This is a genomic window from Gilliamella sp. N-G2 (genome assembly GCF_002142215.1).
GTDB lineage: Bacteria > Pseudomonadota > Gammaproteobacteria > Enterobacterales > Orbaceae > Gilliamella.
The window spans coordinates 1-57,671 of record NZ_NAST01000016.1 but is presented as its reverse complement, the minus strand read 5'-3'; the positions used below and the strand labels follow the sequence as shown (position 1 = coordinate 57,671).

Genomic DNA, 57,671 nt, shown 5'->3' with positions numbered 1-57,671 from the left:
ATGAGATTGGTCTTTAGCGCCATAAAACTGATAACTCATAGTTAATGGATTATTTAACACATCTGTTTTATAAGAAGCTTTCGCAAAAAATTGATTCATATAATTCTGAGCTTGGCCAAAGGCGCTTTCGAGTACAAGATCATTTTTAAAATCATATTTCATGCCGGCTGAGTGTAAAAAATCGATTTTTTTACCCTTTTGCCAACGTTTGAATTCATAGAGGCGTTTATACCAAGGCGCTTTGTATTTATCTGTCCACATATAAGACATGGATAAAGCACCCGCATCATCAAAATCAAGTACGGTGCCAACTTCTGCTCCTCGATAAGTACCAGGTAACAAACTCCAATGCGGTGCTAATAAAGTTTGCCCAGAAGGTTGAATATAACCGGCCTTGATCCAAAACAACTCATCAAGTTTAAAATTAAGTTGTGCTTTATAAAAACTTAAGCCACTAACATCTTTTTTCCAATCTTCATTCCAACGAGTATTAGCACCACTAAAACCAATCTCATTCGGATGCCCTTTACCACCATTACTGACCTCCCATGCACCATAACCGCCCAATTCAATAGCGAGTCGATCGGCAATATAACCTGACCTAAAGTCTAAATTGGTATTAAATGATGAATGTCTGAGGTTTTTTTCGTATTTATGTACTTTAAGGTTTTTTCTTTCACGATCACGATTCCAGAAAAATATGTTTCCAGTTAATGATGCATCATCGACAAAATTACTGACATACTCAGCTTGTGCTGGGCATATACTGGTTAAAACAGTTATAGATAAAAAAAGTTTAGTAAAAAGATTAAAACGACAGGGTAATAATTCATTATTATTCATAGTTGCTTCCCTAAAATTAGGCTGTGTAAACGAGCATTAAAATTGCCAACTTTTGATTGGTTTTTATAAGTTAAACTAAATTTTCAACTGCTTTTAATTGTTGTTTAGACAATATTTACTTAACATATTCAAAGTGGAGATAAGGTAAATATGCATTTTTATAATACATAAACATATTTTAGTCCGCGAATTAAATGATCTTAATTCGTGATCAAAATCACCAAAAAATTAAAAATTTGGTTTTTTTTTGTGAAATTCTCCACACTTTTTTTACAGAATAAATTAATCATTTTTTATAACTTTTGGGGTGATGACATGACGATGATATTAAGAAAGGAATTAGCAAAGAGTAATAATTAAAAGCAAGTCGTTGATAAAAAACAGGCAAAAAAAAGAGAAATGCATAGCATTTCTCTTAATAATTAGTCATATTGAACTTAAATTAGTTTTCAGTATCAAGCTCTGCAAAGCTTTTAACGAGTTCATCAATGGCTTTCATCTGTTGTAAGAATGGTTCAAGTTTAGCTAATGGCAATGCTGATGGACCATCACATTTTGCATGGCTTGGATCAGGATGTGATTCTAAAAATAATCCCGCAATCCCCACTGCCATACCTGAACGAGCTAATTCAGTAACTTGACCACGACGACCGCCTGAAGCTGCTCCCATAGGATCACGGCATTGTAATGCATGAGTTACATCGAAAATCACCGGCGATCCATTACTGACTTTCTTCATGACATTAAAGCCAAGCATATCAACCACTAAGTTATCATAACCAAAACAACTACCTCGATCACAGAGAATCACTTGGTCATTACCTGCTTCTTCAAATTTTTCGACAATATTACCCATTTGGCCAGGGCTAACAAATTGTGGTTTTTTAACATTAATTACTGCACCAGTTTTCGCCATTGCTACAACTAAATCGGTTTGTCTTGCTAAAAAAGCCGGTAATTGTATAACATCGACAACATCTGCTACAGGTTGGCACTGTTCTTCAGTGTGAACGTCAGTAATAATTTTAACCCCTAACTGCTGTTTTAATTCTTGGAATATTTTCATTCCTTCTTCTAATCCAGGACCTCGATAAGAGTGAACGGATGAACGATTCGCTTTATCAAAAGAAGCCTTAAAAATATAAGGAATATTTAATTTATCGGTTACAGTTACGTAGTGCTCACATATTCTCATTGCTAAATCACGTGATTCAAGCACATTCATGCCGCCGAATAACACGAATGGTAAATCATTTGCTACCGTAATATTACCAACTTTTACTCTTTTTTGTTTAATCATAAATTTATTCCTAGTTAAGGTTTAAACCAACGACCAAGGGTGACTCTGTCATTGCCACTATAGTCGGTGATGGTTTCAACTAATTGAAATCCGTGTTGTTTAAAAATAGTTTGTACCGCTAAACCCTGCTTCCAGCCATGTTCGATAAGCAACCAACCATATTGATTTAAATGCTTGGTTGCACCTTGAATAATGACTTTAATATCAGCAAGGCCATCATCCTCAGAAACTAAGGCGCTTCTAGGTTCATAGCGAACATCGCCTTGAGATAAGTGAATATCAGTTGGCTCGATATATGGTGGATTACTAGTTATCATTGAGAATTTACGATTTTTAATTGGTTTATACCAATCACCCTGTAAAAAATAAACATTGTTTACGCCTATTTGATTGGCATTTTTTTGGGCTAAAATCAAAGCATCTTTATTCTTCTCAATTGCAGTAAATAAACAATCTGGTCGCTCAGTGGCCATAGCAATCGCGATAGCACCGGTTCCAGTTCCCAAATCTAAAACTTCACAAGGGACTTTAGGCAAATACTCTAAACCTAATTCAACAACTTTTTCGGTATCTGGTCTTGGAATTAAGGTCGAATTTGAAACATTAAACTTTAATGACCAAAACTCCTTTTCTCCAGTGATATAGGCAATGGGTTCCCCTTCTTGACGCCTTTTTAAATAACCATCTAAAGCAATGAGTTCATCATCAGTTAATAATGTTTCACTAAAAGCCATCAAAAAGGTACGTGTTTTATGAGTGACGAAACTTAATAAAATTTCAGCATCACGTTTTGGACTTTCGCTGTCGGTTAAAGTTTGTGATGCAGATTTAAGCCATTGTAAATAGGTCATTCATCCTGTTCCGATAAAGCTGCAAGTTGATCTGCTTGATATTCTTGTACAATTGGTTCAATCAACATATCCAATTTACCTTCCATAACCTCATCTAGACGATAAATAGTAAGATTAATACGATGATCAGTAACTCGGCCTTGAGGATAGTTATAAGTTCGAATACGATCTGAGCGATCACCAGAACCTAATAAGTTACGTCTGGTTGACGCTTCCTCTTGTTGACGTTTACGCATTTCAGCATCTTGAATACGGGCAGCTAATACTGACATCGCCTTAGCTTTATTTTTGTGCTGTGAACGTTCATCCTGACATTCAACTACAATTCCAGTTGGAATATGGGTAATACGAATTGCTGAATCAGTAGTATTAACATGCTGACCACCAGCCCCTGATGATCGATAAGTATCAATTTTCAAATCTGCAGGATTGATTTCTGGCATTTCAGCTTCTGGAATTTCTGGTAAAACAGCAACAGTACAAGCCGAAGTGTGAATTCGTCCTTGTGATTCAGTCTCTGGTACACGTTGAACTCGGTGACCACCAGATTCGAATTTTAACTGTCCATATACACCATCACCACTTACTAACATGATAACTTCTTTATATCCGCCATGTTCTCCATCATTTGAACTCATGATTTCGACACGCCAATTACGAGATTCAGCATATCTGGTATACATTCTCGCTAAATCACCAGCAAAAATTGCTGCTTCATCACCACCAGTACCAGCGCGCACTTCAACAAAACAGTTATAATCATCATTTGGATCTTTAGGTAACAATAGAACTTGTAATTGTTTTTCTTGCTGCTCTACTTGGCTTAATGCTTCGTTTAATTCTTCTTGAGCCATTTCACTCATTTCCGGATCAGAAAGCATCATTTTGGCAGTTTCAATATCTTCTTGTGTTTGCTTCCAATTAGCAAAGCATTTAACCACATCGGTTAACTGTGCATATTCTTTTGAAAGGGTACGAAATCGGTTTTGATCGGCTATAACCGCTGCATCAGATAGTAATGCTTGAACCTCTTCATAACGCTCTTGTAGCGTTTCCAACTTACTGATAATTGAAGGTTTCATAACTCTGTATTTTTGCTAATGATTAAATGAATTAGCTCGGCATTATATACTTAATTGCCTGTAAAATACAGTTCCGACTTATTTATGACGAAGCTAAATTAATCAATGAATAACAACATATTGGTATTAAATAATTAATTGTCTCTTTAAATAATGACTACATGTATTACCAATTTTCTATTTATTAGTTTCAAAATGATTTAATATTTTTAGATATTCAAGAATAAATCGACCAAAACCATATTAATGAAAGCTTTCACTTGTTGGTGAAAAATGATTTTTAAAATGATAAATCTCGCTAAACCCACTAATCATTCCATAATTTAATTTTGTGATCTATCCACCATAGCCTGATTGCTTAAAGTTAAATAGCTATTGCGATTTATCATAATTATAAAGTCATTAAGAAAAATAACTCTGTCTTTACCCTTTTTTATCTGAAAAAAATAGTAATATTTCAAAGGCGAATATTATTAAAACCAATTGTGAAAACAGAATCTACAATCATGATTAAACTGACTGCTAATGAAACAGTTGATTCCTTTTTTTAGCCGATAGAAATAAATGACATTTACTACTAAGATAAGCATTAAATTATTGGTATAAAATCTAAATACTTTTATTGATTAATCTAAATTAATGTCTTAAGAATCAGATTAATAAGTGAATTCTGAAATGTTGTTTATTACTGATTGAAAGTTATTATATCAAGTGTATAGTTATGTTATATCTAGTGGAGATTACTGCGATAAAAAATTTTAAAAGGATGCGAAAATGAACCAAACTATATGGAAACTAGACAATACTATCAAGCATTATGATTGGGGTAGTATCGATGGCATAACCAATTTATTTGCTATTCCCAATCCGACGTCGGAGCCTATGGCTGAAATTTGGATGGGCATGCATCCGCTTGGTTGCTCTTTAGCAATTGATGAAAAGCTAGGCAAAATAAGGATTGATAAGTTAATAAAAGACAATCCACAGAAAATTTTAGGTAATAAAACCTTTCAGCATTTTGGTTCACTCCCCTTTTTATTCAAAATTCTCTCAGCAAACAAAGCATTATCTATTCAAGTCCACCCAACATTGGAAAATGCTAAAATTGGCTTTGCAAAAGAGAACCAACAAGGTATTGCTAGTGATGCACCCAATCGAAATTATAAAGATCCCAATCATAAGCCTGAACTTATTTATGCATTAACTCCATTCAAAGCTATGCGTTCATTCCGTGCTATTGATGAAATTATCATGTTGTTTGAAAAAATTGCCTTATCCGATTTAACTATCCCAATATCACAATTAAAAAACAACCGTCATCCTGACCAATTAAAACATTTTTTTGAATACTTATTAACTCTTCCGACTCAAACAAAGACCTCGTTAATTAAACAGCTCTTGATGAAAATCAGTACATTCAATGACGAACCCTATTTAACCATTAAGACTCTAGCTAAAGATTATTCTGATGATATTGGTTTATTCATGCCATTATTATTAAATGTAATTGAACTGAAACCAGGACAAGCTATGTTTCTATCAGCCAAAACACCGCATGCCTACCTATCTGGTACCGGTCTAGAGATTATGGCTAATTCCGACAATGTATTAAGAGCTGGCCTCACCCATAAATATATTGATAGTTTAGAACTAATTAATAATACTAATTTTGAAAGTATGGCGTTAAATCAACTATTAATTAAACCAATTATCAAAGATAATAAAATTGATTTTCCCGTACCGGTTGATGATTTTAAATTTGAGATCATAAAAAGTGACCAAAATTTGCATAGTGAACAAGTAGATAGTGCACAGATTGTGTTATGTCTTGATGGAAAAATCTCCTTATCAACTGAATCACAATCATTAACTTTACACAAAGGTGAATCCGCTTTAATCGCTTACCAAACTGATGTATATCATTATCAAGGTTTAGGTGTATTAGCTAAAGCATTTGATTAGCTTTTGGATGAAAATAAAAATTAAATTTTTTAATAAGTTAAATGTGGTTATTTTACATATTTACACTAATATATTAATATGTATTAATATAATAATTAAAAATAAGCATCATGGATTCTAATAATAAAATTCCACGTCATTTGTTTATTCAGCAAGATTTATTAAAAAAAATCAAGTCAGGTGAATATGCTGAAGGACAATTAATTCCTAAAGAATCTGAATTAACAGATATTTATCAAGTCAGTCGACCAACTGTTCGCCAAGCTATTCAGTTTTTGGTCAACGATGGATACCTTGAACGTCGCAAACGTCGAGGAACAATAGTTAAGCAACAAAAGATTAATCAAGAATTTACCCATATTATCGAAAGTTATGATTCTGAAATGAATCGCAAGGGACTTCACCCTAAAACAAAAGTTTTAACCTTTAAATTAGATAAAGCGACCTTTGATATTGCCAAACATTTAGACATCAATGAATTTGATTCTGTGTACAAATTAGTGCGTCTACGTTATGCCGAAAACAAGCCAATAGTACTAGTAACAACTTATTTGCCAGTAAAAGCATTGCCTAATTTTTTAGATAATGACTTTAAACAAGAAAAACTGTATTCAGTTTTAGAAAAAATGAATTTTCCAATTCTCCAAATACGTCGAAAATTAGATGTATTAAAAGCCGATGAAACAACTAGTGATTTATTAGATATTGAAGAAGGAGATCCTATTTTCTATTTCCATTCTATTGGATATAGCCACGATCGAACTCCAATCGAATATTCAATATCTAAATATCGTGGTGATATTAATTCATTTATCTTTGAGTTAAATCATTCCAGCTAATATAATAAATATACCCACTAATGAGTGGGTATATTAATCAACAAAAATATTAAAGTTTAAATTTTGATTGTTTGCTCTTGTGTTGTTTGTAAATCTTTTTTTATCTCTTCAATAATTGCAATACCGGCGCTTGTTCCGATTCGTTCTGCCCCCGCTGCAATCATCTTTTTAAATGTATCAGCACTACGAATACCGCCAGCTGCTTTCACTTTTACAACATCGCCTACATGTTGCTTCATTAATTTAACATCTTCAAGTGTCGCCCCAGAAGGGCCAAATCCTGTTGATGTTTTTATAAAATCTGGTTTAACTTTAACTGCAATTTGGCAAAGTGCTATTTTTTCTTCATCGGTTAAATAACAATTTTCAAAAATGACTTTTGATGTAACATTATATTGACGACAAATCTTAACGATTTCTGACATTTCCCGTTCAATATAATTTAAATTTCCCGCCTTTAATTCAGAAATATTAATTACGTAATCAATTTCAGTTGCCCCAATTTCAATTGCATTTTTCGTTTCAAAGCATTTTGATTCTATCGTTGTTTGGCCTAATGGAAATGCTATCGCTGCACCAATATCTACATCAGTATCTTTCAGTAGGTCAGCACACAATTTTGACTGAACTTGATTGATTGCAACCATCTTAAAATGGTAGTCAATAGCTTCCTGACATAGCTTTTTCATCATGGCCGTTGTTGCGTCTGGTTTTAAATTAGTGTGATCAATAAGTCGACTTAAATCTCGTAATGAATAATTTTTCATATTTTTTACCTCAATCTTATATGTAATTACATATTTTAAATAAAATTTATTTATCGTCAATTAAAATAGATGGAATATGTGATAAACATCTCGTTTCATTAAAAATAACTCTTAATATATTTTTTTTAAAAAATAAATATGTAAATATATATTTAAATAATATTTTAAGAGGGACTTGCAAATGAAAATAGTAGTTACTTCTCACGGCGAATTATGCGAAGGGATATTATCAAGTTATCAAATGATTGCGGGTGATATATCTCAATTTATCTCTGTCAAACTTGACGATAAGGGAATTAGCGACTTTTCATCAAGATTAACAACCGTGTTAGATGAACAAACAATGAAAAATGAAATTGTCATTGTTTTAAGTGACATCATGGGGGGTACACCTTATAACGAAACTTTCCGTTATATGCTGGCCAATCCAAATAAAGTTTATCTTATGGCTGGATTAAATTTATCAATGTTAATTCAAGCTGCAACAATAATTAATGAGCCAAATATAGATGAAGCTATTAATTCAATTCTGGAAGCAGGTCAAGCCTCAATATCCATTGCACCAATAACCGAAAATAGTAGTGAAGATTTAGATTTTTAATTAGTGAAACGATAGGAGTGAATAAGTATGGCAATTACATTAACCAGAGTCGATGATCGTGTTATTCATGGTCAAATCATGACGCGTTGGACAAAAGTCAGACCTGTCGATGGCATCCTTGTAGTAGGTGACAATATCGCTTCAGATGAGTTACGCAAGCGGGTATTAAAAGCGGCTGCAGGAACATTAAAAATTGGTATTTACACAGTAGAACAAGGTGTGGAGAAAATAAAACAAGGTACAGAGTCAAATAAAAACTTTTTTTTAATTAGTGATTCACCACAAACATTTGAAAAATTGTTAAAAGCGGGTGCTAAATTGCCATCAACTTTAAATATTGGCTGTATGAATACTCGAACAGGAGCAAAAGTATTAGGACGAACTGTTGCCATTGATGAGAATGATTATAAAGCATTTGATTACATTGAAAGTCAAGGAATTAAAATTGAATTTCAATTATTGCCAGATGATGAAGCTAAAAATTGGAATGTAATGAAAAAGAAATATGACACTTTATAACTTTCATATTTAGAGGGAAAAATTATGGAAACAACTCTTTTTATTCCCGCTTTATTAACAGGGATATTTTGTTACTTAGGCGCGATTGAATCACCATGGCTTTTTGGTATGTCAGGTGGTTTTTATATAGTTGGTAGGCCGCTAGTTGCTGGGTTATTAGTTGGTTTAGCCTTTGGTGATGTACAAGCTGGTGTATTGTGTGGTTTAGCGGTACAAGCTGTTTTTATTGCAAATTTATCAACTGGAGGGGCAACAAATAGTGAAATAACCTATGCAGCTTATGGTGGAATTGGTTTAGCACTTGCCACAACTAAAGATCCTGCTGTTGCGGTAACGCTTTCAGTTTTATTGGGCCAGACTTTCGGTTTGATATTTTACAATACTCGAATGGCATTATACTCGTTCTGGAATAATAAAGCACAACATGCAGCTGAAACTAACAATACCCGAGGTATCGTTCTAAATCATCTATTTTATCCTCAAGTTACAACATTCTTATTACGTGCCGTTCCAGTCTTTTTAGCGATCTATTTTGGCTCTGGTTTAGTTGAATGGTTATTAGCTAATGTTCCTGAAGTTATTACCAAGATTATCTCAGTGCTAGGTGGTGTACTCCCTGCATTAGGTATCGCTATGCTTATGAATATCGTGATTAAATCGAAAATTCAGCTGATCTTTTTCTTCGCTGGTTTCGTGTTATTAGCTTTTGCAGGGTTAAGTATGATAGCACTAGTATTCATCTCCGCTTTAGTTGCTTACTTATACTTTATTGCAAGCAATAAATCGGCAACAACACCAATTAAAGAAACAAATTCATCAAATTCAGATGTTTTTGAAGATGATGATTTGTTTTAAAAAGGAGAACTAAAATGGATAAATTAATTGAGGAACAACGTTTAACAAAACGAGAATTACGCCAAATTTGGTATCGTTGGGGCTTTACTCATTTATCATCAATGAGCTATGAAAAATTACAAGCACATGCTTGGGCTTTTTCCTATATCCCTTTTGCCGAAAAATATTATAAGAATGATCCTGAAGCAAAACGCCGTTTATTAGTTAGACATTCTATGTTTTATAATACTGAACCACAAACCGGTCAAATTATTAACGGTATTGTTGCGTCAATGGAAGAAGAGATCGCTTTAGGCAAAAATGTTCCAGAAGAACTACCTGTAAATATTAAAGCGACACTAATGGGCCCTTTAGCTGGAATTGGAGATTCATTAATTCAAGGTATTATTGTGCCAATTTTGTTATCAATTGCTATGGGAATGGCAGCAGGAGGTAATGCTATAGGCCCTATTTTCTATATTTTATCTTATGGTATTTTAGGTCCTTTAATTTCCTATCTTAGCTTCCATTACGGTTATAAATTAGGCGTTAATGCAATTGATAATATTATTGGTGATAACGTCAAACGGATCACCGACGCATTTAACATACTTGGTATTATGGTGGTTGGTGGTTTAGCTGCCGGTAATATTGTACTTAATTCAGTATTGGAAATTCCGATGGGAGAAAGCATGCGATCATTACAAAGTGTACTTGATGGCATCTTTCCAAAAATACTTCCATTATCCATGGTGTTATTGGCATGGTGGTTAGTCTCAGCAAAACAAATGTCTGCAACCAAAGTCATCTTAATTTTGACTGCAATCGCAGCAGTTGGTGTAGTACTTGGCGTATTTTAACATTATGAATAAATTTGTTTTTTAATAACACGTTAAAAACTCCCCATTTTATTTAGCAATAGGATGGGGATAAGTTTATTTGTAACCATATTTTTTAAAATAATTGAAAAATTATCTTAAAAAAAAATTTTCTCAAAGTTTTTATTGAGATTAAGTGAATTTTGAATCAATCATAAACAATAATATTTATGAATAATTAAAAGAATAATTTGACACTTTAGCAAGATGATTATTGAAATTGAAAGTTATTACGGTTATACACTTATTTCGGGTAAAGTTAGAAATATTAGCCAATAAAAAAATCGTATCATGAAGATTATTAATGATTTTGGTACAGATAATTTCGTAGACTTTTTTGTATTCAATTTGGCTTCAATGTTTATCTCTAAAATGAACATATCATATTTGATGATGTTATAGATTTAAAAACTTGTCAAATCTATAAACCAATAGATTAATTTTAATAAATATTTTCAATTTTTTAGAAATTTTGATTAAAAAAATAAAATGCCGTTAGCAAACTAACGGCATTATTGCAACGATAACAATAAAATAAATAGTTTCTATTTTTTAACTGCTTTCGCATTTGGCAAATCAGTTACCGATCCTTCATAAATCTCAGACGCTAAACCTATTGATTCATGTAACGTTGGGTGAGCATGGATAGTTAATGCAATATCTTCAGCATCACAACCCATTTCAACTGCTAATGTAATTTCACCAAGTAATTCACCACCATTTGCCCCTACGACAGCACCTCCAAGAAGACGATTATCAGCTTTATTAAAGATTAATTTAGTCATCCCTTCTGAACAATCAGAAGCAATCGCTCGACCCGATGCAGCCCATGGGAATATAGCAACCTCATAATCTAAACCTTTTGCTTTAGCTTCTTTTTCAGTTAAGCCAACCCAAGCAACTTCAGGTTCAGTATAAGCAATTGATGGTATAGTTTTTGGATCAAAATAATGTTTTTTACCAGCAATAACTTCTGCTGCCACATGACCTTCATGAACACCTTTATGCGCAAGCATCGGTTGACCAACAATATCGCCAATAGCATAAATATGAGGCACATTCGTTCTCATCTGTTTATCGACTTCGATAAAACCACGATCAGTCACATTTACACCTGCTTTTTCAGCGTTGATTAGTTTACCATTTGGAGTACGGCCTATTGCAACTAATACCGCATCATAAGTATGAGTTTCAATGGTTCCATCTTTTTTCTCCATGGTGACATAAATTGCATCATGTTTAGCTTCAACAGTACTTACTTTAGTTTCTAATCTCAAAGTAAATTTCTTTTGAATTTGTTTAGTAAAGACTTTTACCACATCTTTATCAGCAGCTGGAATAACCTGATCAAGCATTTCAACCACATCTACTTCTGAGCCTAATGCATGATAAACCGTCCCCATTTCTAAACCGATAATACCACCACCCATTAAAAGTAGTTTTTTAGGAATAGTAGTTAATGCTAATGCATCTGTCGAATCCCAAATACGAGGATCTTCATGTGGAATAAATGGTAAAGTTATTGGTCTTGAACCCGCGGCAATGATAGCATTATCAAAAGTAATTTTAGTTATACCTTTTGATGAAGTAACATCCATAGTATGACTGCCAGTGAATTGTGCTTCACCTTGAATAACATTGACTTTACGCATTTTAGCCATACCGGCAAGCCCATTAGTTAGTTGGTTTATAACTTTTTCTTTCCAACCACGAACTTTATCTAATTCAAGTTTAGGCGTACCAAAATGAATACCATGTTCAGTCAATGATTTTGCCTCATCCATTACTTTGGCAACATGGAGTAATGCTTTAGATGGTATACAACCAACATTTAAACAAACACCACCTAAAGTTGAATAACGTTCTACTAAGGTAACATCTAATCCAAGGTCAGCAGCTCGGAAGGCAGCGGAATAACCCGCTGGACCAGCTCCTAAGACAACAACTTGTGTTTTAACTTCTTGATTCATAATTAATTTCCCCCACTACATCACTAATCGACGTAAGTCGGATAAAACATTAACAATATGGCTTAAGAAGCGTGCACCATCAGCCCCGTCAATTACTCGGTGATCGAATGATAATGATAAAGGTAACATTAGACGTGGAGTAAATTCTTTACCATTCCAAACTGGTTTCATACTAGAACGAGATACACCTAAAATACCTACTTCAGGTGCATTTACAATTGGTGTAAATGAAGTCGTTCCGATACCACCTAGGCTAGAAATGGTGAAACAACCACCTTGCATATCACTACCGGTGAGTTTACCGTCACGCGCTTTCTTGGAGATTTCCGCAAGCTCTTTCGAGAGTTCCACAATACCTTTTTTATTAACATCTTTAAATACCGGCACAACTAAACCATTAGGAGTATCAACGGCTACACCGATATTAATGTATTTTTTGATGATAAGAGTTTGAGCATCTTCAGACAACGAACTATTAAAACGAGGATAAGCTGTTAAAGCGCTGGCTACTGCTTTCATAATAAACACTAGTGGCGTAATTTTCAGATCGAGTTTTTTCTTTTCAGCTTCGGCATTTTGTTGTTTACGGAAAGCTTCTAATTCAGTGATATCAGTTTCATCAAACTCAGTAACATGTGGAATCATCACCCAGTTACGATGTAAGTTGGCACCTGATACTTTTTGGATCTTGGTTAAAGGCAAGGATTCAACTTCACCAAACTTACTAAAATCGACTTTCGGCCAAGGTAATAAACCTGGTAATGCTCCACCAGTTCCACTATTTTCAACCTGTTTGACAGCATTTTTTACGTAAGCTTGAATATCTTCACGTAAAATACGATGTTTAGGGCCAGTAGGTTGTACCTTAGCTAGGTTAACACCAAACTCTCGAGCTAAACGGCGAACAGAAGGAGTTGCATGTGCATAAGCATCATTTTCTACAAATTCATTGGTATTTGCAGGTGCGGCTGGCGCAGCAGAATTATTGTTAGTATTCGCAACTGGAGTTGCAGTAGCTGGTTTTTCTGCAGCCACTGGTGCGATATCAGTTTTTACTGGTGCACTGCTAGCTACTGTCTCAAATTCCATAATTTTTGAGCCAGTTTTAACTTTATCACCAATTTTTACTGAAATGCTTTTCACAATACCGGCAATAGTAGCAGGCACTTCCATTGAGGCTTTATCGCCTTCTACAGTTATAAGAGAATCATCAACGGAAACTGAATCACCAACTTTAACTAAAATTTCAGTGACCTCAACTTCATCACCACCAATATCAGGTACATTAACATCAACCACTTGGCTTGCGCTTGGGGCTGATGGTGCAGCAACTGGTGCGGTCGTTTCTTGTTTATCTGCTGCAGCCTCTGTTCCGCTGTCATCAAATTCCATAATACTTACACCAGTGGTAACTTTATCACCTATTTTAACTATGATTGATTTTACAATTCCTGCTTGTGGAGCAGGAATTTCCATTGACGCTTTATCGCCCTCAACCGTTAATAACGATTGATCAGCTTCAACTTTGTCGCCAACTTTAACTAAAATCTCTGTTACTTCAACTTCATCACTTCCGATATCGGGTAATTTTATTTCAATACTCATTATTTTTACCTCTTATGCAATACGTGGATTGAGTTTATCTGCATTGATTTCGAACTTTTTAATCGCGTCTTCAACAATACTTGCTTGAATATCACCACGTTTAGCTAGTTCTCCTAATGCGGCAATCACCACATAAGATGCATCGACTTCAAAATGATGACGTAAATTTTCCCGACTATCACTACGACCGAATCCATCGGTACCTAGTACCCGGTAGCTTTCTGCTGGTACAAATCCACGAATTTGTTCGGCATAAAGTTTCATATAATCAGTTGAAACAACTGCAGGGTTGTTATTCATTATTTGAGCAACATAAGGCACTTTGGCTGGTTCGCTTGGATGTAACATGTTGTAACGCTCACAATCTTGACCATCACGAGCCAATAGTGTAAATGAAGTGACACTGTAAACGTCTGAACTGACACCATAGTTTTTAGCCAAAATATCGGCGGCTTCACGAACATGTCGTAGCATTGAACCCGAGCCTAATAATTGCACAGTTGGTTTCCCTTGTTGCCCTTCTACAGTATCGAGTTTGTAGATACCACGACAAATCCCCTCTTGTGCACCTTCAGGCATTGCCGGTTGGGCATAGTTTTCATTAAGGGTTGTAATGTAATAGTAAACATTTTCTTGTTCACCATACATACGACGTAAGCCATCTTGCATAATAACTGCCACTTCATAAGCATAGGCTGGATCGTATGATAAACAGTTCGGAATGGTTAATGCTTGGATATGGCTATGACCATCTTGGTGTTGTAAACCTTCTCCGTTTAATGTTGTCCGACCTGAAGTCCCACCAATCATAAAACCACGTGCTTGTTGATCGCCTGCTGCCCACATTAAATCACCAACACGTTGGAAACCAAACATCGAGTAATAAATATAGAAAGGAATCATAGGGAAATCATTATTACTATAGGATGTCGCCGCCGCTAGCCATGATGCCGTTGCACCGCACTCGTTGATACCTTCTTGCAGAATTTGTCCTTTCTCGTCTTCGCGATAGTAAGCAACCTGCTCTTTATCTTGTGGGGTATACTGTTGACCATGTGGATTATAAATACCAATTTGGCGGAATAGACCTTCCATACCAAAAGTACGCGCTTCATCTGCTAGAATTGGTACTAGACGTGGCGCAAGATCTTTATCTTTTAACATGATATTAAGCGCACGTACAAAAGCAATAGTGGTTGAAATTTCTTTAGTTTGTGCTTCAAGTAATGAAGCAAACTCTGTTAAAGGAGGAATTGAGACCGTTCCTGAAAAATGAGTTAATCTTGAAGGTACATAACCATGTAACGCTTGACGACGTTCATGAATATATTTGTATTCTGGAGTATGTTCTTCAAATTTGATGTAAGGTAATTTTTCAAGTGCTTCATCAGTCACCGGAATATTAAAGAAGTCACGAACATGACGAACACCATCCATATTCATTTTTTTGACTTGGTGGGCAATGTTTTTCGCTTCAGCGGCTTCACCCATACCATACCCTTTAATGGTGTGAGCTAAAATCACAGTTGGTCGCTCTTTGGTCTGTTTTGCTCTGGCAAAGGCGGCAAACATTTTTTCTGGATCTTGACCACCACGGTTAAGTCTAAAGATTTCGTCATCAGACATATCTTTGACTAATTCAGCGGTTTCCGGATATTTACCAAAGAAATGTTCACGCACATAAGCACCATCTTTGGATTTAAACGTTTGATAATCGCCATCGAGAGTTTCATTCATCAAACGAATTAATTTACCTGATTTATCTTTTTGCAATAATTTATCCCAGCGATCACCCCATAGCACTTTGATCACGTTCCAACCAGCACCGGCAAATACCCCTTCAAGTTCATTAACTATTTTGCCATTACCAGTTACAGGGCCATCAAGCCGTTGTAAATTACAATTGATAACAAAGACTAAATTATCGAGTTTTTCACGTGTTGCAACGGTAATGGCTCCTTTTGCTTCTGGCTCATCCATTTCACCATCACCTAAGAAGGCATAAACCGTTTGTTCGGTGGTATCTTTTAAACCACGATGGTTTAAATATTTTAAAAAGCGAGCTTGGAAGATTGCGCTGATAGGACCTAATCCCATTGAAACGGTTGGGAATTGCCAGAACTCCGGCATTAATTTTGGATGAGGATAAGATGATAAGCCTTTTCCATGAACTTCCTGTCTGAAATTATCGAGTTGCTCTTCAGTTAAACGCCCTTCAATAAAAGCACGCGAGTATATACCCGGTGAAATATGGCCTTGGAAGTAGATTAAATCACCGCCGTCTTTTGCATTACGTGCGCGAAAAAAATGGTTAAAACAGACTTCATAAAATGTCGCTGCCGATTGGAATGATGCCATATGACCGCCTAGCTCTAAATCTTTTTTAGAAGCGCGTAGCACCATCATAATAGCATTCCAACGAACAATAGAACGGATGCGTCTTTCAATTTCCCAATCACCGGGATAAGCCGGCTGTTCTTCAACTGGGATAGTGTTTATATAATTACTGGTTGAAGAACCGAAGAGTAAAGGAACGCCACCATCTCTAGCTTTATTGACAATTTGCTCAATAATATATTGGGCACGTTCGACGCCTTCTTCACGAATAATAGAATCTAAACTTTCCAGCCAATCTTTTGTTTCAACTGGATCGATATCATTCATTTGCATGTCCGACATATAAAAACCTCTTTTTTGTTTTAAAAAATGCAGTTTTTGCTATCCTTAGCTATAACAGACGCCATAACTAAAATTACAAGCTCCAACTTTTGCATTACGGATGCTTTAATGATATCAGTCTGCCATTTTCCATTAAAAAGTAAAGCAAACCACCGTCTAGAAAAGAATGTTAATTCCTATTAAAACAATCAACTATTTCAATCATTAATTTAGATAAATAGATAATTATTTGATATAAATCAATTTAAATCATGAGATTGGAAAGAATATTACCCTGTGAGTTATACCTTGAATACTTAGCGGTTGTCAAGTTATAGTAAAATCTGCTATATAGTTGTTAATTTATTGATAAATGAAGATTGATTAAACGCAAACTATGCCAAATAACAACGTAATTATTAAACAGTTGGGAACGGTGCCCTATTTGTCAACTTATCAAGCTATGCATGATTTTACCCAGCAGCGTGATAAACAAACGTTAGACGAAATTTGGCTAGTTGAACATCCAGCCATTTTTACCCAAGGCAAGGTTGGTAAACCTGAGCATCTTCTCACCCAAACGACTATCCCCGTTGTGCAAACTGATAGAGGTGGACAAATTACTTATCATGGTCCCGGACAGCAAATTATGTATATCTTACTTGATTTAAAAAGGCGTAAAATAGGTATCCGTGATGTCGTCAATTATCTAGAAAATAGTGTTATTCAAACATTAAAGCACTATGGTATTACCGCCTATTCAAAGCAAGATGCCCCTGGCGTTTATATCAATCAACAGAAAATCTGTTCTCTTGGATTACATATACAGCATGGCTGCACTCTTCATGGATTAGCGCTTAATATTGATATGGATCTGACACCGTTTAATTATATTAATCCATGTGGCTATGCAGGTTTAAAAATGACTCATATGAAGCATCATATTGCAGAGATAGATCGTCAAGAGATTAACCAGTTATTAACTGATAATTTTATTAATCAGTTACCAAACAATTAAGATATTAAATATGCAAAATACTGAAAATCAAATCCGTAGTTCAAAATATCGTGACGCTGATAAAACACGCCTCATCCCAACCATTATGGTTGAGGAAGTCGCTCCATTAAAAAAACCTGATTGGATGAGAATTAAACTATCTGCTAATAACGATAATATTACCCATATCAAAAATACTATGCGCAAACATGGTTTACATTCGGTTTGTGAGGAAGCATCGTGCCCTAACTTGGCAGAGTGTTTTAATCATGGTACCGCTACTTTTATGATCTTGGGTGATATTTGTACGCGTCGATGTCCTTTCTGTGATGTGGCTCATGGTCGCCCTTTACCGCCCGACCGAGAAGAGCCAAGTAAACTCGCACAAACCATTCAAGAGATGAAATTACGTTATGTGGTGATCACCTCTGTTGATCGTGATGATTTGAAAGATGGCGGAGCTAGTCACTTTGCCTCTTGTATCCAAGAGATTCGTTTATTAAGTCCAAATATTAAAGTCGAAACTTTAACCCCCGATTTTCGTGGTTGCATTGATGAAGCCGTTGCGGTTTTAAGTGAAAATCCACCAGATGTATTTAATCACAATCTGGAAAATATTCCTCGTTTATATAAAAAGATACGCCCTGGTGCAAGTTATGAAGGGTCATTAAAATTACTTGAAGTATTTAAAAACCAGCATCCAGAAATTCCAACAAAATCGGGATTAATGGTGGGATTAGGTGAAACCAATGAAGAACTTATTCAAGTTTTGAAAGATTTACGTAGTCATGGTGTAACCATGTTAACTTTAGGTCAATATTTGCAACCAAGTAAATATCATTTACCAGTTGAACGTTATGTATCACCTCAAGAATTTGAAGAATTAAAACAGACTGCTTTAGCAATGGGATTCACCCACGCTGCTTGTGGGCCTTTTGTCCGTTCTTCTTATCATGCCGATTTACAAGCAATGGGAAAAGAGGTGAAATAAATATCACCTCCTATTAATTTATTATTTAATTATCGACAACAATAAAACGGCGATTTTCAGTAACAATTTGTAAGAAGATTGGTAAGCTAATTTTTTCGTCTTTCAATTGTTTACCATTTAGATCATAAATTTTAGATCGTCCATATGTATCAATCACAACCGTTTTATCTCCATAAAGTGCCGCAACCTGATTTTCATTTCCCGCTAGAATCCATTTACGCCCTTGTTGGTCAAATAAATTCTGACCTTGGCTATACTGTTTTGCAGGAGTAGTGACGTTGAATGCATCTTGCATTAATGTTCTTAAAATATCTGTTTCTGAAGTTATATTATTAACTTTTTCGGCTTCTTTACTCGGCCATGAAATAATTAATGGCACTTTCAAAGTATCTCGATCAAAACTGACGTCACCATTTCGTAAGGCAACTTTTTTAGCTTCATCAATTTTTAAATCGTTAGAACCAGTAATAATGATTATGGTGTTTTCATAAACATTAGATAATCTTAAATAAGCAATTAAAGACTCTAAATATTGATCAAGTTTTTTTGCTTCTGTCTCTAATTCAGATATTGGCATTTTTTTGTTTTTTGTCCAAAGCGAATATTGGATAACAGAAAATAACGGAGCATGGTTTTCGAGTTTATTTTGTTCATCATGCCATGCTATCCAATTATCCGTTGTTTGTTTATTGGACTGTTTTTTACCATCCGGAGTGGTGAAATTAGACAGTAATGCATAGCGATAAAGCGGTTCAGAAAAACCATCAGCAGAAAATAGACCAACGTTATAATGCTGTTTAGTTACGGTTTCAAATAATACCGATGGTTTATGACCGGCAAGAATACTATTATAGTAATTAGGATCAAGTCCATAAAATAACGAGAAATTATTTAAGTAGGCTTGATTACTTGAACCATAATGGTTGGTGAACTGTATATTTTGGCCAGCGAACTCTTTAAGCCAAGGCATGTTGTTAGCTAATAGTTGGTTATTCCAACCATTAATGTCAATTATCAAAATATTAGGTTTATTTGGTTTTTCGTCGAAAGTAATTCTATCGAGTGGATATTCAATAGCAATTGCAAATGGATTACCTTCTTGAATTGCTCGATTACGATAACCATTCTCTTCAATAAATCCATAACGTTCAAGAAAATGACGCGCAGTGAGTGGATACGAAATCGGTAAACTTGATCTTTGCATGGTAATTGGACGATAGAAGTTCGCATCAGCCCAGATATGAATTAAATGCGATGAGACAAAACATAGAATAAAAGCAATTACTACTGGCCTTACAAAACGTTTCCGTTTGCTTAAGCTACGTAACTTTTTCCAACTCCAAATGGCAAATAATATCTCAATTAAAAGAATAAAAGGGATAAGAATAAAAGCACTGTTTAAAAAAGATGTTTTGTCCGAAGTAAATAATTGCCATATAGATAGATTAAGGTGCATTCTAAAATGAGAAAACACTTCAATATCAATCAGAAGTAAACTAATTCCTATTGTAGCGATGACAGTAGCAATGATTCGTTGCCAACGTGAAGAGTGAATAAAAAAGCTTAATGGAAACAGTAAAATTAAATAGGCTATAAAGGTGAGAAAACTAAAATGTCCTATAGCACTAATGATTGCATAAAAACGCCCCATAAAAGTTCGAGGCCAGTCAGCAATTAACAAATATTGACTACCAAGCACAATAACAACAAAAATATTAAATAGGGTAAACCAATGCCCCCAACTGACTATCTGCGAGGTTTGATCGTCTTTGATATGATTATTTTTGAGTTTGAGCATATTTAATTGTTGTTAGTGGTAGTAATCAAGAAAAACTAAACTAAATTTACCCTACAGTTTAACTGATTTTTAAAAATCTTTCTGTAATTTTTTTATTTGTTAGCACAAAGGTATTGGTTATTTGTTGGCGTTATAATCGATACTTGTTATAATTTAATTTAATAATATAGCTAATAGAAAAGACAATACTTTGGCAATCAAACAACTCAACTCTCAAGAAGTCCAACCTGATATAGATTACATTTTAAATAATAACGATATTAAAACAGATTTATTCAGTGATGGATTAACAAATGTACTATCATGGCAACCTCGCGTTGCCGCTGCCGTGTCACTATTATGTAAAAATAATAATACACATTATCGCTCACGTTTTATGCTACTAAAAGCTTCTGAAAGCGAACTTTTCTTTGATCTTCTTAAACAATCGGTTAAATCAAGTTTAACTACTACAACGCTAGGTTATAGTTATTATTTTAGTGAAAATAAAATCACATTAATGCAAGCGAAAAGTAAACAAGATAATTTTGCTGTTCAAGATAGTTGTTTATCAGCAATCATAGTTGATATGGAAAAGCTTTTTGGTTGTGTAAGGCAACCTGAAAATAACCCGATTAAATTACAAGCTGGTTTAGTTCATCATGCAAATGGTGGGGTTTTAATTTTAGGTTTACGTTCACTACTTACTCAGCCTATTGTTTGGACCAAATTAAAGCAGATGGTGGTATCGCAAACCTTTGAATGGTTTTCAGTTGATGATTCACATCCTTTACCATTATCCATTCCAACTATGCCGTTAGATTTGCGCATTATTTTAGTTGGTGACAGATTATCATTAGCAGAATTACAGGAATTTGAACCTGAATTCTATTCATCATCTATTTATGCTGAATTTGAAAGTGAACTAAAAATAACTGAATCTCGGCAAATCAATGATTGGATGAATTACTTACAATTTATTAGTCGCAAACTATCATTACCAAAAATTGAAAAAACAGCTTTTGCTAAAATTTACAAACATGCAACAAGATATACCGGTGATCAGTATTATCTACCGCTCTGCATTGAGTGGATTCAATCATTATTACTAAATTCATCTTATTTTGTACAAAATGAGAATATTGATACATTAGCAGTCAGCAAAGCTTTAGAACAAAAAACATGGCGAGAAAATTATCTAACCGAGCGATTCCATGATGAGTTCTTTACCAATCAAATCATGATTGATACTAAGTCGCAAGTGGTTGGGCAGATTAATGGCTTATCGGTTATTGAGTATCCGGGCTATCCTAAAGCCATCGGCGAACCAACACGTTTAAGCTGTTTAGTTCATTTTGGTGACGGTGAATTGATTGATATCGAACGTAAAACCGATCTTGCAGGTAATATTCATTCGAAAGGAATGATGATTATGCAAGCATTTGTTATGTCGGAGTTTGCAATTAATCATCAACTACCATTTTCTACATCTTTGGTGTTTGAACAATCATATAGTGAGATTGATGGCGATAGTGCCTCTCTTGCGGGTCTTTGCGCTCTTATTAGTGCACTTTCTAATCAACCTATCGATCAACAATTAGCTGTCACAGGATCGGTTGATCAATTTGGTCATGTTCAATCAATTGGTGGCGTAAATGAAAAAATCGAAGGCTTTTTTGCTGTTTGTCAGCATCAAGGTTTAACTGGTCAACAAGGTGTAATCATTCCAGCTAGCAATCAACGTCATTTGAGTTTAAGTGATGAAGTTATTGATGCCATTAGTAATAATAAATTTTCAATTTGGGCTGTCGAACATGTCGGAGATGCACTCTACTTATTAACTGGTATTCCTTTTAAAGATGAAAACAAAATTAGTCTTTATAAATTGATTCATGCGCGTATGCAGTCAATGTTAGTTCAAGATAGAAAACACGATGGTTGGCTTAGTCGCTGGAAAAAAATTGCAAAAAGTAGCAATACACAATAAACTGAAACCAAAATTCCATTGATGGAATCAAAAAGATAATAATGTAAAACTTTACAGCTTATAATAGCTATTTGTTTTATATTAAATAATGCTTTTATAAGCAATCAGGTAATGACAACAAAATAAAAGGTTTTTTTATGACATTTGAACGTAAATCTTCGTATGATAAAGCAGATTTGATTAAATCAGGCAATAGTGAATTATTTGGTCATGATGGACCGCCATTACCTTCTGATTTAATGCTAATGATGGATCGTGTCATCGAAATGAACGAAGACGGTGGTAGTTTTGGTAAAGGCTATGTTGAAGCTGAATTAGATATTAATCCTGATTTATGGTTTTTTAAATGTCATTTCAAAAATGATCCAGTAATGCCTGGTTGTCTTGGCCTTGATGCATTATGGCAATTAGTCGGATTTTATCTAGGCTGGATTGGTGGTAAAGGTAAAGGGCGAGCACTTGGTGTTGGTGAATTAAAATTAAAAGGCCAAATATTACCTCATAATAAAAAAGTTACTTATAGAATTAATTTTAAACGCGTTATTAATCGTAAGTTAATCATGGGAATTGGCGACGGTGAAGTTTACGTAGATGGTAAATTAATTTATGAAGCAACTGATCTTAAAGTTGGTTTATTCAAAGACACTTCACAATTTAATTAATATAGCTTGATACTCCTTGCCCACCATCAGTTGCTCACTGATAATTAGCAAGGAGTTTTTATATTCACCCTACTATTTTAAAAATTATCTACAATGCGTTTTTTTAGAACTTTTTTCCTTTCAATTGCCCTTTTCTTTATTGTAATTAACCAAGTACACGCTGACTTGAATGGTAAAATTGTCAAAGTGATTGATGGCGATACTGTTGATATTTTAACGCCGGAAAAACAAAAAATTCGGGTTCGTCTGTTAGATATTGATGCTCCAGAAAGTCGACAAGCATATGGTAATGCTTCAAAAAAATACTTAGCGTCATTAATCGCCGGTAAAAGTGTTTTTATCAAAGAAAATAAAAAAGATATCTATCAACGTACATTAGGAACCATATACCTTGAACAAATCAATATTAACGCTAAAATGGTAGAAAATGGTTTTGCATGGGCTTATCGCTATAAAGGCGTCGTCAATAATAACAATATGCTGAAACTTGAATCAAAAGCCAAACAAAATAAAAAGGGATTATGGAAAGATAAACATCCTATAGCACCATGGGAATTTCGTTATCGTAATAAATAATTTTAAATTTTTTGCTAGGTAAAATAGCTGCCAATAGTTGTAATGTTTCTTTTAATTGCTAATAACTTTCTTCTTGGCTTTTAACTGACTTCACCTAAATACATTAAATTTTGCTTGTTCAAAACCTTGCCGTTAATTAACTACATATTTAGTAATAGCTTTAGTGATACCATCCACTTTATCAAAATAAGTTTCACAATTTTCAATTAATTCAGCTATACAGACCGAAGATAAACCAAACAGAATTAAAAATAAATTTTTATTTATGTTATCAGGATAATATAAAAATGAAGAATGGAATAAGATAAGTTCTATAATGGAAGAGAATCTTACCAGTAAAAAATTACTGGTAAGATTAAACAATCAGTTAGATGATTGTAACATCAGCAGCTGCTGGACCACGAGCACTATCTTGGATAGAAAATTCTACTTGTTGACCTTCGCCTAGAGTTTTAAACCCATCACCAGAAATCGCAGAGAAGTGAACAAACACATCTTTACTTCCATCTGAAGGAGAAATAAAACCGAAACCTTTACTTTCATTGAACCATTTAACTTGACCAGTTTTTTTAGACATAATAATCTTCCTATAAATAAATTAATCTCTACCATAAAAGGCAATACTTAAAAACATAAAACCTAGACTACTTATTAACAAAGAGAAGACAAGACTGAAGAAAACTAATACAAATGTGATCGAAGTAAACTACAAACTGCATAAATCTAAATGTTACAAAATAAATAAATCTGCATGTAATATGCCGATGACTATTAACTCATAAAAAGGTGATGAATACAAGCAATGTTTTTTTTAATTTGTAAATTTTCTTAACATGATTAGTAACCAATTGTTATTAATCATGTTAACTTTTTTATTTTTCTGCTAATTCTTTAGATTTTTTAATAGCAGCATCTACTGCATCAATTATAGCAGATCTAAATCCTTTTGCTTCTAACATCTGTACACCTTCAATTGTCGTACCAGCGGGTGAACAAACCATATCTTTTAACTCGCCAGGATGCTTACCCGTTTCAAGTAGCAATTTAGCCGAACCTAATACCGCCTGTGCGGCAAATTTATACGCTTGTTTTCTAGATAAACCACCTTTAACCGCTCCATCGGCAAGCGCTTCAATAAACATAAACACGAAAGCTGGTGAAGAACCACTTGCTCCCACAACGGCATCAATTAAATATTCAGGTACGACTTCTGTTTCACCGATACAATTTAATAATTTCTGCACAATAGCTAATTCTTCATCAGTAACTTCGGTATTAGGTGTTATTGAACACATAGCGGCATTGACTAATGCTGGAGTATTTGGCATCACCCTCACTATTTTTTGCTCATAACCAACACTTTTCGCTATAGTTTTAATTGTTACACCAGCTGCAATGGAGATAACAATAGTATTCTTTTTTAATTCTTTTTGAATATCACTTAATACATCAGCAATAATGTTAGGTTTGACGGCAACAAAGACAATATCCGATTCTCGTGCCACATCCCTTGCCGAAGCCAAATTATTAATTGAGTAAGACTGATTTAAAGCTTGGCCTTTATCAAGGTGAGGGTCATAAACATAAATTTGCGAGCCAGGTACAATATTACTTACCAAAATACCTTGTAAAATAGCATTCCCCATATTACCTATACCGATAAAACCTATACGCTGTTCCATTTATTTCTACCTTCTATGAGTGAAAAACTATAATGATTATAAAATAAATTTTTAAATAAAACTTAAAAATTTATGTAGAACAGCATCAAGTATATCGTTGTTATTGTAACTATATAGTTTCATTAGACATTAATTGCATGCCATAATGTTGACCAGTCTGCATTAACGACAATATTTGTTTTATTTTACCTTCACTAATTAAATTACTCACTGCAGGTGTATTAATAAGCACTTCGAATATCGCTTTGCGAGTATCATTATATGCGATTAGTTTTTGACAGATAATTGCTTGTAAACTACTAGATAATTGAGTTCGTATTAACTCACGTGATCCATATTCAAATACATCAATTATACGATTAATAGTTTCAATTGCAGAATTAGTATGTAGAGTAGCAAAAACTAAATGCCCAGTTTCAGCAGCAGTTAATGCGGTTTGAATCGTGGTTTTATTACGTAATTCACCGAACATAATAATATCTGGATCTTGTCTTAATAAACTATCAATTGCTTCACCAAAATGTGAGATTTCTCTTTGCTGGATTAGAGACTTTGCATTTTGATAAATAAATTCAATGGGATCTTCTAATGTAATAATATGTTTAGCTGCAATCTGATTAATATATTGAATCAAAGCCGCTAATGTTGTTGATTTCCCACTACCAGTTGCACCAGTAACTAAAATAATTCCTGATTCTACATTTACCAGTTTTTTCAATATTTCCGGTGCCTCAATTTCACATAAAGTTGGGATTTGTTGGTTAATAATTCTAAATACAGCAGAAATTCCACGTTGTTGATAGAAAATATTTACCCTAAATCTTCCCACATTTTCAAGATAATAAGCAAAATCAATCTGCTGATGTTGTTGTAAAGTTACTTTTTGATCATCATCGAGTAAATTTAATAACTCAATTTTTAGCTTAACTGGTGATAATTTATCACTTGAGATAAATTTCAATTTTCCATTAATGCGAATGCACGGCACTTCACCACTAGAAAGATGCAAATCAGAGGCTTTTTGCGTTACACTAAAGGCCAACATTGAATTTAACATTATTTTTAACTAACCACTCTTTAATTGGGAATTTACATGAACACAGTACATGACAATTTAATAACAATTAAAAACAAAATTAACAAAATTGCTCTAGATTGCGGCCGAGATCCCAAGTCAATCGAACTTATTGCAGTTAGTAAAACCAAACCTGTAGAATTAATCTCACAAGCGATAAATGCTGGTCAATTATCATTTGGGGAAAATTATGTTCAAGAAGGTGTTGAGAAGATTGCACACTTTAAACAAAGTATGCCTAATTCCCCTATTGTTTGGCATTTTATCGGTCCATTACAATCGAACAAGACTAAATTAGTAGCTGAAAATTTTGATTGGATACATACCATTGATCGTTTCAAAATTGCCCAACGTCTTGATTCACAGCGCCCGACAGAAATGGATAAATTAAATGTTCTTATTCAGGTAAATATCAGCAATGAACAGACCAAATCCGGCGTTGCAATAGATGAAGTAACTGATTTGATAAAAAAAATTATTACATTACCTAATTTAAGACTACGTGGTTTAATGGCTATCCCTGAAATTGAAAATGATTTTGCGAAACAATTTGCTGTGTTTAAACAAATGAATCAGCTTTTGGGTTCTTTAAAAACTGATTATCCATTTTTAGATACATTATCTATGGGGATGTCTGGTGATATGCACGCTGCTATTGAGGCTGGAAGTACAATGGTTCGTATTGGCAGTGCAATTTTTGGTGCCAGACAATATGTATGATATATTGCTGAGCAAGTTATATTTTAGGAGTAATCAATGATATCGTTAATCTTCTTAGGAAGAGCTGTTTTAACTATTTGCTTATACGTTGTTATTCTACGGTTGTGGATGCAACAGGCAAGAGTCAACTTTTATAACCCATTTACCCAATTTATTGTGCGTATTACCCAACCGGTAATTGGTCCATTACGTAAATTAATGCCATCTATCGGACGTATTGATACAGCAACTTGGCTCATTTTTTATCTGTTTGCATTACTTAAAGTTATGTTTATTTATCGTTTTGAGGGCATAGATGCACCGATTTGGAGCCCTTATTATCTTTTATTTGCTTTAGCTGCCATGGTGCATGCTTTTGGTCATTTATTATTTTGGTTATTATTCTTTAGAGCTATCTTAAGTTGGGTTAGTCGTGGTCAATCAGTCGCAGATGAATTACTTGCTCAATTGACAGAACCATTAGTTGCACCAATTCGCCGGATTATTCCACCAATTGGCATGATTGATCTTTCATTTATGGTTGTTGTGTTTATATTGATGTTTTTGAATTTATTAGCAATCGATTTTCTCGGTAATTTGTGGCTAGCATTCTAAAAAATAAAAGAGAGCCTATGCTCTCTTTTAAATAATATGATCTTCCCAAAAAATAACATCCTTTTCATAAACAATTCTATTTTTAACTGATATTTTTAACTTATGCATTAATTTTTTATTACCGACAATCAGCGGATGCCATTCTGGTAATACTCCTGTTTCGGAAAAATAACGATAAGTACAAGTTTTTGGTAACCATTCGATAGTCAGTAAATTTTCCCGTGTTAATTTTATGCAATCAGGTTCATAATCAAAACGGGTATGATAATGCTTACATTGACAAGTATTTGAATCAAGCAAATTACAGGCAACATTAGTATATAGGATTTCGTCAGTATCTTCGTCCATTAATTTATTTAGACAGCACTGGCCACATCCATCACAAAGTTGTTCCCATTCATCATCACTCATCTGATCTAAGGTTTTATGTTCCCAAAAAGGTTCAATCATACTTTAAAATCATCTTCATTTAACATTTGTAAAAAAAATCCATCCTCTTTGATCTTTTCTTCAATTTCATTTGCTGTTCCAACAACAAAACGCCTTTTACCATCAAGCAATACTTTCATAACAAAGACTGGCGTACCAAAAATTGACATTATCTTTTCCGGTATATGTGAAAAATCATTTTCACGTTCCATATATAAATAACAGTTTTCTTTTTTGCTACTTCTATAGATATAACACCACATCATAAAATTACATCTTACCTCTCAATTATTTCAGGCTATTTTGTAAATAAACACCAGCGCCAAATAATCCCGGATCTTTATGCGTTATGACATAAACAGGAATTTTTTTAACTAAAAAAGACATACGACCTTTGTGTTCAAATGCTTCTCTAAATGGCGATGATTTAAAAAATTCGATGAATCGGGGAACAATGCCACCCGCAATATACACACCGCCTTGGGTATTAAGTGTTAAAGCCAAATTACCACCAAATCGTCCCATAAAAGTACAGAAATAATTTAAAGTAGCTAAGCAAATAGGACAACTATTAGACAATGCTTTATTAACGATTATATCTGGCGTGATATCTTCAATCGGTTGATTATTGATTTGTAATAATGCTTGATAAATATTAACAATACCATTACCAGATAGAAATCTTTCTGAAGATACCCGACCAAATTTGTTACGTAACTGTTGTAAAATTCGATCTTCTTCTTCATTAATCATTGGTAATTCAGTGTGCCCACCTTCACCGGATAAACTAAGCCAATGTTCGTTTAATTTAATTAAATGAGAGACGCCTAAACCTGTTCCTGCACCATAAATTGCTATTGGATAATTAAGATTAGCTTCACCACCACCAACTTTTATCACATCATCTGATGATAATCGAGGGATGGAATACGACACTGCAGTGAAATCATTGATAACTTCAAGCTTACTTAAATTCAATTCTTTAATCAATTCAGAACGAGAAAATGACAAATTATTATTCGTCATTTCAATTAAATCACCTTCATTAATTGGACATGCTATAGCAATACAAGCCATCTCAATAGTTGCAGATTGTGATGTTAAATAAGTCTTAATCAAATTAAGCAATACATCATCTTTTGAAATGAGGATTTTAGTTATCGCTGATAATTCATTACTATCTAAATTATAAAGTGCAAATCGGGCATTGGTTCCACCAATATCAGTAACTAGTGCATATTTACTCATGTTATTCCCTTTTAAAAATAAAATCTTTTTAGATAACCACTAATTTAATCAATTCAATTAATGCTATAACATAATGAGTAATATTATGGACTATTTAGATTAATTTAACTAGGTAGCTTTAACTGAATTCACTAATGGAATTATTGCCGCTAATAAAATATTAGCGGCTAATATTTGAAATTTGGAGGAAATAACCAACTATAACCACTTTTTAACTTTAAAGTAAATGTAAGGGGCAACACCTGCTAGCAACATCAATAATAAGGATAAAGGATAGCCATATTCCCACTTCAATTCAGGCATGTTTTCAAAGTTCATTCCATAAGCCGATGCAACCACTGTTGGGGGGAGGAATACAACCGAAACAACTGAGAAAATTTTAATTATTCGGCTTTGCTCAATATTGATAAAACTGGTAGCCGCTTGCATCAAAAAGTTTACTTTTTGGAACAAAGATTCATTATGAGGTACCAATGATTCAATATCTCGTATTACCTCTCGTGCTTGCTCTAACTGATCTGTAGGCATCTTTGCTCGGCGCACTAAATAGTTAACCGCACGTTGACTATCCATCAAACAAAGCCGTACTTTCCACGCAGTATCTTCTAGTTCTGCTAAAGATGTAATAGCCTCATCATAATGTTCTTGAGCTGAGCGATCCATAATAATTAAGCTTAACTCTTCAAGCTCACTATAAATATTTTCAATCTGATCAGCTAATTGCTCAACTTTAACTTCAAATAAATCCAATAACACTTCGTATGGATTACCATCATTCATGCCTTGATAACGTGAACGCATTCGGTACAGACGGAAAGCAGGTAAATCACGTTCACGTAATGTAAACAAGCGACCATTGTGTACCGTAAATGCAACTGTTGAGTTACCGGCTCGGTCTTCCGCATCTTCATAAAAGAAGAATGAATGAACATGTAGTCCTTCATTATCTTCGAAAAAACGGGCTGATGCCTCAATATCATCAAGTTCAATACTTGTTGCTAGATTTTGGCCTAAATTAGTCAAAATGACTTCACGATCGGTTTCTTCTGGTTCAATTAAGTCAATCCAGATCGCATTTTTAATATCGCCTTCATTAATTTTTACTAATTGTTTGTTTTTTAATCCAAACGCATTAATCATAAGGCCTCCAGGAGAAAAAATGTTTAAGATATAATATCTACAAATGGCAGGCATTATACTCGTTATAGTAAAAAATTCCTATGATAAAGCGAATCTTTCTGTATTTTAAAATTTTGGATACTTAATTCCAAATTTAAATTAAATTCGGTGATGTTAATTAAGTCTCATGATACAATAATACATATCAAATATTTATGTAATTGTTAGGAGTGTATAATGGCAAATAGAGGTATTAATAAAGTCATTTTAGTAGGGAATTTAGGTCAAGATCCAGAAGTTCGGTACATGCCAAACGGTAACGCTGTCGCAAATTTTAGTGTTGCTACATCAGAAACTTGGAAAGATAAACAAACTGGTGAAAACCGAGATCGTACCGAATGGCATCGCGTTGTTGTATTTGGTAAATTAGCTGAAATTGCTGGCGAATATGTTAAAAAAGGTACTCAAGTTTATTTAGAAGGACAATTACAAACTCGTAAATGGCAAGACCAAGCGGGTAATGATCGTTATACTACTGAAGTAGTGATCAATGCTGTAGGTGGAACATTACAAATTTTAGGTTCTCGTTCAGGAGATAATTTTAATGATGGCTCACAAAACTGGGGACAAAGTGCTAATAATACTTCGTCTGCTCCTAGTACATCACGTCCTTCAACAACAAATGAACCATCAGCTAGTCAACCAACTATGCTTGAACCACCAATGGACTTTGATGACGATATTCCATTTTAATGGTTATTTATTCAATTCTTTATTACCTAGGCGTATAAATTACGCCTTTGTTCAATGCATATTCATACATGCTTTTCTCAAATAATGACAACTTATAGTGTTTAACTTTTCTTAAATCCTGTGTTAGAACGGTAAAGATCAGGTGTAACTCCTGCGATATTTTTAAACATAGCAATAAAAGCGGATACTGAACTATAACCAACAGAAAACGCGATGTCTTGAATCGATTTATCTTGTTCTAAAAGCGAGATACTATGTAAAAATCGTAACCGTTGACGCCACATACTAAATGACATCCCTAATTTTTGTTGACAACGTCGTGCAAGGGTTCGTTCGGTGGTAAATACTGTTTGAGCCCACTGTTCTAGAGTCTTATTGTTAGCTGGGTTTAATTCTAACTCTTTTAGAATAGGGGCTAAATATTTATCGTTAGAACTTGGCAAATAGAAGGGGAGGTTAGATTCTATTAAGAGCTGATCGATTAATACTTGTCCTAAACGAAGATCCTGTTCACTTTCTGGCTCCAGAATATTTCGCTCAAAGAATGAATCAATAATAGCATGGCTGATTTTATTTAAACCAAACAAACAAGTGTAATTAGGCATAACTTGGTAATTAGTTATATTAATTGTACGAAACCATGTTAATTCTTTATTGTAACATGCGTGTTCAGTATATGGCGGAATCCATAATGCAAATCCTGAAGGAGCCAAATATCTTTGTCCTTGAACTTTTAAGACAAAAATACCTGACTTAACACATATAATTTGCCCCCAACTATGCTGATGAGAAGAATATTCAGTCTCTGCATTAAATGCTTCATCATGAAGAAACATAAATCTTTTAGATTCCTTATCATTTAAATTAGTTTAAGATATTAAATTCATGATAATTAAATAATATAAATATTGTCTTATATTAGCTTTTTTTGTCTGATTTTAGTGATATTTATAAATTAAGACAAGTTAAACTACATCATATAACTTTTACTATTATTTACATAAGAAAATATATGGCTTATTTATACCCATTGATGGCAGTATTTATTTGGGCTGGCAATCAAGTTGTCAATAAATTATCTGTCGGCGCAATTGAACCTGAGGTTATCTCTTTCTACCGTTGGCTTTTAGCACTTATTCTATTAACCCCATTTTTTCTAAGAGGAATTATTAAGAACTTACCGCAAATCTTTCCTCAAGCTCTTAAATTAATGGTGCTTAGTTTATTAGGTATGGCTTTATATCAATGCCTTGCTTATTATGCCGCGGCAACAATTAGTGTGTTAACGATGGGGATCATTATGTCTATTATTCCTTTGTTAACTATCCTATTAAGCATATTCATTTTAAAAACACCACCAACTCAAGGGGTGCTAATTGGCAGTATTTTATCTTTTATTGGATTAATCTGGCTGATTAGTGGTGGTGAGCCAACTAGGCTTCTCGAACTTGGGATTGGTCAAGGTGAAATTTTAATGTTAATGGCTGCCCTGTCTTATGCGCTTTATGGGGTATTAACAAAAAAATGGACAATGAAAATCACAAATTGGCACTCAGTCTATGTTCAAATTTTGTTTGGTACATTAATGTTATTGCCAGGCTTTTTAATGAGTAACAATTTAACTGTAAATTCTGACAATGTTTGGCTTGTTATTTATGCAGGTATACCGGCTTCAATTATTGCACCATTTGTTTGGATTATAGCTATAAAAAAATTAGGTGCAAATAAAACCGCCCTTTTCTTAAATTTAACACCGGTTATCACTGCAATAATCTCAATACTATTTTTGCATGAAACACTGTGTAGTTACCATTTAATTGGTGGCGGTATGTCATTTATCGGTGTTATATTAGCACAAAACTTAAAAGCACCATTGTTTAAAATCAAGACTTCAAATAAAGATTCATAACTAAACAGTACTGCACTAATATTTATTTAGTTTTCACCTAAGTTAATGTATCTTTTTTATAAATTTCATCTATACTTAATTAGAACTTTTATTACGATTTAGATTGAAGTTATGTTGGAACTTATACAAACAGTCGGTTTTGGTTTAATTCTGTTTATTCCATTAACAAACCCGTTAACTACCGTTGTACTGCTATTAGGTCTATCTGGAGATATGACCAATGAGGAACGTAATTACCAGTCGAAAATGACTTGTATTTATGTTTTCATCATCATGATTGTTTCATTTTATTGTGGACAATTGGTCATGAGCACATTCGGTATATCTATCCCTGGTTTACGAATCGCTGGTGGTATGATTGTTGGCATTATCGGTTTTAGAATGCTTTTCCCTCAACAACCCTCGCATAAAACATTAGAAGCAGATGCAAAAAAGAAAGAAGTTTCCAATAATATCGCTTTTGTTCCACTTGCAATGCCAAGTACTGCTGGACCGGGAACAATTGCTATGATAATCAGTATGGCTTCCACTGTAAAAAGTGGTGGATATAATGTATCGACTTGGGTTGTTTATACTTCATCAATACTTGTGCCTTTATTATTATGTATTATTTTATGGTTCTGTATGCGTAGTGCTGGTAGCATAATGCGTTTTATGGGTAAAAGTGGTATAGAAGCCACATCAAGAATAATGGGCTTTTTACTGGTCTGTGTTGGTACACAATTTATTATAAATGGTGTTAAAGAATTAATATTAAACTTCCCAAATATTTGAAAAAGGCTATTTTTTATTACAATTCTTTTATCTTATTGATTAACTATAGATTTGGGATATTTTTTATCATTTCTACTCGCATCAAATAATCATATAGAGGTAAAAGTTGTTTAAAACCTTTAGCAAGTTTATTCGGTAAATCACCATTTAGGACATCTTCAATATGATTATTGGTTACCATTACAGCAATATTCTTTCGATTGTACCATGTCGATAATTTTTCATCTTGATCTTTGATTAATGGTCTTTTATACATTTCGCCTACTAATTCAAATGGTTTTTTAACACAATTAATTACCGCCAAAAATCTAGATGGGTCATTTAGTATTTCTTCTCTAAAGATATCCATAGTAGGTTTTGAAGCACAATAATAACCTAAACCATATCTATAGCTATCTGGAGCAATTTCAAAAAAATAGGCTGGAGCCTCTTTCCAATCACGATTAGGGCGTTTAAACGTCAACCATAAACGACTACGGTATAATGACTTATCTTTAGAGAATCGCGTATCACGATGAATTCGTGAAATTGTTTTACCTATAGCTGGACGCGTTTCAAACCATTCATCAATTTTAAGCATGGTTGGTGTTAGTTGCTCAACCAATAATCGAAAAGGTTTGATCAAATCATTGTCATAAATTGATCTATTCTCTTCAAACCAAACTCTACTATTGTTAATCCAAGCATCTTGTAAAAAATTTAACCCTTCTTGTGTAAAGCCAGTAAAATTTGCCATATTTTACTCCTGATATAATGCTCTAACTTTATCTAAGTCTTCTTGGGTATCAACCCCAATAGCGGGAGCTTGTTTAGCAACTGCTACATGTATTTTCTCACCATACCAAAGAACTCTTAATTGTTCTAACATTTCTATCCGTTCTAAAGCAGAAGGTGCCCATTGAATATATTGACGAATAAAACCCGCACGATATGCATAAATACCAATGTGACGTAGGTAAAAATCACCAATCGAATCAAGTTTATTTTGTTCACTCAATTGAGCAAAACGATCACGCTCCCACGGAATAGTCGCTCGTGAAAAATAGAGTGCATAACCATCTTTATCCATAACCACTTTTACAGCACCTGGATTAAATGCTTCTTCAACGGAAACAATCGGCACAGCTAAAGTTGCCATTCCTGTCTTGTATTTCACTAAATTATCAGCAACTTGATCAATAATAATCGGTGGAATCAATGGTTCATCACCTTGAACATTTACAATAACTTCATCGTTAGCCAGTTGAAAAGTATTAATGACTTCAGCTAAACGTTCTGTTCCTGAGTTATGCTTATCACTCGTTAAAACGACCTCACCACCATAGCTTTGCACTACATCAAAAACTTGTTGGTTATCAGTCGCAATGATGACTCGACTAGCCGATGATTTTTGCGCTTGTTCCATTACTCGAATTATCATCGGTTTGCCATGGATATCAGCAAGGGGTTTTCCCGGTAAACGGCTTGAAGCATATCTAGCAGGAATAATTACTATAAAACTCATAAAATTACCTCAAAACTTTAATTATTCTTTATTACAATTAGATTGATTTAGTGAATTTGCTTCGCTTGCTAATAATACCGGTATCCCTTCTTTTATTGAGTAAACTAACCTATCATTTTGGCAAACTAATTGTTGATGTTGCTTATCGTATTCTAATTGTCCATGACATTTAGGACAAGCAATAGCACTTAATAACAGTTGTTTCATTTTTTTTCTCTTTGTAATTTTCTTTCTATAAATAATGAATAAATCTTTTCAATAGACTGATTGGGTATCGTAGCATCAATTGGTAAATACCACCAATTAGGTAATGCAAATTGTCGACATTTCACTGCATCTTTTTCGGTCATTAAAAGTGTTTGATTATTTTCAGCTATTTTCTCTAACAATGGCAGGCTAAAATTTTGATGATCAGCAAAAGATTCTGTATGTAACAAATCTGCATTCATTTTTATTAACATATCAAAGAATCGCTTTGGATTACTAATACCAGCAATGGCACAAATATGATGTAATGCCGATAATTGTTTTTTTTCATTGGTTAGTAGATTTACCGCGTAACTAGGGGTTAATTGCATAGTATAAGTTTTATCTGGATACTGATTTGATATATCGCCTGAACTGTCACCATTTATCATAATTAAGTCTACTGATTTCAACCGATTTGTTCGCTCTCTCATCGGGCCAGCTGGGATCCACCAACCGTTTCCGAATAGTCTCTTACCATCAACGACTACGATCTCAATATCACGAGCTAATGCATAATGCTGTAAACCATCATCAGTTAAAACAACATCCAATTGATATGATTTTAATAATTCTTTAACTGCCTCGACTCGCTTAGGTGCGACCGCAATTGGTATTTGAGTTCTTTGATAAATTAAAATTGGTTCGTCACCAGCTTGAGCAGTGGTAGTATGTTCATCTAAAATTAATGGATAATGGTCGGATTTTCCACCATAACCACGAGAGACTAATCCAACCTTCAGGCCTTTAGCCTTTAAGGCTTCAATTAAACTGATTGCCAGAGGCGTTTTACCATTACCTCCTGCTGATAAATTACCAATGACAATAATGGGAATTGGAGATTGCCATGCTTTGAATATACCAAACTTGTATAATTGACGACGAATAAAGCTAATACATCCATACAATAATGAAAATGGCAACAACAACCAAAAAGATTTATTTTTACCATACCATAGTTTCTCAATCATAACTTTATTATGCTCTCTAATTCCAATAATTTTATTTTTATATAGTGGATAAATACATAATTTATAAACCATACTAACAATAATTCTATTTTACTCATAAAATGATAAACTACCAAACCAATCATGATACCATCTTGGATTGATATCTTGTCGCATAGTTTTTTGTTGCCATGATGATGTATAAAAAAATAGACTTATTTGCCCCTCCTTACCTGTAACATAATAATTAATATTTAGCGCTTTATAACGATTAGTTATCTTATTGGAAGGTAATTTCCATGGGTTATAACGTGATGTTGAAGTTAGTGCATTAGAGGGATTAACATAATTTAAGAATGGATAACTTGATGAAGTAGTACTACCATGATGAGGAGTTTGTAGAATGGTTGAATGTAGATTGCGTTTATATTTAACCACTAAATCATATTCTTGTTTACGTTCTAGATCACCAGTCAACAACACTGAAAATTGACCATCAGTAATTTGTATTACACATGAATCGCCGTTATTAGGATCACTCACTAATTTGTTCGGCCATAACACATTAAAGCGTAAATGTTGCCAATCAAATTTATGATCAGCTAAACAGTTATAATCATTACTCAAACTTGAAGATGAACTCATTAGCCACGCATCAGGATAATGTTGTCTTAAATAGCTTAAACCTCCAATATGATCATTATGACTATGGCTAATAATAATTCCTTCAACGTTCAGATTATGCCATTGTAAAAAAGGGATTATTACTTGCTCTGCAGCTGAACTATCTTCCCATTTTGCGCCAATATCATACAAAATAGCTGATTTACCATTGTGAACTACAATCGCCAATCCATGCCCAACATCCAACATATCAACTCTCCATAGATAATCGGGTTGTTTATAAATTGGTGAAAATAACATTGTTATAACAATCACAATAGTAAAGCTAAAACGACGCCAAAATTCTATCCGAATAATGATTATAGTTATCCAACCAATACCACTAAACAAATAAAAATCCGCCGGTATATTTAGCCATAAAATATTTAAATATTCTAAGCAATAAAAAAGCCATTCTAGTGAAGTTTGCGCAACAAACCATAACCCTAAAGCAAGGTAAAAACAGTCCATTAGACTAAATAATAATGCCAATAAAATTGCTGGAAAGGTGATTAACGAAACAATAGGAATTGCAATTAAGTTAGTTAACAACGCAACAACACTTATACCATGAAAAATAAATAATTGGATAGGAAGCAATAATAATGTTAAACCAAATTGTAAATGTAATAATCTAATAAAATACCATCGTTTTTTATTTTTTAACGTGCTAGCTAGTGGCAACCATTCAAATAAAAAAATCAAGCTAACCACAGCATAACAGGACATCCAAAAACTTTCAGATAGTATCATTAGAGGGTCAACAATTAACAGTAACGCAATGATACGATTGATTTTTTGCCAAGCACTTATCTGATTATTTTTATAACGTAAATATATCCACATCGATAAAGCCAAAATGGCGCGAAGCGCTGGTGGATTAAATCCGGTTAACCAAGTGTAACTTAGACTAACTAACCATCCGATGATGATGGGTAGTAAAAAGTAGTTAAAGCGCTGCGGCAAACAAAAAACTAACCCTTTGGTTAATATATAGCTAATAGAGAAGACTAATAGAATATGCATTCCGGAGATCGCCATTAAATGAGCAACCCCAGTTTGCATCATAATTATTCGATGATGCATTTCCATTTGCGAACGATCACCAAAACCTAGCGCTAATAAAATATCTCGATAACTGAATAAATCTATATAGAATAGACATTTATCGACTATAATTTGTCGAAGATCGGTCTTATCAGTGAGTAGAACTGCTTTGCTAACTTTAGCTTTTAATATTGATTTATTTGCTATAGCAAAACGTTGATTATCAAATCCACCTTCATTTAAATAGCTATGCACAGCTTTAGTTTTTATGGTTAATTGCCAAATTTGGCCGGCTTTAATTAATTCCGGTTGATCCCAATAGATTGCCACCGATATTGGCGACAACAAAGGTTGATCGGTAATACTGATAATTGAAAATTTGACATAATGGGGATTAATGGGATCAGTTTGGAACTGCGAAGAAATTTGCGTATTAATACCTTCAACTTTCGCAGTAACCGCTAATGTTTGATCAATATACGGCTCAATTGAACTAAGATAATGCTTTGCTGTAGCTGTCGACCAAACAAAGCTCAGTGCAAACATAGCAACGACAATAAAATAACCCTTAAGTTTTACCGCGAGAATAATGGTAATCGAAGCTACAATAAACCAACATTTATCACTCGGTAACCATGGCAAAAACATTAATGGCAAGCATCCTAATGAAACCGCTATTGCCATCAAATCTATTGAACAACTATGTCGCATTAACGTCTACATATACCATTAACTATATGGTCAATCTAGTATATATAGATTTTTTACAACTTAATTTAGCGCTAATTTTAGAGCTCTATTCCAATTTATAAATTATCCTTTCATTTTTTATTTGAAAAAATTGATTTATAAAATCATCACCAACAAAAAAGCCTTTGAATTTACTCAAAGGCTTTTGGGTTAACTAAATTTAAATTAAGCTTTAGCCGCATTATTTACGCGTTCACGTAGCTCTTTCCCTGGTTTGAAGTGAGGAATATATTTGTGTTTAACTTCAACATTCCCACCTGTTCTAGGATTTCTTGCTTTACGTGGCGCACGATAATTTAAGCTGAAACTACCAAATCCGCGAATTTCAACACGATCGTTACTTTCCATCGCTAACGCGATTTGCTCAATAATATCTCTAACAGCATCATCTACTAGTTGCACCGGAAGGTGTGCCCGCCAGTTGACTATTTTTTCTGCTAAATCGGATCTGTTCATGGTCACTCCTAATTTAATTTACGTAGTATATAATTTGTTCATTTTATACCACAAAAGAAAAAGAGGGCAAGCCCTCTTTACTCTTTCAATAAATATTTTTTACTCAGTTTTTGATGCAGCTTTGAATGCTTCTGCCATTGCGTTAGTAAATGATGCATCTTCTGGAGTTGCAGTGTTATTTACAGCAGCAAGTGCTTCTTTCTCATCAGCTTCATCTTTAGCACGTACAGATAAAGAAATTGCACGAGTTTTACGATCGATATTAACAATCTTCGCTTCTACTTCATCACCAACGTTTAATGCAGTAGTTGCATCTTCAACACGTTCACGAGCAATATCTTGTGCTTTTAAGTAACCTTCGATACCTTCAGCAATTTCGATTGTTGCACCTTTAGCATCAACTGCAGTAACTTTACCTTTAACAATTGAGCCTTTTTTAAAGTTAGATGCAAAGCTGCTAAATGGATCATCTTCAAGTTGTTTGATACCTAATGAGATACGCTCACGTTCTGCATCAACTTGTAAAACAACAGCTTCGATATCATCACCTTTCTTATAAGCTTTAACAGCTTCTTCGCCTGGCATGTTCCAAGAGATATCAGAAAGATGAACTAAACCATCAATACCACCATCTAAGCCAATGAAGATACCAAAATCAGTGATTGATTTAATCTTACCGCTAACTTTATCACCTTTATTGTGTGATTCAGCAAATTGTAACCATGGATTTGGTTTACATTGTTTAAGACCTAGAGAGATACGACGACGTTCTTCATCAATTTCAAGAACAACAACTTCAACTTCATCACCTAAACTAACCACTTTAGATGGGTGAATATTTTTGTTAGTCCAATCCATTTCAGAAACGTGAACTAAACCTTCAACACCAGTTTCGATTTCAACGAAACAGCCGTAATCAGTTAAGTTAGTTACTTTACCAGTTACTTTTGTACCTTCTGGGTAACGTTTAGCGATTGAAACCCATGGATCTTCGCCTAATTGTTTTAAGCCAAGAGATACACGTGAACGGTCTTTATCGAATTTAAGTACTTTAACAAGTAATTCTTGGCCAACTTCAACCACTTCACTTGGGTGTTTAACACGTTTCCAAGCCATATCAGTGATGTGTAGTAAACCATCAACCCCACCAAGATCAACGAATGCACCGTAATCAGTAAGATTTTTGATAATACCTTTAACTTCAGAACCTTCTTGAAGATTTTCAAGAAGTTGTTCTCTTTCTGCGCTATTTTCAGATTCAATTACTGCACGACGAGAAACCACTACGTTGTTACGTTTTTGATCTAATTTAATAACTTTTAATTCGATTTCTCTATTTTCAATATGAGAAGTATCGCGTAATGGACGAACATCAACAAGCGAACCAGGTAAGAACGCACGAACGCCATTAAGATCAACCGTAAAGCCACCTTTAACTTTACCATTGATAACACCTAAAACTATTGCAGCATCTTCAACTGCTTTTTCTAATGTTAGCCACGCTTCATGACGTTTAGCTTTTTCACGAGATAAGATTGTTTCACCAAAGCCATCTTCAATAGAGTCAAGCACAACGTCAACAACGTCGCCAACTTGAACTTCTAATTCGCCTTGGGCATTTTTAAACTGCTCTACTGGAATTGCTGATTCAGATTTTAAACCAGCATCAACTAAAACAACATCTTTGTCGATTGCAACGACAGTACCATGGATCATGTTACCAGAACGAGTGTCTAGTTGATTTAAAGACTCTTCAAAGAGTTGAGCAAAAGATTCAGTCATATTTTTATTTACTTAAGTTAAATTTAACGTCCACATTACATCCTGTCCTGTGGGGTTGTTTATAATACTCCACTCATCCTTGCAATGGAGCTTTGTTCACGTAGCAAGTTTTAATAGAAACTTACAACGCAAATTTTTCTTTTATATACATAATAGATTGATTAAAAACATCTTGAATTGAAAGTGATGTGGTATCAATTATTAGTGCATCAACCGCAGGTTTTAATGGCGCAACGGCACGATTACGATCGCGTTCATCACGGGCAGTTATCTCCTGCAAAATTTCGCCGAATTTAGCATGAATTTGCTTATCTTGCAACTGTTTCATTCTTCTTTCTGCTCTTGATTGGGCACTAGCATCAAGAAATATTTTAACCGGGGCGTCAGTAAACACCACTGTGCCCATATCTCGACCATCAGCAACCAGTCCTGGCAACTGTCTAAAATCACGTTGTCGCTGCAACAAAGCTACTCTTACTTCATTGATTGACGCAACTTTTGAAGCGGCTCCACCGGTCTCTTCTGTACGTATTTCACGTGATACATCCACGCCATCTAATAATACTTTGACATCATCACTATTGCTATCAAACGTAAGTGGCAGGCTTAGCGCCAATGTTGCTAACTGTTTTGTATCATCTAAAGCGATATTTTGTTGTAAAGCAGAAAGTGCCAGCACACGATAAATCGCACCTGAATCTAAAAGATGCCAATTAAGATGATTAGCTAACGCTTGACACAAAGTACCCTTACCAACACCACTTGGCCCATCAACAGCAATAACAGGAATATTTTTTGTCATGTTATATTTCGCTTAATCGTTTAAATTGTTCAAAATAATCAGGGAATGTTTTCATTGTACACTTCGGATCTAAAATAGTTACCGGCGTATCAGAAAGTGCAACTAATGAGAAACACATAGCCATACGATGATCATTATAAGTTTTGATTTCGGCATGATTGAGTTTTACAGGAGGAGTTATAGTAATATAATCCTCTCCTTCTTCAACAGTAGCACCAACTTTACGTAATTCGTTAGCCATAGCCGATAAGCGATCGGTCTCTTTTACTCGCCAATTGTAAATATTTCGAATTGTTGTTGTTCCATTAGCAAAGAGAGCAGTTGTTGCAATTGTCATCGCTGCATCAGGGATATGGTTCATATCCATATCCACACCATTTAATTCACCGCGAGAACACTCAATATAATCATCAGCCCAAGTTATTTTGGCACCCATTTTTTCAAGCACATGGGCAAATTGAGTATCACCTTGTAAACTTTTTTTACCAACTCCAGTAACACGAACAGTGCCACCTTTAATTGCTGCTGCCGCTAAGAAATAGGATGCTGAAGAGGCATCACCTTCTACCAAATAGCTACCAGGAGATTGATAAGTTTGATTAGCTTTAATGATAAATGTCTGATATTGATTATTGATAACCGATACACCAAATATTGCCATCATTTTTATTGTAATATCAATATATGGTTTAGAAACTAGATCGCCAATAATAGTAATTTCAGTATCATTGCTAGCTAAAGGGGCTGCCATCAATAGTGCAGTTAAAAATTGACTTGATACAGAGCCATTTACAGCAATCTTACCTCCAGTAAAACCACCATGGATATGAAGTGGCGGATAACCTTCATTTTCAAGATAATCAATTTTAGCGCCACCTTGACGTAATGCATCCACCAAATGACCAATTGGACGCTCTTTCATACGAGGTTCACCCGTTAATACAATATTATTATCGGCTAAACAAAGTGCTGCAGCTAAAGGACGCATAGCTGTCCCTGCATTTCCTAAAAATAGTTCTAATGGATGAGCAGAATGTAATTTACCACCTACCCCTTCTATATCACAAATTGTCCGGTCATCTGACAGATGATATTTGATATTCAACGCTTTTAAAGCGTCAAGCATATAGCGAACATCATCACTATCAAGTAAATTAGTTAATCTTGTTTTGCCTTGACTAAGTGCAGATAATAATAGTGCACGATTTGATACACTTTTAGAACCTGGTAAATTAATAATACCACTAAATTTTTTTATCGGTTGTAATGTCAAAGATAACATAATGACTCTCTTTAGTAATTTTAATATTCTTTAAAAATTTTCTAAGGTGGTTTTTAATAGATCGATTGCTTTATGATCTTTCGCACTATTTTGCCACAGCTTATCAAATAAGAGGCGATAACGTTTAATTGCATCTTCTGAAGATGTTATTGAGGCAATCCCTGTAGTTATATTGGGTAGTTCACCCAATCGGAAAGGACTCATTGCCAATGCTAATGCCTCTTCATTTTGATAAAATATTTGAAAAGCGATGGATGGAATAGCTTGTTCTGTAATCGCAATTGTTGGTGCATAAGCTTGGTCTTCTATCAATTTGATCAAATGATAAATTTCTTTACGAGCCAACAACATTCTTTCAGACTTTTTACCTGGGGAAATGGTTAAATTACCAACCAAACCAATATGCAAAAATCGTTCAACATTACGCAAACTGATTAGATTAATCACTTTGGGTATAGATTGATAAAATTGTGTCTTACGCTCATTTAAAATCGATAATGATGTTGCATATCGTTGCGCGGCAATGGATTCACTCGACTCATTTAACATCATACCTAAATGGGAAAGGTAATCGGGTGAAGTTAATAGAAAAGAAAAAGGATCAAAATGAGAATAAATGTGCGTAGATTGTTCTTCTAATTGACGCATACGTTCAAAAAAACCATCACCGCTAGAATAGTATTCGGTATCAATACCTAGCAAACTAGCAAATGAAGTATCTAATAATGAGGCTAACCGTTCAAGTGTTTCTATTTTAACAATTTCGCCTTTTTCTAAACGGTAAACCGCAGCTCTAGAAATTTTAAGACTTTCTGCAACATCTTCAGCTCTTAGAGAAGCAGCGATACGGTAAGCCCGCAACCGCTGTCCGATAGCACAATAATCAATCGATCCAGTAATCATAATACACTCAAACTATTGGGATTTTGGCAGTGTACCATATGGTAGGTACAATGCCAATTTAATGTAATGATATTTCAGATTAAATGCGTGTTTGAGTCTTTTATTTTAATAATTCATTTTGTAATGATGATGCATTTTTAAATTCAGTATAGTCAGTGATAGCTTCAGGTTCTTTTTCTCCTTTTTCCGTTTTTCCTATCACTTGTGATGCTATTACTAAACCTTTTTGGTCAATAACACTACTTTTATAAAAATCAATTAAATCTTGTTTAGTGATTTTCTTAAGAAGTTCTATTTTTTTATCACGCGAATCAAATTGGAAACGTGATAAACGATAATCTGAAATTAAACGTTCAAACTCTTCATCTAATGATTGAGGCGGCATTGTCTGTTCATCAATGATGCTTCTTTTATACTCTTCAATATCCTTATCAGTTAACGCATCTAATTTATTTAACATTGTTGGGTAAAAAGCTTGATAACGTTGTAATAGATAAGCAGGATCCCACTGATTAGTTTGCACAGCAAAACCCAGCCCGACTGATTCACCGATGAAAAATGGAAAAATACCTACAAGATAACCCAATTGTTCATTGCTCCGCAATTGATCAAAAAACCATGGTGACATAATACTAGTTAATGTATAGCCAACCACTTGACTTTTAGTCGGATCATAATTAGTTGGGAAATAAGTTATTAACAACGCGCTATCGGTACTTTTCGCTTGTTGGGTGATTCTCGCTGTAAACGAAGTTTTAATTGCTATATCATCCAAAGGAGTAAATTCAACATCGCGTTTTAATGTCTTTTGCACTGCATGATAAAGATCCAAAGAATCTTCATTTGAAATATTACCTAAACTAATCATATAAGGTATAGATTGGGTCATCAAGTTATCACGATAAGCTTCAACATCACTAATAGTGATAGTATTTGTAATTTGTCGTCTTTCATCTCGTTCAAAATAGTGTGGCAACTTAGATAATGCAAGAACTGGCTCTGACGCTAATCGAATACTTTCAAAATGATCTGCCCCATCAAGTCGTTGCAGATACCATGATTTAGCTAATTCTAAACTTTGTTCATCAATAGCCACTTGGCGATAGCTATTAAGAATAGCCAATACCATTTCAGGTAAATGTTGATTAAAACCAGCAGCAGTTATCATTAAACCATTATCAGGACCAGTGGATAATGACATTCCGGCATTACCTGCTTGAAATTGTAATTGAGTTAAATCACGACTAACGATGTAATCAAGTAACTCAAAAGTAATTGACGTTTTCGCGTCTTTAAAAGCCTGATTATTACGTAAAGAAACAGCTATCACAGCTTTAGGATCATTATTAAACTGACGACTAACAAAATGAATATGATTACCACGTTTACTAAATGTAGCTGGTTGAATTTGATCATCATTTTTAGCAATTATACTAAAATTATCAGGAATATAAGGATTTAATTCAGGCAGACTAAACGAAAAATCTTTAGCTAAATTAGTCCACGTTGCTTTTAACTCATCTGTAATATTATCGACTTTATAAGGTGCATTGAGGAAATATGCGGTTTTATCGGTGTTTTGATTTGGGGCAATCAACCACACTCTAGCATTGTCAGGAGTAAAACTTTTGATTCGAGTGATGATTGCTTCTTTATTCAAATGTTCAGCAACATAATCCGCATCTAATACATTTTTAACCGGATAGAGCAGCATCTGATCAGATAACCATTCAACATAAGACATATCGCGGTTAACATCTTTATACTTAAACGACAAAGCAAAAACTTTTTTTATCTCATCGTAATAAGCTTCTGAAACGCCCTGTTTTTCAATTAATTGTAAATAATTGAATATAGCTGCAATCACCTTGTCTTTTTGCGCCAAGCCTTCATCAGTTAAAATGACATTAATATTAAATGTTCCACTATTACCATAATATTTACTATCACAAGTTGCTTGAATAGCTTCAATCAAGCCTTGTTTTTGTAACTGATCAGCTAAGGTATTTTTACTATTGTTACTAATTAAATAGATAAGGTATTCATTGGTTTTATCAGCAAATTTATCGATGTCATTTTCAATCGGAAATTTAAGAGACAACATTTTTCTAGGTTGAGCCGGTATCATGGTAATTTCTTTACCAGTAAACTCCTGAGTAATTGCTGGTTTAGTAATTGGTGGAACAACAATATTTTTATTAGGAATTTGACCGTAAGTAGATTCAGCCAAAGTTTCTAATTTTTCAATGGGTTGATTGCTATAAATAACCCCTACCATGATATTAGCTGAATAGTATTTATCATGAAAATTGACTAATGCATCTTGCAATTTACTATTGTCTTTATCACTTAAAGTTTCTAAATTACCCCCAGAAAATTGTGATGATGGGTGATTAGGATTAATCGTTTCAGAATCTACTTGCTGAATGCGAAAACCATCACTTGATCGGTACATCGTCATTTCAGAACTGACGGCATTACGTTCTTTATCAGCAAATTTAGGATCAAAAATTGGTTCAGCAATTGCATCAGCTAAATAATCTAACGCAGTATTAATCACACCGTTTTCAACTTCAAAGAAAAATGCAGTCCGATTACCACTGGTAGTAGCATTATAGTTACCGGCATGTCGTGACAAAAACTCAGTAAAGCTTGACGGTTGAGGATACTTTTTCGATCCCATTAGCACCATGTGTTCTGTATAATGAGCTAATCCTTGTTGAAGTACTGGATCATATAAAGAACCAACAGGCAATGCTATTGAACCGAGTGATTTGGTTGCTTTCGGATCTGAAACTAATAAAACTCGCATTTTATTATTAAGTTCAATGACTTCATATTGACGATCATCTCGTTCGCTTTGGTGAACTTTATTCAATAACACAGAATGTTCATGCTTATTTTCAATGGCAAATGAACTATTAAATGTAAAAACGGTTAATGCAGTAATAAATAGTGTTTTAGTTTTCATATTATTCATAGAATTCTCGCCCAATTTAAAAGACAGTATAATCGAAATATAAATATAAATATAAATGAAAAAGAAAAATTTATTATTTGGAGTACAAAATTACGGTCAAAATTCAAGAAGATAAAGTTATATAAATGGTATGATTAATTACAGCTTTATTAATAGAAGAGAGCAATATGGTGATAACCGATTTTGCATAAAAAACAGTTATCAAAAAGATGTGGTTAAACTAACATTATTGTATTAAAAATACAATAAATTAATAAATAAAAAAGGGCTAAAAAATACCCTTCCTCATTATCAGATAATTAATAGTGTTCTCATTGTTAATCTTAATTACCGAGTAACCGATTAATGCTCACGTGTTTTTCTAAATTCAACATCTGGATAACGTTCTTGTGTTAGATTTAGATTAACCATACTCGGCGCAATATAAGATAGATTATCACCACCATCTAGTGCCAAATTTTGCTCACATTTTCGTTTAAAATCTTCAAGTTTCTTAGCATCACTACATTCAACCCAACGAGCAGTTGTTACATTTACTGGCTCATAAATCGCTTCTACGTTGTATTCAGATTTTAAACGCGCAACCACTACGTCAAACTGCAACACCCCTACCGCTCCAACAATTAAATCATTGTTGGCAATTGGACGGAATACTTGTACTGCACCTTCTTCTGAAAGCTGAACTAAACCTTTTAATAATTGTTTCTGTTTAAGAGGATCTTTTAAACGAATACGACGAAATAGCTCTGGAGCAAAATTAGGAATACCGGTAAATTTAAGATCTTCACCTTGGGTAAAAGTATCACCAATTTGAATAGTACCATGGTTGTGTAAACCAATAATATCGCCGGCATAAGCTTGCTCAACATGATCACGATCGCCGGCCATAAAGGTTAAGGCATCAGAAATATTCACATCTTTAGCTATACGAACATGACGCAATTTCATGCCTTTTTCATATTTACCGGAAACAATACGCATAAATGCAACTCGGTCACGATGTTTAGGATCCATGTTGGCTTGGATCTTAAATACAAAACCAGTAAATTTTTCTTCAGTAGCTGCAACTTCTCGTTTATCGGTCTGGCGAGGTTGAGGTGTCGGAGCCCAAGCAGTCAACCCATCAAGCATATGATCAACACCAAAATTACCAAGTGCTGTACCAAAAAATACTGGCGTTAAATCACCGGCTAAAAAAGCCTCTAAGTCAAATTCATTTGAAGCACCTTGTACTAATTCAAGCTCATCACGAAGTTGCTGTGCTAAATCATCGCCAATTGTGGTATCGAGTTCTGGATTATCTAACCCTTTGATAATACGAACTTCTTGAATAGTATGACCTTTACCTGTTTGATAAAGATAGGTCTCATCTTTCGCTAAATGATAGACACCTTTGAATAATTTACCACAACCAATTGGCCAGGTAATAGGTGCACACATGATATTAAGTTCATTTTCAACTTCATCAAGTAACTCCATCGGGTCACGTATATCACGATCAAGTTTATTCATAAAAGTCAAAATTGGCGTATTACGTAAACGCGTTACTTCCATCAATTTACGTGTTCTATCTTCGACACCTTTTGCAGCATCAATAACCATTAAACAACTATCAACAGCAGTTAACGTTCGATAAGTATCTTCAGAGAAGTCTTCATGCCCAGGAGTATCAAGTAAATTAACTAAACAATCATTATAAGGAAATTGCATGACCGATGTGGTGATGGAAATACCACGTTGTTTTTCCATTTCCATCCAATCTGATTTAGCGTGTTGAGCATTAGCACCACGCCCTTTAACCGTACCAGCAGTTTGAATCGCTTGTCCAAACAACAATACTTTTTCAGTGATAGTCGTTTTACCCGCATCCGGGTGAGAGATAATAGCAAAAGTACGACGAGCATTAACTTCGTCTAAATAAGCTTGTTCTGTCATAAAATTAATCAATTTAGCTAAGCAAAAATAATGGCGTATTCTAACAGGTCTACATCTATATTGCCATTGAAGAAGACTATTTTGCTATTTGCCTTATTTATATATCTGTGAATAATAGCGGCATTTAATACTGATGGTGATATAATCACTATTTGATAATAGTGTTTAATATTAGAAATATCTGAAAATAACCATTAATATGAATATTCGTGACCTAAAATTGTTTTTACATTTGTGTGAGACATGCCATTTTGGCATGAGCGCTGATGCAATGCATGTAAGTCCTTCCACGCTTTCAAGGCAGATACAACGTCTTGAAGAACAATTTGGTCACCCGTTATTTATTCGAGACAACCGGCAAGTTCAAATTACCTATGAAGGTGAAAAAGTAAAACGCTTTGCCCAACAAGTAGTCAATTTACATCAACAACTAAAACATGAATTAGACCAAGCTGAACAACAATTAGTGGGCGAATTAACCTTATTTTGTTCGGTCACAGCAGCTTATAGCCATCTACCAGAAATACTCGATCGCTTTCGCATCCACTACCCACTAGTAGAAATTAAACTCTCAACCGGAGATGCTGCCGATGCAGTTGAAAAAATTCAATCTCATCAAGCTGATCTAGCGATTGCCGGCAAACCTAAACAACTGCCATCTGGCGTTGAATTTATTAAGTTAGGTGAGATTGAAATGGTACTACTCATCCCTAAACTCAACAGTTCATTCAGTGACAAATTGCATCAAAAAAAGCCAGATTGGCATAATATTCCATTTATCTTGCCAGAACACGGCCCTAGCCGACAACGAATAGATTTATGGTTTAAACAACAAAAAATTACTAATCCGAAAATCTATGCCACCGTTGCCGGACACGAAGCAATAGTATCCATGGTTGCTTTAGGTTGTGGAGTAGCTTTATTACCTAAAGTGGTTATGGAAAACAGCCCGGAAAGAGTAAGAGAACGTATCACCGAATGGTCTACAAACTTGATGGAACCTTTTGATATTGGTATATGCGTACAAAAAAGACGATTATCGGAAAAAATTATTTCTGCATTTTGGATCCTTGGTAATCAAAATTTACCAATTAAAGAATAAATTATATAATTCTCTAAAAATAATTCTAAAATATTAGATAACTAAAAGTAGGAACCAATTGTAATGACTTTAAAAATCAAAAAATTAAAAATATTAGTATCATTACTCTTTTCATCATTAATTATAATTCCAAATATTGGATATACTGAATTAGGAAATCCCCCAAAAACTAACCCGTACAACTATAAGCCTTCGTGGTTAGTTATTCATAGCACTAACTATTATGATGGTGATAATGATGATCTTGTTACTGCGGGGATTGGTTTTACTCCTTTATCAAGTAAAATACAAAATTTTAATTATGTTGATCCATCCAACCCTACTACACACGAATTACGTCGTGCTAAATTAAATCGATTTATTGATACCAAAACTGGTGAGGGACAGCTATTTGGTTTTAAACAACATGATTTGAGCCCATTATTTGATGGTAAAATACCAGGTACGGAAATTTTAGCTACCATAAAGGATGAAAATGTTGGTCTTTTATTACAAATACCTTGGGATTTCGACAAGAAGAAACCTTGTATTGTTGCTATACCCACCTCCGATTCAGATGGACTATATAATGCAAAAGATATACAAATTCGAGGATTATGGGGACTTAAACACAATTGTGCTGTAGTATATAACGATAAAGGTTTAGGTAATGGTATCTATGATATAACAAATGATGAAGGATTTACTATTGATGGTAAAGTAGCAAAAGACAACTTATTATTCAAACCTGATATTAAAAATAAAACAAACTACATAAAGCAAAATCCTCACAGATATGCGATTAAACAGTTACATTCAAAGCAAAACCCTGAAAGCAAATGGGCCACTTATATTCTGTATTCAATTGATTTTGCTCTATATGAGTTAAATGAAATGTTTCCTACAATGGGCAAGCTTGATTTTACATATAACAACACACTCACATTAATTTACGGTGCAAATGATGGTGCAACAGCAGCACTCAAAACTGCAGAATCAATTGGAGGAAGTCAGATTATTAAAGGTGTAGTTGCTGTTAATCCACAAATTCAACTAGATCAAGAAAATACTTCTCTCAAAATGGAAACAAAATTTAGCATTAAAAGATTTCAACTTAAATCAGTTATTGATTATAGTACTTTTGCTGCACTTTATATACCTTGTGCTATACCAGCCATAGAGCCGAGCAAACATGATAATTATGTTCCTTATGCATCAAAATATCTTTTCTCTCAGAATCGTTGTAATGAACTAAAAAATGCTAATTTATTAAGAACCGGTACACCAAAGGAGGCTCTTGAAAAATTACATGATTACGGTTGGAGTCCTGAAACAGATTTTCAATTACCGTATCTTTATTATTATGAATCAATTTATTATCCTTATAAATATATCAGTGCTTATGGGAAATTTGATGTTACTGAAAATATGTGTGACTTTTCAGTAGCTAGTACTCAACAAGCCCCTTATTACAATAGTGGAGAAGTAAAACCTTTAAAAGAGATAAAGTTTCCTGAAATTTGGGGATTATATAATGGGCATTTACCAATTTGGGCCAATGAGGATGCTACTGCAATCGATCTTGTTGAAAACAAAGATATGATCTCACCAAGACGCGAATGGTATTCAAGTTCTCGGGTTGTTGATCAAATAGATTATGGAACAAAAGGTGCTATTTGTTTACGAAAAGAAATCAATAATCAACGTGTAAAAGAAGGTTTAAAACAAATACAAGCAAGCGCTAATCTTCATAAAATTAAAACATTCATTGTTCATGGGAAAAATAATGTTAAACAGCTTGCGGAGCACACATCTCGACCTTATGTTGCATTAAATAGCGCTATCGAAGGAAAAGAATCACAACTTCGTTATATTGAAGTTGAAAATGCTAGCTATCTGGATGGAAAAGTTCCCTTTGATAATACTTTATTAGCTATAGACTATTACGGTGAAGATGCAATGGAATGGCTATGGGCTAATTTAACTAACAACACAACATTACCTGAAAGTCAGGTAATCCGTACAAAGCCAAGAGGAGGCAACATTGGTAGAGCACCACAGGTAACAACTGAAAATCTTGTACCAATATCCCAAAAACCAGATAGTAATGACTTGATCAAAGCAAATAATGGAGAAATTTTTATACCTTATTAGAATCAAATTGTTAATTAGATAGCCATTAAAAAATCTATTCTTCTAGAGTTTCTTGGTAATATATTATTAATTTACGGTAACATGATCAGGGAACACATTTTAGGATAAAGCTTAAAAAACAGCATTTTTAATGGCTCATAATTTTGTTCAAAATCAATAACTGTTTCGCTTAGTAAATAAAGCTTGGGTCTTCGTTTTGCCATACCATTTAACACTTTACCAACAAAATCTAGCGACGCATAATTTTCTAGCCATTTACCTTGCCACATTGCACACATAAAATCTTGATAATCAATCGGATAACTCGTTATATAAGGTTGAATTTGTTGCTTGGTCGATGCATTAAATAATGCAAGAGATTGGTGAAAATTCAGTTCCGTCCAATATTTGGATAAAAAATGGTCCCAAACTATATCAAGCGTAATGGAAGCAACACGTTGATGGGATTGTCGAAAAAGCGATTTAGCTTGCTTAACATAGGCAAAACCATCAATTAAACGATCAATCTTACGATGCAACATAATCCCATCGGCTATTTCGCTCGGATATTGCCGATAAGGATCACCTTTGACAAAATCAGCAACCGTATTACCAATCAAAGAACTATTAGCAATCGTCGCCAAATGTAAATGAGCAAGAATATTCATGATCGTCTACCGTCGGTTAATCACGATGCTTAAACTCACCTTCCGCCAAACCTTCTCGCCAATAGCTAGTAATTTGGATGGCGTTCGGTGCCAGATTGACATATTTATCTTTAAGAGCATGACGTAATTGCTGAGCTAGCGAGCCCTCTAATCCCCCCCAAAACAGTAGATTATCGTGTTGACTAAAATCCCAATGAGTTACAGTGTCAACCAATTGATTAGGATAATTAGCATCTTTAATCATCCATTTAACCGATAAATGTTTTGGCAGATCTACAATATCAGTCTTATGATTAACCTCAATAAAGGCAATTGCTTCGTGATCGTCTGGTAATTGTTCAAGGGTATAACAAATGGCGGGAAGAGCTGAAACATCCCCCATTAAAATCAAATATTGATTAGCAAACTCTAGCTTACCTGTTGGTCCAACGAAACCAACTTGATCACCAACTTTAGCCTGCTGAGACCAAACTGTTGCTAAACCACTGGTATGAATAGTAAAATCAATTACAATGTGATTGTTCCGCTCATCATAATCGCGAATACTATAACTACGGGCAAATTGACGAACCCTATCACTTACCAAAATTTTATTATTTTCATCTAAAATCGGAAAAGCGATTTCTCCCGTTAGAGGATCAGCAAATAACAATTTCAGATGTGGGCAGATCCAACGTGTATTCACCACCAAAGGTTTATCACAACTAAAATGTAATCTCCAAAAACTCTCTGACGGCCTTTCTATCTTAATAACAGTTAGTAAAGCATTGATAATGTTTTTTTTCTCTTGCATTTGCTGATCCCTTATATTACCTCAATATTACTTCACTATCATACAGCATAAAATGGTAGAAAAAAGGAGATTTTTCAATTGACAATAGATAAAAAAACCACCCCCAATGGGTGGTATACAATTTAATAATAAGTTGAATAGACTAATAACGCAAAGCCCCAAATGCCCCACACCAATCTTGGTCAAATTTTGCCACCGCGGCATCAACAGCTGGATCGGAAATAAACAATTCAGCCACATCTACCGGTAATGTAATTGACTGGCAACCGGCAAGCATACAATCTAATGCTTGTCTTGGCGTTCTGAAACTTGCGGCTAACACCATTGATTCAGGGCAATGCAAATCTAATAGCGTTTGAAGCTCATAAACCGTCTCTTTACTATTACCACCTTGGGCATCAATACGATTTACATAAGGGGCAATATATTTTGCACCGGCTAACGCAGCCAAAAAGCCCTGACCTGCACCATAAACAGCTGTACCCAAAGTTGGAATACCTTGCTTGGTCAACTCTTTAATCGCTATCAAACCTTCAGCATTAACCGGAATTTTCGTCACAATCGACGGCACAATTTTACGAAGTTGCTCCGCTTCCTTAATCATTTCTTTAGCGGTATGAGAAAGTACTTGTGCAAACAGTAATTTATCGCTATCAAGCAGATCTTGTAACTCAGTCAATAAATCAAAAATCGGCTTACCAGATTTTGCCACAATACTTGGATTAGTGGTCACTCCTTTTATCGGTAAAATTGCTGCTAAACGCTTAATTGCTGCCACATCGGCTGTATCTAAATATAATTCCATATTAATCTCCTAATTAACTTAAATGCTTAATTGATGAATAACATAGTAAAAAGAAATTCAACTTAAGCCTAGAAGACAATTTAGCTATTTACTGGACTTTTGTAAGATAAATAATAAAATGAGATCTAAATCACGTTTTCAATAACAATTAATAACACTTTAAATTAGATAAATTTTTCAATAACTATTTAACAATATATAATTTAACCAACTGCACACGACTTGGTTTACTAAATGACAAAAAACCTGAAAAACGTATTAACCGAAATTACTAATCAACAACGCCAAATCAACTGCCTCTATTTTGCCAATAATCAACAATCAGCACCCTTACATGCTTGTCAATTTGATTTTCCGCAAATTGAACTGATTATAGAAGGTGAACAATTCATGCAATGGGCAGATAGTACAGGCAAAATCATTGAACGACAACTTGTGGCTAATGATCTTGTCTATATCACTGCCAACAGTTGGAACAAACCCATACGGACCACCCCAATCACATGGTTAAGCATTTTATATGGTAAACAACAAATTGGCATTAGCGTTTTACATTGGGATGGTTCACAATTAATTCCTAAAGAGCAAATTAGTACCCCAAGACGAGGGCCACGTGTTGGAACCTTTATTATTCAAGCATTATCCGAGTTAACTTGGCAAAACCAATCCCAAAACCAAACCGGCTATTATTTGATACAAAGCCTGCTTAGTAACACACTTGATTTACTTAATACCGACATAAAAACCGCTTCTAAAACCACCAGCTTATTTGAAGCAATACGTCAATACATCGACATCCATTTTCAGGAAGATATCAGTCGCGAATTTTTAGCTAAAATGTTTTATATATCACCCAATTATTTATCCTACCTATTTCAGAATGAAGGTAAAATTGGCTTACACGAATATCTCAATCACATTCGCCTAGAGTATGCCAAATCACTACTTAAAGGTTACGAGTTAAACGTCAAAGAAATCGCCCTTGATGCCGGCTTTAAAGATAGTAACTACTTTTGCCGCATCTTTAGAAAAAAAACAGAAAGAACTCCAACTGAGTACCGACGGCAATATCATAGTAAGTTATCTAAACAGTAAATAAAATTTTTAAAATTGCATACCAATAAAAACATATTTGTCTTCAATATGTTGCATCAAAAATATAACTTTTTAATATTTTTTAAAAACACAATATATCTGATAAATCAATTTTTTAATTAGCGATATACTACCGCATTAAATTAGAAAAATACTGAAAATTAAATTATATTTAATCTTTTATTAATTTTAAAACTGACTGTATTATAGTTTAACTATTACTTAATTTGTTTTTTATAATTTAGCAGCTTTTTTAACCCGGGCTCCGACGCCTACATCTAGCTCGTTTTCAACGGCTTGGTGTCGGCTTTTGACATTTCGTTCGTTACACTCACTTCATGCCAACGTCGCGCTAACTACAGATGATAATGCTCAATATAGTAATCCATTCTAAGCTCAACGCCAAAAACGGTTTTTACCGCTTTTGGCAATAGTTCCATTAACGTTGATTCGGGAAAATCACACACCACAATTTGACGATTTGGATATTTTTTAAACTGCACAAAAAGTACATTTGAAAAATCTCCTAAATATTCAGTTAAAAGAAAAACGCTTTGGTTATAAGCAAATAAAAACATACCTTCTTTAAATTGATCTTGTTAATAAAATTTTTGTAAAATATTAATAATAACTTTTGTGTAATAACTAATAACCCAATTTAATTTTTACAAACAGCATTCGCATAGTGAGTCCGATATGTTGGTGCATTAATAAAATCATATGGCAGTATACCAACAAACCCATCGTGACTATGAACTACAAATCCCCATCTAGGATCATCCTTACTAATTTCCTTCGCCCAATAATTACCAACAAATGAACTTACATCAGGACCCATTTTTCGCCAGTTTGAATCAGGATAACCATCTTTAGTAACCCATCCCCATTCACCAAACACAGATTTCCCAATTTGTCTGGTATAGGCATTACTAACATGACCTGGTGAGCTTAGGTTATAAAAATCATAAGATCGAGGTGAGTCAGAAAGCTCTGTTATAGATAGCATATTATTACGACCGCCACAAATCTGTACTGCTTGCTCAATAGTGATCTGCCCAATATGTGGAATAACCCATATATCAGTAGGATTAAAAGTATACTCATGGATGATATTATTATTTCGAATCAGTGTTGCACGTACAGTAACTGGTCCTGTAGGTTTATCATTTAATGTAATATAACCCCTACTATCTATACTGACCTTATTATCAGGATTAACTGGAATACTAAATTGATAATCCGTTTGAGCCCCCGTCATAACTAGCTGAAATTTTGCCCCAGAAAATCCTGTAGTAGGAAATTTTCTCCCTGATGACTCAGTCGGATCAATTTTATATCCCCAATTAGGTACATAATCATTAGAATAACCACCACCATTATTTGGATTCCTTTGTGCAAAATTAGGATCATTCCAACTATAACTATCATCTGTGTGTACACCATCCCATTGATTTTCCGGAAATAATTCTGTCGCATAAGGTTTGGCATAACACAATTCAGATTTTGCCGCTATCTTATAACTTTTTATCAACTCTACTGAATCACTCTCATTAGGGATCCCATGTTCTGAATACGTATTTACTAACGTTTTTATCGTCAAGGTTAGTGGCATTGAATAACCACTTCCACACCCTATTATCGTTTCCGCTTTGTCTTCTTTTATCTCATTTCCTTCATTATCTTGCCAAGCGTACGTCGTTTTTGTTTTAAATGGTTGTGCTTCCCTTATTTTATCTCCATCAGCATCCTGATAATTGCTCTGCACATCTAAATCCAATAGTGCTACCTTAAAAT

Annotated in this window: 53 protein-coding genes (1 of these 53 running past the window's edge); 19 read left to right on the top strand and 34 right to left on the bottom strand. The window is 34.3% G+C overall.

All coding sequences use genetic code 11. From position 1 onward, the window contains the following. The 4 genes from B6C99_RS08845 to prfA all read right to left on the bottom strand — a co-directional run. On the bottom strand, positions 1-843 hold the 5' portion of the coding sequence (locus B6C99_RS08845; RefSeq protein ID WP_086359490.1) for an OprD family outer membrane porin. 567 nt of this gene lie to the left of the window's left edge; 843 of the gene's 1,410 nt are visible here — the first part of the coding sequence; it begins with the start codon at positions 841-843; the stop codon falls past the left edge of the window. Positions 844-1,285: 442 nt separating this feature from the next. Next, positions 1,286-2,140, bottom strand: coding sequence for a 3-deoxy-8-phosphooctulonate synthase (kdsA, locus tag B6C99_RS08840; RefSeq protein ID WP_086359498.1), 855 nt, complete (start codon positions 2,138-2,140; stop codon positions 1,286-1,288). A 17-nt stretch (positions 2,141-2,157) separates the two neighbouring features. Further along, complete coding sequence (prmC, locus tag B6C99_RS08835) at positions 2,158-2,994, bottom strand: peptide chain release factor N(5)-glutamine methyltransferase (protein WP_065579243.1); 837 nt, start codon at positions 2,992-2,994, stop codon at positions 2,158-2,160. Continuing rightward, the gene (gene prfA, locus B6C99_RS08830) at positions 2,991-4,076 is read right to left on the bottom strand and encodes a peptide chain release factor 1 (protein WP_086359489.1); all 1,086 of its coding nucleotides are present in this window, start codon (positions 4,074-4,076) and stop codon (positions 2,991-2,993) included. Before prfA ends, prmC begins: the two co-directional genes overlap by 4 nt. Before the next feature lie 774 nt (positions 4,077-4,850). Here prfA and manA point away from each other — a divergent pair. Both manA and B6C99_RS08820 read left to right on the top strand, forming a co-directional pair. Continuing rightward, the gene (gene manA, locus B6C99_RS08825) at positions 4,851-6,038 is read left to right on the top strand and encodes a mannose-6-phosphate isomerase, class I (RefSeq protein WP_086359488.1); all 1,188 of its coding nucleotides are present in this window, start codon (positions 4,851-4,853) and stop codon (positions 6,036-6,038) included. Positions 6,039-6,148: 110 nt separating this feature from the next. Further along, positions 6,149-6,877 (top strand): GntR family transcriptional regulator, encoded by a 729-nt coding sequence (locus tag B6C99_RS08820; protein ID WP_086359487.1) that lies wholly within the window; start codon positions 6,149-6,151, stop codon positions 6,875-6,877. Between the two features lie 56 nt (positions 6,878-6,933). Here the strand turns inward: B6C99_RS08820 and deoC are convergent, their stop codons facing one another. Then, complete coding sequence (gene deoC, locus B6C99_RS08815; RefSeq protein ID WP_086359486.1) at positions 6,934-7,644, bottom strand: deoxyribose-phosphate aldolase; 711 nt, start codon at positions 7,642-7,644, stop codon at positions 6,934-6,936. A 181-nt stretch (positions 7,645-7,825) separates the two neighbouring features. Here deoC and B6C99_RS08810 point away from each other — a divergent pair, with 181 nt between their 5' ends. The 4 genes from B6C99_RS08810 to B6C99_RS08795 are packed head-to-tail and all read left to right on the top strand — an operon-like array spanning position 7,826 to position 10,458. Further along, positions 7,826-8,245, top strand: a complete 420-nt coding sequence (locus B6C99_RS08810) for a PTS sugar transporter subunit IIA (RefSeq protein WP_086359485.1) — start codon at positions 7,826-7,828, stop codon at positions 8,243-8,245. Between the two features lie 27 nt (positions 8,246-8,272). Next, a complete protein-coding gene (locus B6C99_RS08805) occupies positions 8,273-8,764 on the top strand; it encodes a PTS sugar transporter subunit IIB (protein ID WP_086359484.1) in 492 nt (163 codons plus the stop codon). A 24-nt stretch (positions 8,765-8,788) separates the two neighbouring features. Next, complete coding sequence (locus tag B6C99_RS08800) at positions 8,789-9,619, top strand: PTS sugar transporter subunit IIC (RefSeq protein WP_086359483.1); 831 nt, start codon at positions 8,789-8,791, stop codon at positions 9,617-9,619. Positions 9,620-9,633: 14 nt separating this feature from the next. Next, positions 9,634-10,458, top strand: coding sequence for a PTS system mannose/fructose/sorbose family transporter subunit IID (locus B6C99_RS08795; RefSeq protein ID WP_086359482.1), 825 nt, complete (start codon positions 9,634-9,636; stop codon positions 10,456-10,458). Between the two features lie 563 nt (positions 10,459-11,021). Here the strand turns inward: B6C99_RS08795 and lpdA are convergent. Genes lpdA through aceE form a run of 3 tightly spaced genes read right to left on the bottom strand, consistent with a single transcriptional unit; the run spans position 11,022 to position 16,730 of the window. Further along, positions 11,022-12,446, bottom strand: a complete 1,425-nt coding sequence (lpdA, locus tag B6C99_RS08790; RefSeq protein WP_086359481.1) for a dihydrolipoyl dehydrogenase — start codon at positions 12,444-12,446, stop codon at positions 11,022-11,024. Positions 12,447-12,461: 15 nt separating this feature from the next. Then, positions 12,462-14,051, bottom strand: coding sequence for a pyruvate dehydrogenase complex dihydrolipoyllysine-residue acetyltransferase (gene aceF / locus B6C99_RS08785; RefSeq protein WP_086359480.1), 1,590 nt, complete (start codon positions 14,049-14,051; stop codon positions 12,462-12,464). 12 nt (positions 14,052-14,063) lie between these two features. Continuing rightward, entirely contained in the window at positions 14,064-16,730 is a 2,667-nt protein-coding gene (aceE, locus tag B6C99_RS08780; protein ID WP_086359479.1) for a pyruvate dehydrogenase (acetyl-transferring), homodimeric type, read from the bottom strand. 376 nt (positions 16,731-17,106) lie between these two features. On the opposite strand from aceE, the gene lipB reads away from it, so the two are divergent. Both lipB and lipA read left to right on the top strand, forming a co-directional pair. Then, on the top strand, positions 17,107-17,727 hold the full coding sequence (gene lipB, locus B6C99_RS08775) for a lipoyl(octanoyl) transferase LipB (protein ID WP_086359478.1): 621 nt from the start codon (positions 17,107-17,109) through the stop codon (positions 17,725-17,727). Positions 17,728-17,737: 10 nt separating this feature from the next. Next, positions 17,738-18,697, top strand: a complete 960-nt coding sequence (gene lipA / locus B6C99_RS08770) for a lipoyl synthase (protein WP_086359477.1) — start codon at positions 17,738-17,740, stop codon at positions 18,695-18,697. Between the two features lie 25 nt (positions 18,698-18,722). Here lipA and B6C99_RS08765 read toward each other — a convergent pair whose 3' ends face one another. After that, positions 18,723-20,495, bottom strand: coding sequence for a DUF3413 domain-containing protein (locus tag B6C99_RS08765; RefSeq protein ID WP_086359476.1), 1,773 nt, complete (start codon positions 20,493-20,495; stop codon positions 18,723-18,725). Between the two features lie 190 nt (positions 20,496-20,685). Here B6C99_RS08765 and B6C99_RS08760 point away from each other — a divergent pair, with 190 nt between their 5' ends. The 3 genes from B6C99_RS08760 to B6C99_RS08750 all read left to right on the top strand — a co-directional run bounded on the left by B6C99_RS08760 (position 20,686) and on the right by B6C99_RS08750 (position 23,699). Continuing rightward, positions 20,686-22,461, top strand: coding sequence for a Lon protease family protein (locus B6C99_RS08760; RefSeq protein ID WP_216819436.1), 1,776 nt, complete (start codon positions 20,686-20,688; stop codon positions 22,459-22,461). 137 nt (positions 22,462-22,598) lie between these two features. Further along, a complete protein-coding gene (gene fabA, locus B6C99_RS08755) occupies positions 22,599-23,123 on the top strand; it encodes a bifunctional 3-hydroxydecanoyl-ACP dehydratase/trans-2-decenoyl-ACP isomerase (protein ID WP_086359475.1) in 525 nt (174 codons plus the stop codon). Between the two features lie 93 nt (positions 23,124-23,216). Beyond that, the gene (locus B6C99_RS08750; protein WP_086359474.1) at positions 23,217-23,699 is read left to right on the top strand and encodes a thermonuclease family protein; all 483 of its coding nucleotides are present in this window, start codon (positions 23,217-23,219) and stop codon (positions 23,697-23,699) included. A 367-nt stretch (positions 23,700-24,066) separates the two neighbouring features. Here B6C99_RS08750 and B6C99_RS08745 read toward each other — a convergent pair whose 3' ends face one another. The 3 genes from B6C99_RS08745 to B6C99_RS08735 all read right to left on the bottom strand — a co-directional run bounded on the left by B6C99_RS08745 (position 24,067) and on the right by B6C99_RS08735 (position 26,438). Continuing rightward, positions 24,067-24,276: a cold shock domain-containing protein gene (locus tag B6C99_RS08745; RefSeq protein ID WP_065579252.1), complete on the bottom strand. Its 210-nt coding sequence runs from the start codon at positions 24,274-24,276 to the stop codon at positions 24,067-24,069. 295 nt (positions 24,277-24,571) lie between these two features. After that, positions 24,572-25,381, bottom strand: coding sequence for a pyrroline-5-carboxylate reductase (gene proC / locus B6C99_RS08740; protein WP_086359473.1), 810 nt, complete (start codon positions 25,379-25,381; stop codon positions 24,572-24,574). A 109-nt stretch (positions 25,382-25,490) separates the two neighbouring features. Next, a complete protein-coding gene (locus B6C99_RS08735; RefSeq protein ID WP_086359472.1) occupies positions 25,491-26,438 on the bottom strand; it encodes a type IV pilus twitching motility protein PilT in 948 nt (315 codons plus the stop codon). A 36-nt stretch (positions 26,439-26,474) separates the two neighbouring features. Between B6C99_RS08735 and B6C99_RS08730 the strand changes: the two genes are divergently transcribed. Together B6C99_RS08730 and B6C99_RS08725 are read left to right on the top strand one after the other, a co-directional pair. Further along, positions 26,475-27,176 carry a YggS family pyridoxal phosphate-dependent enzyme gene (locus B6C99_RS08730; RefSeq protein ID WP_086359471.1) on the top strand — a complete coding sequence of 234 codons (702 nt, stop codon included), beginning with the start codon at positions 26,475-26,477 and terminating at the stop codon, positions 27,174-27,176. A gap of 36 nt (positions 27,177-27,212) precedes the next feature. Then, positions 27,213-27,770, top strand: a complete 558-nt coding sequence (locus B6C99_RS08725) for a YggT family protein (protein ID WP_086359470.1) — start codon at positions 27,213-27,215, stop codon at positions 27,768-27,770. A 27-nt stretch (positions 27,771-27,797) separates the two neighbouring features. Here the strand turns inward: B6C99_RS08725 and B6C99_RS08720 are convergent, their stop codons facing one another. The 4 genes from B6C99_RS08720 to corA form a co-directional block, all read right to left on the bottom strand. Further along, positions 27,798-28,220: a YcgN family cysteine cluster protein gene (locus tag B6C99_RS08720; protein WP_086320071.1), complete on the bottom strand. Its 423-nt coding sequence runs from the start codon at positions 28,218-28,220 to the stop codon at positions 27,798-27,800. Beyond that, positions 28,217-28,465, bottom strand: a complete 249-nt coding sequence (locus tag B6C99_RS08715; protein WP_086359469.1) for a YcgL domain-containing protein — start codon at positions 28,463-28,465, stop codon at positions 28,217-28,219. Before B6C99_RS08715 ends, B6C99_RS08720 begins: the two co-directional genes overlap by 4 nt. A gap of 22 nt (positions 28,466-28,487) precedes the next feature. Further along, positions 28,488-29,447, bottom strand: a complete 960-nt coding sequence (locus tag B6C99_RS08710) for a glucokinase (RefSeq protein ID WP_086359468.1) — start codon at positions 29,445-29,447, stop codon at positions 28,488-28,490. Between the two features lie 198 nt (positions 29,448-29,645). Beyond that, the gene (corA, locus tag B6C99_RS08705) at positions 29,646-30,587 is read right to left on the bottom strand and encodes a magnesium/cobalt transporter CorA (RefSeq protein WP_086359467.1); all 942 of its coding nucleotides are present in this window, start codon (positions 30,585-30,587) and stop codon (positions 29,646-29,648) included. Positions 30,588-30,803: 216 nt separating this feature from the next. Between corA and B6C99_RS08700 the strand changes: the two genes are divergently transcribed. Continuing rightward, a complete protein-coding gene (locus tag B6C99_RS08700) occupies positions 30,804-31,319 on the top strand; it encodes a single-stranded DNA-binding protein (RefSeq protein ID WP_086359466.1) in 516 nt (171 codons plus the stop codon). Positions 31,320-31,420: 101 nt separating this feature from the next. Here the strand turns inward: B6C99_RS08700 and B6C99_RS08695 are convergent, their stop codons facing one another. Then, a complete protein-coding gene (locus B6C99_RS08695; protein ID WP_086359465.1) occupies positions 31,421-32,155 on the bottom strand; it encodes an AraC family transcriptional regulator in 735 nt (244 codons plus the stop codon). Between the two features lie 176 nt (positions 32,156-32,331). Between B6C99_RS08695 and B6C99_RS08690 the strand changes: the two genes are divergently transcribed. Beyond that, positions 32,332-33,228, top strand: coding sequence for a DMT family transporter (locus B6C99_RS08690; RefSeq protein ID WP_086359464.1), 897 nt, complete (start codon positions 32,332-32,334; stop codon positions 33,226-33,228). Between the two features lie 111 nt (positions 33,229-33,339). After that, positions 33,340-34,002 (top strand): MarC family NAAT transporter, encoded by a 663-nt coding sequence (locus B6C99_RS08685; protein WP_133052222.1) that lies wholly within the window; start codon positions 33,340-33,342, stop codon positions 34,000-34,002. Positions 34,003-34,045: 43 nt separating this feature from the next. Here B6C99_RS08685 and B6C99_RS08680 read toward each other — a convergent pair whose 3' ends face one another. The 12 genes from B6C99_RS08680 to prfC all read right to left on the bottom strand — a co-directional run bounded on the left by B6C99_RS08680 (position 34,046) and on the right by prfC (position 49,302). Next, positions 34,046-34,738 (bottom strand): DUF2461 domain-containing protein, encoded by a 693-nt coding sequence (locus tag B6C99_RS08680; RefSeq protein ID WP_086359463.1) that lies wholly within the window; start codon positions 34,736-34,738, stop codon positions 34,046-34,048. 3 nt (positions 34,739-34,741) lie between these two features. Next, complete coding sequence (gene kdsB, locus B6C99_RS08675) at positions 34,742-35,506, bottom strand: 3-deoxy-manno-octulosonate cytidylyltransferase (RefSeq protein ID WP_086359462.1); 765 nt, start codon at positions 35,504-35,506, stop codon at positions 34,742-34,744. A 21-nt stretch (positions 35,507-35,527) separates the two neighbouring features. Further along, positions 35,528-35,713 (bottom strand): Trm112 family protein, encoded by a 186-nt coding sequence (locus tag B6C99_RS08670; RefSeq protein WP_086359461.1) that lies wholly within the window; start codon positions 35,711-35,713, stop codon positions 35,528-35,530. Further along, positions 35,710-36,723, bottom strand: a complete 1,014-nt coding sequence (gene lpxK, locus B6C99_RS08665) for a tetraacyldisaccharide 4'-kinase (RefSeq protein WP_086359496.1) — start codon at positions 36,721-36,723, stop codon at positions 35,710-35,712. The genes B6C99_RS08670 and lpxK overlap by 4 nt, the downstream gene beginning before the upstream one ends. Before the next feature lie 90 nt (positions 36,724-36,813). Beyond that, positions 36,814-39,123 (bottom strand): DNA internalization-related competence protein ComEC/Rec2, encoded by a 2,310-nt coding sequence (locus B6C99_RS08660; protein WP_086359460.1) that lies wholly within the window; start codon positions 39,121-39,123, stop codon positions 36,814-36,816. 204 nt (positions 39,124-39,327) lie between these two features. Then, the gene (gene ihfB / locus B6C99_RS08655) at positions 39,328-39,618 is read right to left on the bottom strand and encodes an integration host factor subunit beta (protein ID WP_086359459.1); all 291 of its coding nucleotides are present in this window, start codon (positions 39,616-39,618) and stop codon (positions 39,328-39,330) included. A 99-nt stretch (positions 39,619-39,717) separates the two neighbouring features. Next, the gene (gene rpsA, locus B6C99_RS08650; RefSeq protein ID WP_086359458.1) at positions 39,718-41,400 is read right to left on the bottom strand and encodes a 30S ribosomal protein S1; all 1,683 of its coding nucleotides are present in this window, start codon (positions 41,398-41,400) and stop codon (positions 39,718-39,720) included. A gap of 121 nt (positions 41,401-41,521) precedes the next feature. Continuing rightward, a complete protein-coding gene (cmk, locus tag B6C99_RS08645) occupies positions 41,522-42,202 on the bottom strand; it encodes a (d)CMP kinase (protein ID WP_086359457.1) in 681 nt (226 codons plus the stop codon). A 1-nt stretch (position 42,203) separates the two neighbouring features. Continuing rightward, positions 42,204-43,487, bottom strand: coding sequence for a 3-phosphoshikimate 1-carboxyvinyltransferase (aroA, locus tag B6C99_RS08640; RefSeq protein WP_086359456.1), 1,284 nt, complete (start codon positions 43,485-43,487; stop codon positions 42,204-42,206). Positions 43,488-43,514: 27 nt separating this feature from the next. Next, the gene (locus B6C99_RS08635) at positions 43,515-44,387 is read right to left on the bottom strand and encodes a helix-turn-helix domain-containing protein (RefSeq protein ID WP_086359455.1); all 873 of its coding nucleotides are present in this window, start codon (positions 44,385-44,387) and stop codon (positions 43,515-43,517) included. Positions 44,388-44,487: 100 nt separating this feature from the next. Continuing rightward, the gene (ptrA, locus tag B6C99_RS08630) at positions 44,488-47,367 is read right to left on the bottom strand and encodes a pitrilysin (protein WP_086359454.1); all 2,880 of its coding nucleotides are present in this window, start codon (positions 47,365-47,367) and stop codon (positions 44,488-44,490) included. 342 nt (positions 47,368-47,709) lie between these two features. Continuing rightward, positions 47,710-49,302: a peptide chain release factor 3 gene (gene prfC, locus B6C99_RS08625; protein ID WP_086359453.1), complete on the bottom strand. Its 1,593-nt coding sequence runs from the start codon at positions 49,300-49,302 to the stop codon at positions 47,710-47,712. Between the two features lie 199 nt (positions 49,303-49,501). Between prfC and ilvY the strand changes: the two genes are divergently transcribed. Both ilvY and B6C99_RS08615 read left to right on the top strand, forming a co-directional pair. Further along, the gene (gene ilvY / locus B6C99_RS08620; protein WP_086359452.1) at positions 49,502-50,404 is read left to right on the top strand and encodes an HTH-type transcriptional activator IlvY; all 903 of its coding nucleotides are present in this window, start codon (positions 49,502-49,504) and stop codon (positions 50,402-50,404) included. Between the two features lie 63 nt (positions 50,405-50,467). Further along, a complete protein-coding gene (locus B6C99_RS08615) occupies positions 50,468-52,537 on the top strand; it encodes a 3-hydroxybutyrate oligomer hydrolase family protein (protein ID WP_086359451.1) in 2,070 nt (689 codons plus the stop codon). Between the two features lie 71 nt (positions 52,538-52,608). Here B6C99_RS08615 and B6C99_RS08610 read toward each other — a convergent pair whose 3' ends face one another. From B6C99_RS08610 to fsa, 3 genes are all read right to left on the bottom strand, one after another. Continuing rightward, complete coding sequence (locus B6C99_RS08610) at positions 52,609-53,184, bottom strand: ACP phosphodiesterase (RefSeq protein WP_086359450.1); 576 nt, start codon at positions 53,182-53,184, stop codon at positions 52,609-52,611. Between the two features lie 16 nt (positions 53,185-53,200). Beyond that, entirely contained in the window at positions 53,201-53,977 is a 777-nt protein-coding gene (locus tag B6C99_RS08605) for a siderophore-interacting protein (protein WP_086359449.1), read from the bottom strand. Between the two features lie 142 nt (positions 53,978-54,119). Then, entirely contained in the window at positions 54,120-54,782 is a 663-nt protein-coding gene (fsa, locus tag B6C99_RS08600; RefSeq protein WP_086359448.1) for a fructose-6-phosphate aldolase, read from the bottom strand. Positions 54,783-55,016: 234 nt separating this feature from the next. Between fsa and B6C99_RS08595 the strand changes: the two genes are divergently transcribed. Beyond that, positions 55,017-55,877: an AraC family transcriptional regulator gene (locus B6C99_RS08595; RefSeq protein WP_086359447.1), complete on the top strand. Its 861-nt coding sequence runs from the start codon at positions 55,017-55,019 to the stop codon at positions 55,875-55,877. 356 nt (positions 55,878-56,233) lie between these two features. Here the strand turns inward: B6C99_RS08595 and B6C99_RS13195 are convergent, their stop codons facing one another. Next, on the bottom strand, positions 56,234-56,380 hold the full coding sequence (locus B6C99_RS13195) for a hypothetical protein (RefSeq protein WP_158092462.1): 147 nt from the start codon (positions 56,378-56,380) through the stop codon (positions 56,234-56,236). Positions 56,381-56,535: 155 nt separating this feature from the next. Continuing rightward, a partial coding sequence (locus B6C99_RS08585) for a hypothetical protein (RefSeq protein WP_216819434.1) occupies positions 56,536-57,671 on the bottom strand: 1,136 nt, incomplete at its 5' end.

Excerpts from the sequence above, each read along its gene's own strand:
- B6C99_RS08735 (WP_086359472.1), bottom strand. The coding sequence starts at position 26,438 with ATGTTAAATTCAATGTTGGCCTTTAGTGTAACGCAAAAAGCCTCTGAT.
- B6C99_RS08795 (WP_086359482.1), top strand. The coding sequence starts at position 9,634 with ATGGATAAATTAATTGAGGAACAACGTTTAACAAAACGAGAATTACGC.
- B6C99_RS08685 (WP_133052222.1), top strand. The coding sequence starts at position 33,340 with ATGTTGGAACTTATACAAACAGTCGGTTTTGGTTTAATTCTGTTTATT.
- ihfB (WP_086359459.1), bottom strand. The coding sequence starts at position 39,618 with ATGAACAGATCCGATTTAGCAGAAAAAATAGTCAACTGGCGGGCACAC.
- fsa (WP_086359448.1), bottom strand. The coding sequence starts at position 54,782 with ATGGAATTATATTTAGATACAGCCGATGTGGCAGCAATTAAGCGTTTA.
- lipB (WP_086359478.1), top strand. The coding sequence starts at position 17,107 with ATGCCAAATAACAACGTAATTATTAAACAGTTGGGAACGGTGCCCTAT.
- proC (WP_086359473.1), bottom strand. The coding sequence starts at position 25,381 with ATGGAACAGCGTATAGGTTTTATCGGTATAGGTAATATGGGGAATGCT.
- deoC (WP_086359486.1), bottom strand. The coding sequence starts at position 7,644 with ATGAAAAATTATTCATTACGAGATTTAAGTCGACTTATTGATCACACT.
- rpsA (WP_086359458.1), bottom strand. The coding sequence starts at position 41,400 with ATGACTGAATCTTTTGCTCAACTCTTTGAAGAGTCTTTAAATCAACTA.
- kdsB (WP_086359462.1), bottom strand. The coding sequence starts at position 35,506 with ATGAGTTTTATAGTAATTATTCCTGCTAGATATGCTTCAAGCCGTTTA.
- prfC (WP_086359453.1), bottom strand. The coding sequence starts at position 49,302 with ATGACAGAACAAGCTTATTTAGACGAAGTTAATGCTCGTCGTACTTTT.
- B6C99_RS08635 (WP_086359455.1), bottom strand. The coding sequence starts at position 44,387 with ATGATTACTGGATCGATTGATTATTGTGCTATCGGACAGCGGTTGCGG.
- B6C99_RS08720 (WP_086320071.1), bottom strand. The coding sequence starts at position 28,220 with ATGATTGAACCTTTTTGGGAACATAAAACCTTAGATCAGATGAGTGAT.
- aceF (WP_086359480.1), bottom strand. The coding sequence starts at position 14,051 with ATGAGTATTGAAATAAAATTACCCGATATCGGAAGTGATGAAGTTGAA.
- B6C99_RS08700 (WP_086359466.1), top strand. The coding sequence starts at position 30,804 with ATGGCAAATAGAGGTATTAATAAAGTCATTTTAGTAGGGAATTTAGGT.
- B6C99_RS08670 (WP_086359461.1), bottom strand. The coding sequence starts at position 35,713 with ATGAAACAACTGTTATTAAGTGCTATTGCTTGTCCTAAATGTCATGGA.
- B6C99_RS08745 (WP_065579252.1), bottom strand. The coding sequence starts at position 24,276 with ATGTCTAAAAAAACTGGTCAAGTTAAATGGTTCAATGAAAGTAAAGGT.
- B6C99_RS08805 (WP_086359484.1), top strand. The coding sequence starts at position 8,273 with ATGGCAATTACATTAACCAGAGTCGATGATCGTGTTATTCATGGTCAA.
- B6C99_RS08730 (WP_086359471.1), top strand. The coding sequence starts at position 26,475 with ATGAACACAGTACATGACAATTTAATAACAATTAAAAACAAAATTAAC.
- B6C99_RS08605 (WP_086359449.1), bottom strand. The coding sequence starts at position 53,977 with ATGCAAGAGAAAAAAAACATTATCAATGCTTTACTAACTGTTATTAAG.
- lipA (WP_086359477.1), top strand. The coding sequence starts at position 17,738 with ATGCAAAATACTGAAAATCAAATCCGTAGTTCAAAATATCGTGACGCT.
- aceE (WP_086359479.1), bottom strand. The coding sequence starts at position 16,730 with ATGTCGGACATGCAAATGAATGATATCGATCCAGTTGAAACAAAAGAT.
- B6C99_RS08695 (WP_086359465.1), bottom strand. The coding sequence starts at position 32,155 with ATGTTTCTTCATGATGAAGCATTTAATGCAGAGACTGAATATTCTTCT.
- B6C99_RS08680 (WP_086359463.1), bottom strand. The coding sequence starts at position 34,738 with ATGGCAAATTTTACTGGCTTTACACAAGAAGGGTTAAATTTTTTACAA.
- corA (WP_086359467.1), bottom strand. The coding sequence starts at position 30,587 with ATGATTAATGCGTTTGGATTAAAAAACAAACAATTAGTAAAAATTAAT.
- B6C99_RS08810 (WP_086359485.1), top strand. The coding sequence starts at position 7,826 with ATGAAAATAGTAGTTACTTCTCACGGCGAATTATGCGAAGGGATATTA.
- B6C99_RS08690 (WP_086359464.1), top strand. The coding sequence starts at position 32,332 with ATGGCTTATTTATACCCATTGATGGCAGTATTTATTTGGGCTGGCAAT.
- fabA (WP_086359475.1), top strand. The coding sequence starts at position 22,599 with ATGACATTTGAACGTAAATCTTCGTATGATAAAGCAGATTTGATTAAA.
- B6C99_RS08660 (WP_086359460.1), bottom strand. The coding sequence starts at position 39,123 with ATGCGACATAGTTGTTCAATAGATTTGATGGCAATAGCGGTTTCATTA.
- ptrA (WP_086359454.1), bottom strand. The coding sequence starts at position 47,367 with ATGAATAATATGAAAACTAAAACACTATTTATTACTGCATTAACCGTT.
- lpdA (WP_086359481.1), bottom strand. The coding sequence starts at position 12,446 with ATGAATCAAGAAGTTAAAACACAAGTTGTTGTCTTAGGAGCTGGTCCA.
- B6C99_RS08610 (WP_086359450.1), bottom strand. The coding sequence starts at position 53,184 with ATGAATATTCTTGCTCATTTACATTTGGCGACGATTGCTAATAGTTCT.
- prfA (WP_086359489.1), bottom strand. The coding sequence starts at position 4,076 with ATGAAACCTTCAATTATCAGTAAGTTGGAAACGCTACAAGAGCGTTAT.
- B6C99_RS08595 (WP_086359447.1), top strand. The coding sequence starts at position 55,017 with ATGACAAAAAACCTGAAAAACGTATTAACCGAAATTACTAATCAACAA.
- B6C99_RS08820 (WP_086359487.1), top strand. The coding sequence starts at position 6,149 with ATGGATTCTAATAATAAAATTCCACGTCATTTGTTTATTCAGCAAGAT.
- ilvY (WP_086359452.1), top strand. The coding sequence starts at position 49,502 with ATGAATATTCGTGACCTAAAATTGTTTTTACATTTGTGTGAGACATGC.
- B6C99_RS08765 (WP_086359476.1), bottom strand. The coding sequence starts at position 20,495 with ATGCTCAAACTCAAAAATAATCATATCAAAGACGATCAAACCTCGCAG.
- B6C99_RS08800 (WP_086359483.1), top strand. The coding sequence starts at position 8,789 with ATGGAAACAACTCTTTTTATTCCCGCTTTATTAACAGGGATATTTTGT.
- prmC (WP_065579243.1), bottom strand. The coding sequence starts at position 2,994 with ATGACCTATTTACAATGGCTTAAATCTGCATCACAAACTTTAACCGAC.
- B6C99_RS08715 (WP_086359469.1), bottom strand. The coding sequence starts at position 28,465 with ATGATGTGGTGTTATATCTATAGAAGTAGCAAAAAAGAAAACTGTTAT.
- manA (WP_086359488.1), top strand. The coding sequence starts at position 4,851 with ATGAACCAAACTATATGGAAACTAGACAATACTATCAAGCATTATGAT.
- B6C99_RS08615 (WP_086359451.1), top strand. The coding sequence starts at position 50,468 with ATGACTTTAAAAATCAAAAAATTAAAAATATTAGTATCATTACTCTTT.
- lpxK (WP_086359496.1), bottom strand. The coding sequence starts at position 36,723 with ATGATTGAGAAACTATGGTATGGTAAAAATAAATCTTTTTGGTTGTTG.
- cmk (WP_086359457.1), bottom strand. The coding sequence starts at position 42,202 with ATGACAAAAAATATTCCTGTTATTGCTGTTGATGGGCCAAGTGGTGTT.
- B6C99_RS08710 (WP_086359468.1), bottom strand. The coding sequence starts at position 29,447 with ATGAGTAAATATGCACTAGTTACTGATATTGGTGGAACCAATGCCCGA.
- B6C99_RS08750 (WP_086359474.1), top strand. The coding sequence starts at position 23,217 with ATGCGTTTTTTTAGAACTTTTTTCCTTTCAATTGCCCTTTTCTTTATT.
- B6C99_RS08725 (WP_086359470.1), top strand. The coding sequence starts at position 27,213 with ATGATATCGTTAATCTTCTTAGGAAGAGCTGTTTTAACTATTTGCTTA.